The sequence below is a fragment of the Microcoleus sp. PH2017_12_PCY_D_A genome, from assembly GCF_020738565.1.
Lineage (GTDB): Bacteria > Cyanobacteriota > Cyanobacteriia > Cyanobacteriales > Microcoleaceae > Microcoleus.
In genome coordinates this window covers 1-50,190 of sequence record NZ_JAEQCI010000070.1, presented here as the reverse complement: position 1 = coordinate 50,190, position 50,190 = coordinate 1, and the positions used below count along the sequence as shown (strand labels likewise).

46 protein-coding genes and 3 pseudogenes are annotated in these 50,190 nt (G+C 45.8%); 17 read left to right on the top strand and 32 right to left on the bottom strand.

The window, feature by feature from the left end; all coding sequences use genetic code 11:
* Positions 1-529: 529 nt before the first annotated feature.
* Positions 530-3,349 carry an AAA-like domain-containing protein gene (locus tag JGK39_RS20710; protein WP_293256519.1) on the top strand — a complete coding sequence of 940 codons (2,820 nt, stop codon included), beginning with the start codon at positions 530-532 and terminating at the stop codon, positions 3,347-3,349.
* 545 nt (positions 3,350-3,894) lie between these two features.
* Complete coding sequence (locus tag JGK39_RS20705; protein WP_293256516.1) at positions 3,895-5,442, top strand: ATP-binding protein; 1,548 nt, start codon at positions 3,895-3,897, stop codon at positions 5,440-5,442.
* Positions 5,443-5,515: 73 nt separating this feature from the next.
* Here JGK39_RS20705 and JGK39_RS20700 read toward each other — a convergent pair whose 3' ends face one another.
* The 6 genes from JGK39_RS20700 to JGK39_RS20675 all read right to left on the bottom strand — a co-directional run bounded on the left by JGK39_RS20700 (position 5,516) and on the right by JGK39_RS20675 (position 12,094).
* A complete protein-coding gene (locus JGK39_RS20700) occupies positions 5,516-5,896 on the bottom strand; it encodes a hypothetical protein (protein ID WP_293256513.1) in 381 nt (126 codons plus the stop codon).
* A 161-nt stretch (positions 5,897-6,057) separates the two neighbouring features.
* Complete coding sequence (gene secF, locus JGK39_RS20695; RefSeq protein WP_293296057.1) at positions 6,058-7,026, bottom strand: protein translocase subunit SecF; 969 nt, start codon at positions 7,024-7,026, stop codon at positions 6,058-6,060.
* Positions 7,027-7,207: 181 nt separating this feature from the next.
* Positions 7,208-8,617 carry a protein translocase subunit SecD gene (gene secD, locus JGK39_RS20690; protein ID WP_293256504.1) on the bottom strand — a complete coding sequence of 470 codons (1,410 nt, stop codon included), beginning with the start codon at positions 8,615-8,617 and terminating at the stop codon, positions 7,208-7,210.
* Positions 8,618-8,931: 314 nt separating this feature from the next.
* Entirely contained in the window at positions 8,932-9,915 is a 984-nt protein-coding gene (locus JGK39_RS20685; protein WP_293256501.1) for an alpha-ketoacid dehydrogenase subunit beta, read from the bottom strand.
* Between the two features lie 367 nt (positions 9,916-10,282).
* Positions 10,283-10,555: a type II toxin-antitoxin system HicB family antitoxin gene (locus JGK39_RS20680; RefSeq protein WP_293256498.1), complete on the bottom strand. Its 273-nt coding sequence runs from the start codon at positions 10,553-10,555 to the stop codon at positions 10,283-10,285.
* Positions 10,556-10,726: 171 nt separating this feature from the next.
* Positions 10,727-12,094: an NACHT domain-containing protein gene (locus JGK39_RS20675; protein WP_293256495.1), complete on the bottom strand. Its 1,368-nt coding sequence runs from the start codon at positions 12,092-12,094 to the stop codon at positions 10,727-10,729.
* 329 nt (positions 12,095-12,423) lie between these two features.
* Between JGK39_RS20675 and JGK39_RS20670 the strand changes: the two genes are divergently transcribed.
* On the top strand, positions 12,424-13,269 hold the full coding sequence (locus JGK39_RS20670) for an SH3 domain-containing protein (protein WP_293256492.1): 846 nt from the start codon (positions 12,424-12,426) through the stop codon (positions 13,267-13,269).
* Positions 13,270-13,427: 158 nt separating this feature from the next.
* Here the strand turns inward: JGK39_RS20670 and JGK39_RS20665 are convergent, their stop codons facing one another.
* On the bottom strand, positions 13,428-14,153 hold the full coding sequence (locus JGK39_RS20665; RefSeq protein ID WP_293256489.1) for a M15 family metallopeptidase: 726 nt from the start codon (positions 14,151-14,153) through the stop codon (positions 13,428-13,430).
* A 328-nt stretch (positions 14,154-14,481) separates the two neighbouring features.
* A complete protein-coding gene (purB, locus tag JGK39_RS20660; protein ID WP_293256486.1) occupies positions 14,482-15,777 on the bottom strand; it encodes an adenylosuccinate lyase in 1,296 nt (431 codons plus the stop codon).
* A gap of 233 nt (positions 15,778-16,010) precedes the next feature.
* On the opposite strand from purB, the gene JGK39_RS20655 reads away from it, so the two are divergent.
* The gene (locus JGK39_RS20655; protein ID WP_293256483.1) at positions 16,011-16,235 is read left to right on the top strand and encodes a type II toxin-antitoxin system HicB family antitoxin; all 225 of its coding nucleotides are present in this window, start codon (positions 16,011-16,013) and stop codon (positions 16,233-16,235) included.
* Here the strand turns inward: JGK39_RS20655 and JGK39_RS20650 are convergent.
* Positions 16,201-17,376: pseudogene (locus JGK39_RS20650) on the bottom strand (DNA cytosine methyltransferase). The gene JGK39_RS20655 and the pseudogene JGK39_RS20650 overlap by 35 nt on opposite strands.
* A gap of 446 nt (positions 17,377-17,822) precedes the next feature.
* On the opposite strand from JGK39_RS20650, the gene JGK39_RS20645 reads away from it, so the two are divergent.
* On the top strand, positions 17,823-18,269 hold the full coding sequence (locus tag JGK39_RS20645; protein ID WP_293256480.1) for a helix-turn-helix domain-containing protein: 447 nt from the start codon (positions 17,823-17,825) through the stop codon (positions 18,267-18,269).
* A gap of 19 nt (positions 18,270-18,288) precedes the next feature.
* The gene (locus tag JGK39_RS20640; RefSeq protein WP_293256477.1) at positions 18,289-18,867 is read left to right on the top strand and encodes a PIN domain-containing protein; all 579 of its coding nucleotides are present in this window, start codon (positions 18,289-18,291) and stop codon (positions 18,865-18,867) included.
* 121 nt (positions 18,868-18,988) lie between these two features.
* Here JGK39_RS20640 and JGK39_RS20635 read toward each other — a convergent pair.
* From JGK39_RS20635 to JGK39_RS20615, 5 genes and pseudogenes are all read right to left on the bottom strand, one after another.
* A pseudogene (locus JGK39_RS20635) lies at positions 18,989-19,210 on the bottom strand (DNA cytosine methyltransferase); the annotation flags it as partial.
* A 64-nt stretch (positions 19,211-19,274) separates the two neighbouring features.
* Positions 19,275-20,327 carry a hypothetical protein gene (locus tag JGK39_RS20630; RefSeq protein WP_293256474.1) on the bottom strand — a complete coding sequence of 351 codons (1,053 nt, stop codon included), beginning with the start codon at positions 20,325-20,327 and terminating at the stop codon, positions 19,275-19,277.
* A gap of 565 nt (positions 20,328-20,892) precedes the next feature.
* Positions 20,893-21,660 carry a YebC/PmpR family DNA-binding transcriptional regulator gene (locus JGK39_RS20625; RefSeq protein WP_293256468.1) on the bottom strand — a complete coding sequence of 256 codons (768 nt, stop codon included), beginning with the start codon at positions 21,658-21,660 and terminating at the stop codon, positions 20,893-20,895.
* 119 nt (positions 21,661-21,779) lie between these two features.
* Positions 21,780-22,418: a histidine phosphatase family protein gene (locus tag JGK39_RS20620; RefSeq protein WP_293256465.1), complete on the bottom strand. Its 639-nt coding sequence runs from the start codon at positions 22,416-22,418 to the stop codon at positions 21,780-21,782.
* Between the two features lie 65 nt (positions 22,419-22,483).
* Positions 22,484-23,173, bottom strand: a complete 690-nt coding sequence (locus JGK39_RS20615; RefSeq protein WP_293296055.1) for a class I SAM-dependent methyltransferase — start codon at positions 23,171-23,173, stop codon at positions 22,484-22,486.
* A 125-nt stretch (positions 23,174-23,298) separates the two neighbouring features.
* On the opposite strand from JGK39_RS20615, the gene JGK39_RS20610 reads away from it, so the two are divergent.
* Entirely contained in the window at positions 23,299-23,529 is a 231-nt protein-coding gene (locus JGK39_RS20610) for a DUF4864 domain-containing protein (RefSeq protein ID WP_293296054.1), read from the top strand.
* Positions 23,530-23,542: 13 nt separating this feature from the next.
* Here JGK39_RS20610 and JGK39_RS20605 read toward each other — a convergent pair whose 3' ends face one another.
* Positions 23,543-24,238, bottom strand: a complete 696-nt coding sequence (locus JGK39_RS20605) for a class I SAM-dependent methyltransferase (protein WP_293296053.1) — start codon at positions 24,236-24,238, stop codon at positions 23,543-23,545.
* Between the two features lie 230 nt (positions 24,239-24,468).
* Positions 24,469-25,689 carry a transposase gene (locus JGK39_RS20600; protein ID WP_293296051.1) on the bottom strand — a complete coding sequence of 407 codons (1,221 nt, stop codon included), beginning with the start codon at positions 25,687-25,689 and terminating at the stop codon, positions 24,469-24,471.
* Between the two features lie 126 nt (positions 25,690-25,815).
* On the opposite strand from JGK39_RS20600, the gene JGK39_RS20595 reads away from it, so the two are divergent.
* Complete coding sequence (locus tag JGK39_RS20595) at positions 25,816-27,933, top strand: polysaccharide biosynthesis/export family protein (protein ID WP_293296049.1); 2,118 nt, start codon at positions 25,816-25,818, stop codon at positions 27,931-27,933.
* A gap of 300 nt (positions 27,934-28,233) precedes the next feature.
* On the opposite strand, the gene JGK39_RS20590 is transcribed toward JGK39_RS20595, so the two are convergent.
* Positions 28,234-28,539 (bottom strand): hypothetical protein, encoded by a 306-nt coding sequence (locus JGK39_RS20590; protein WP_293296047.1) that lies wholly within the window; start codon positions 28,537-28,539, stop codon positions 28,234-28,236.
* A gap of 153 nt (positions 28,540-28,692) precedes the next feature.
* Between JGK39_RS20590 and JGK39_RS20585 the strand changes: the two genes are divergently transcribed.
* A complete protein-coding gene (locus JGK39_RS20585) occupies positions 28,693-29,016 on the top strand; it encodes a polymorphic toxin type 24 domain-containing protein (RefSeq protein WP_293296045.1) in 324 nt (107 codons plus the stop codon).
* Positions 29,017-29,021: 5 nt separating this feature from the next.
* Positions 29,022-29,480 carry a hypothetical protein gene (locus JGK39_RS20580; RefSeq protein ID WP_293296043.1) on the top strand — a complete coding sequence of 153 codons (459 nt, stop codon included), beginning with the start codon at positions 29,022-29,024 and terminating at the stop codon, positions 29,478-29,480.
* Here JGK39_RS20580 and larE read toward each other — a convergent pair whose 3' ends face one another.
* The 5 genes from larE to fraC all read right to left on the bottom strand — a co-directional run bounded on the left by larE (position 29,481) and on the right by fraC (position 33,984).
* Complete coding sequence (gene larE / locus JGK39_RS20575; RefSeq protein ID WP_293296041.1) at positions 29,481-30,308, bottom strand: ATP-dependent sacrificial sulfur transferase LarE; 828 nt, start codon at positions 30,306-30,308, stop codon at positions 29,481-29,483.
* A 102-nt stretch (positions 30,309-30,410) separates the two neighbouring features.
* Complete coding sequence (locus tag JGK39_RS20570) at positions 30,411-31,274, bottom strand: Uma2 family endonuclease (protein WP_293256444.1); 864 nt, start codon at positions 31,272-31,274, stop codon at positions 30,411-30,413.
* A gap of 159 nt (positions 31,275-31,433) precedes the next feature.
* Positions 31,434-32,207 (bottom strand): ABC transporter permease, encoded by a 774-nt coding sequence (locus JGK39_RS20565; RefSeq protein WP_293256441.1) that lies wholly within the window; start codon positions 32,205-32,207, stop codon positions 31,434-31,436.
* Between the two features lie 254 nt (positions 32,208-32,461).
* Positions 32,462-33,460, bottom strand: a complete 999-nt coding sequence (locus tag JGK39_RS20560; protein WP_293256438.1) for a DUF5357 family protein — start codon at positions 33,458-33,460, stop codon at positions 32,462-32,464.
* Between the two features lie 5 nt (positions 33,461-33,465).
* Complete coding sequence (gene fraC, locus JGK39_RS20555; protein ID WP_293256435.1) at positions 33,466-33,984, bottom strand: filament integrity protein FraC; 519 nt, start codon at positions 33,982-33,984, stop codon at positions 33,466-33,468.
* 229 nt (positions 33,985-34,213) lie between these two features.
* On the opposite strand from fraC, the gene JGK39_RS20550 reads away from it, so the two are divergent.
* The 4 genes from JGK39_RS20550 to JGK39_RS33680 all read left to right on the top strand — a co-directional run bounded on the left by JGK39_RS20550 (position 34,214) and on the right by JGK39_RS33680 (position 38,646).
* Complete coding sequence (locus JGK39_RS20550; RefSeq protein WP_293256432.1) at positions 34,214-35,347, top strand: cob(I)yrinic acid a,c-diamide adenosyltransferase; 1,134 nt, start codon at positions 34,214-34,216, stop codon at positions 35,345-35,347.
* A gap of 462 nt (positions 35,348-35,809) precedes the next feature.
* Positions 35,810-37,801, top strand: coding sequence for a calcium-binding protein (locus tag JGK39_RS20545; protein WP_293256429.1), 1,992 nt, complete (start codon positions 35,810-35,812; stop codon positions 37,799-37,801).
* 589 nt (positions 37,802-38,390) lie between these two features.
* Positions 38,391-38,516 carry a hypothetical protein gene (locus tag JGK39_RS20540; protein WP_293256426.1) on the top strand — a complete coding sequence of 42 codons (126 nt, stop codon included), beginning with the start codon at positions 38,391-38,393 and terminating at the stop codon, positions 38,514-38,516.
* Entirely contained in the window at positions 38,506-38,646 is a 141-nt protein-coding gene (locus JGK39_RS33680; RefSeq protein ID WP_293302789.1) for a DUF4926 domain-containing protein, read from the top strand. The genes JGK39_RS20540 and JGK39_RS33680 overlap by 11 nt, the downstream gene beginning before the upstream one ends.
* 113 nt (positions 38,647-38,759) lie before the next feature.
* Here the strand turns inward: JGK39_RS33680 and JGK39_RS20535 are convergent, their stop codons facing one another.
* From JGK39_RS20535 to petN, 4 genes are all read right to left on the bottom strand, one after another.
* Positions 38,760-38,948, bottom strand: coding sequence for a CsbD family protein (locus JGK39_RS20535; RefSeq protein WP_293256423.1), 189 nt, complete (start codon positions 38,946-38,948; stop codon positions 38,760-38,762).
* A gap of 96 nt (positions 38,949-39,044) precedes the next feature.
* Positions 39,045-39,269 (bottom strand): DUF167 domain-containing protein, encoded by a 225-nt coding sequence (locus tag JGK39_RS20530; RefSeq protein WP_293256420.1) that lies wholly within the window; start codon positions 39,267-39,269, stop codon positions 39,045-39,047.
* A gap of 188 nt (positions 39,270-39,457) precedes the next feature.
* Positions 39,458-40,060 (bottom strand): DJ-1/PfpI family protein, encoded by a 603-nt coding sequence (locus JGK39_RS20525; protein WP_293256414.1) that lies wholly within the window; start codon positions 40,058-40,060, stop codon positions 39,458-39,460.
* 158 nt (positions 40,061-40,218) lie between these two features.
* Entirely contained in the window at positions 40,219-40,308 is a 90-nt protein-coding gene (gene petN, locus JGK39_RS20520) for a cytochrome b6-f complex subunit PetN (RefSeq protein WP_071883976.1), read from the bottom strand.
* A gap of 82 nt (positions 40,309-40,390) precedes the next feature.
* On the opposite strand from petN, the gene JGK39_RS20515 reads away from it, so the two are divergent.
* Complete coding sequence (locus JGK39_RS20515) at positions 40,391-40,891, top strand: hypothetical protein (protein WP_293256411.1); 501 nt, start codon at positions 40,391-40,393, stop codon at positions 40,889-40,891.
* Positions 40,892-40,990: 99 nt separating this feature from the next.
* On the opposite strand, the gene JGK39_RS20510 is transcribed toward JGK39_RS20515, so the two are convergent.
* From JGK39_RS20510 to JGK39_RS20485, 6 genes are all read right to left on the bottom strand, one after another.
* The gene (locus JGK39_RS20510) at positions 40,991-41,668 is read right to left on the bottom strand and encodes an SDR family oxidoreductase (protein ID WP_293256408.1); all 678 of its coding nucleotides are present in this window, start codon (positions 41,666-41,668) and stop codon (positions 40,991-40,993) included.
* 157 nt (positions 41,669-41,825) lie between these two features.
* Positions 41,826-42,437: a class I SAM-dependent methyltransferase gene (locus JGK39_RS20505; RefSeq protein WP_293256405.1), complete on the bottom strand. Its 612-nt coding sequence runs from the start codon at positions 42,435-42,437 to the stop codon at positions 41,826-41,828.
* A gap of 184 nt (positions 42,438-42,621) precedes the next feature.
* Complete coding sequence (gene bioB, locus JGK39_RS20500) at positions 42,622-43,665, bottom strand: biotin synthase BioB (protein ID WP_293256402.1); 1,044 nt, start codon at positions 43,663-43,665, stop codon at positions 42,622-42,624.
* A 17-nt stretch (positions 43,666-43,682) separates the two neighbouring features.
* The gene (gene bioA / locus JGK39_RS20495) at positions 43,683-44,990 is read right to left on the bottom strand and encodes an adenosylmethionine--8-amino-7-oxononanoate transaminase (protein ID WP_293256399.1); all 1,308 of its coding nucleotides are present in this window, start codon (positions 44,988-44,990) and stop codon (positions 43,683-43,685) included.
* 141 nt (positions 44,991-45,131) lie between these two features.
* Positions 45,132-46,625, bottom strand: a complete 1,494-nt coding sequence (locus JGK39_RS20490; protein WP_293256396.1) for an adenylate/guanylate cyclase domain-containing protein — start codon at positions 46,623-46,625, stop codon at positions 45,132-45,134.
* A gap of 283 nt (positions 46,626-46,908) precedes the next feature.
* Positions 46,909-48,384: an adenylate/guanylate cyclase domain-containing protein gene (locus tag JGK39_RS20485; RefSeq protein ID WP_293256393.1), complete on the bottom strand. Its 1,476-nt coding sequence runs from the start codon at positions 48,382-48,384 to the stop codon at positions 46,909-46,911.
* 234 nt (positions 48,385-48,618) lie between these two features.
* Here JGK39_RS20485 and JGK39_RS20480 point away from each other — a divergent pair, with 234 nt between their 5' ends.
* Positions 48,619-49,368 carry a methyltransferase domain-containing protein gene (locus tag JGK39_RS20480; protein WP_293256390.1) on the top strand — a complete coding sequence of 250 codons (750 nt, stop codon included), beginning with the start codon at positions 48,619-48,621 and terminating at the stop codon, positions 49,366-49,368.
* Between the two features lie 231 nt (positions 49,369-49,599).
* Positions 49,600-50,190, top strand: a pseudogene (locus JGK39_RS20475) (FAD-binding oxidoreductase); the annotation flags it as partial.

The window sequence follows — 50,190 nt, the reverse complement described above, 5'->3', positions numbered from 1 at the left end:
GTTTCTCACCCCCCACGTGCGGAAGCTATACCTCAGAAACCGGGTTTCTGGGAAGATTTCTCGTTTAGCAACTAAAAAAATCGTAGAAACCCGGTTTCTAGCCCCCCGATGCGTCCAAGACTGAAACTCCCTCTCCCCCTCTCCCCCTCTCCCCCTCTCCCTCTCCCCTTGTGCCAATACGCTAACTGTCTGCGTCTGGGCCTCGCAGCGCCCCAGCCTTGAAAAACTTCCGATCGATACAGCCACAGGATTAGAGCTACTTTGATACCTCGATCTATTCAGGCTCAGCGGATGTACAGGTTGAAATACTGACATCGTACTGAAAGTGCGATCGCCCCGCCGTTTATAGAGTTAACACATCTAGTTCGGCCAACCGCACATGGAAACCGTCGCTTGCTTCTCTCCACTATCATTTTTATTCAAATCATTGCGATCGCCCAAAAAAACCCGGCCCCCCGAGGTTCATCCCACGAACATCTTAGAGTTTCTAATGAGAATTGCTTAAAATAAAGGGGAAGCAGAAGTAATTATGCTCGAAATATTATCGAAACCAAACCAATTATCTCAAATTGAAGTTGAGCTTGGGCCAAACTCGGCTAAAATAGAATTTCTTCCTTCTGCTTCCCCTTTATTTCCCGTGTCCGATTTGGCAGCGACAGAATTTGCATATCAAGTTGGTGGCAGTTTGCAGGCTAACGCTCTTACCTACGTCACCAGAGCAGCCGATAGCGAACTTTACGACTCGTTAAAAGCAGGTGATTTTTGCTACGTGCTCACCTCCCGACAAATGGGAAAATCGAGTCTGCGGGTGCAAACAGCGCGCCGCTTGCAAGCAGAAAACATTGCCTGCTCAATTGTTGACATCACAGGAATTGGCACGGCCCAAATAACTCCCGTGCAGTGGTACGCGGGTTTTACAGCCACTCTCGCCAACAGCTTTAAAATTAAAATGAATGTCAAGACTTGGTGGCGCGAGCGCGAACACTTGCCGCCAGTTGTCAGATTAAATGAATTTATCGAACAAGTATTGCTTCCTGCGAGCGATCGCAATATCGTAATTTTTATCGACGAAATTGACAGCATTCTCTCCCTCAACTTCTCCAGCGACGACTTTTTTGCCTGGGTGCGCGGCTGCTACAACAAACGCGCCGAAAATCCAGAATACAACCGCCTGACTTTTGCCTTGTTTGGAGTCGCAACTCCTCAAGATTTAATCTCTGACAAAACCAGAACTCCGTTTAATATCGGCCGCGCCATTGAACTCAAAGGATTCGATCTTGCCGAAGCCGCACCTTTAGTTCGAGGATGGTCAGAAAAAATCGACAATTCCCAAGAACTTCTCAAAGAAATCTTAGCTTGGACTGGAGGACAGCCATTCCTCACTCAAAAACTTTGTCAATTAACTGCTCAGAAGTTAGCAGCAGAAACCAGCCGCGATTGCCAGAACCCAGCCAACTGTCAATTATTCATTGCTGAATTAGTGCAGTCTAGCACCATCGAAAACTGGGAATTTCAAGACGAACCAGAACATCTCAAGACAATTCGCGATCGCCTCCTGAGAAATCAAGAGCGCACCGGCCGTTTGCTAGGACTTTACCAACAAATTTTAGCAGATATGACTCTGCAAAACGGCGCACAAAATACCGCAGCAAACTCGAACGATCGAGATAATTTAGCTGAAGACTGTTCCGAAAAAATGGAACTTTTACTGTCAGGTTTAATCGTCCAAGACGGAGGCAAACTGAGAGTTTACAATCAGATTTATGCGTCTGTTTTTAATCGGCAATGGATACAGCAAGAATTAGCAAAGCTCCTGCCTTACTCCGAGTCGATCTGCGCTTGGGAAGCCTCCAACCGCACCGACACTTCCCGCTTGCTGCAAGGCAGAGCTCTCGCAGAAGCGTTAACCTGGGCGGCAGACAAAAGTTTGGGCGATCGCGATTATCAATTTCTATCAGCCAGCCAAGAACTCCAAAATCAGGAAGTTCAAAGAGCTTTGGAACTAGAAAAAGCAGCTTCGCAAATATTAGCCGAAGCCAATTTAGTATTGACTAAAGCTCAGCAAAAAGCCAAGCTAACAGTTCAATTGAGTTTGTTGGGACTCGCTGCAATTTCCGCAATCTCTGCTAGCGTAGTCCTGCACGCGCAGCGAGTTGCCCAGAAAGCTGAAAATCAAAAAAAACAATCGATAATTACCCACATAGAAGCGCTCAACTCCACCGCCGATATTTCCCTCAGCTACGACCAGCTAGGAGCCTTAATTGCAGCAGTCAGCGCGGGCCAAAAATTGCGAGAAATTGAAGTTTCCCCAGCGATCAAAACACAGACGGTAAATATACTGCACCGAACGCTAAATGCAGTCAGAGAACGCAATCGTTTGCCTAACGGACATACGGCTAATTTCAGCCCGGATGGCAAGTTGATTGTGAGTGCGAATGACGAATTGTTTGTGGAGTTTTTTCAGCCTAACGGTAAGTTAATTTTGAGTTTACCCGGACACAGCGAGTCAATTACTGAGGTGGTTTTTAGTCCTGACAGCAAGTTGGTTGCTTCTACAAGTTTTGACAAAACCGTCAGGATTTGGCGCCGTGACGGCACTTTGCTTTCTATTTTGAAAGGACACCGAGATTTGATTTGGAGCGCGAGTTTTAGCCCCAATTCTCAACAAATTGCTACTGCAAGTTCCGATAAAACTATTAAGATTTGGAGTACGAGCGGCGTTTTGCTGCAAACTTTAAAAGGACATACTAGACCAGTTACATCCGTCAGGTTCAGTCCCGACGGTAATAGGTTGGCTTCCACGAGTCAAGATAAGACTGTCAAACTTTGGACGCGCACCCCAAAAACACAGTTTCGACTTGAGAAAACTCTTTTGGGACACAAAGATGAAGTATGGGGCTGCAATTTCTCGCCAGACGGTGAGATGATTGCTTCTGCGAGTCACGATTGGAAGGTGAAACTTTGGAATACTGAGGGGAAGTTGCTGAAAACTCTCAACGATTCTACAGCAGGTTTGGGTAGTGTTAGTTGGAGTGCAGACAGCAAGTTGCTCGCAGGGGGCAGCACTGACGGCAAGGTGAGACTTTGGCGGCGCGACGGCACTTTACTCCAAACTTTTAGGGCACATCAAGCGGATGTGTGGAGCGTGAGTTTTAGTGCCGATCGCACAACTTTAGCATCTGCCGGGAAAGATTCCTCGGTGAAGCTTTGGAGTCTCGATCCTGCTAAAGTAGAAGGTGCCGAACTTGACACATTGCTCGCCGTCGGCTGTCGCTGGCTAGGAGACTACCTGCAATACAATCCGGGTGTTGAGAGCGATCGGCATTTGTGCAAAAAAACTGACAATTGACATTTTTTGCCAATTAGCAGAAACAGGTTGCGGTTGAATTGTCACGGCTGGCGATCGGCGAGAGATTTCTGGCTACTCTTGTCTGATTGTCATATAATTTTAGGTAATACCAATTTAATGGGTCGTTGCACATATTGCGATCCCCCTCGCATCCCCCTGGTTGAAGGGGGACTTTGATTGGACTCTTATTCCCCCCTTCAACCAGGGGGGATCGAATTCTCTGCAGCTTCATAAAAAATTGGTATAAGGGGTAATAGCAAATGTAGTCGCCCAAGTTGCGAAGGTCTATCAATCTGAACCAAATTCATGTTATGAAGCATTCAAGCTAGTGATAAGTGTTAGATTTGGGTGAGTGAAATTTAGGATAGATTAAATTTACTAAATAATCAGGTTTCAAAGGGGTGTCTGCTGTTAAATTAATCTAACCTGCAAAATTCTTTCAGGTGATCCCAGCACAATTAAAGAAAAAAAATCGTGCTGAATTCACTGATTTGAACGAGCCGAGTTGACTAGATTGCCAAGCTATCAAAATAGTAGACAAAGCAGTGCAAATAGTACGCAATACTCCAGCAGCCAACAGCAACTGCCAATTACCAAAGGAGGGAGCAGTGTATGAAACTGACGGGTTGAGTCCCCTGAAATCGCCGCTCGGTTTGCGATCGACTCTAGAGGAATTAACCCTGTACAACTTTCTCCTAGAGTCAGAATGTCTGGGCGGCGAAGTTTCTAAAATTTTTCAAGCTAATCCTTTACTTCCCGGCATCATCATTACCGATCGAGGAAAGTTTACAGGGATGATTTCGCGCAGGCGTTATTTTGAACACATGAGCCGCCCCTACAGCTTGGAGTTATTTTCTCAGCAGCCTTTGTTCATCCTCTACCGCTTTACTAAAACTGATATCTTGGTTCTCGATCGCAAAACCTCAATTATGACGGCAGTGCGGAAGTCTTTGGAGCGATCGCCCGAACTAATCCACGAACCCATTGTAGTGCAGGTAGAGCCGGACAATTACCAACTTTTAGACGTTCACCAACTGCTGCTTTCTCAGTTGCAGATTCACGAGTTAGCAACCGTGGCGATGCGGGAATCCCAAGCACAATTGAGACATCAAGCCCAACAGCTCGAACTTGCCCTCCTGGAACTTCAGCGCACTCAAACTCAACTAATTCAAACAGAGAAAATGTCTTCTTTGGGGCAGTTAGTAGCAGGAGTCGCTCACGAAATAAACAATCCCATCGGCTTTATCTATAGCAATTTGCACCATGCTAAAGAGTATACCGAAGGTTTAATGCGGATGCTTTCTCTGTACCGGCAGCACTGTCCCGAATCTATCCCAGCAATTGAAGCGGAATCAGAAAACATCGAACTCGATTATTTGCTGGAAGACTTACCCAAAGTGTTTGATTCCATGCAGCAAGGTGCAGAAAGGGTGCGCGATATCGTTTTGTCGCTGCGGAATTTTTGCAGGTTAGACGAAGCCCAAATGAAGCAGGTTAACATTCACGACGGTATCAACAACACAATTATGCTTTTGCAAAGCCAGCTTAAAGGCAAACCGGGGCAGGAGGCGATCGCAATTCACAAAGAATACAGCGACTTGCCACTGGTGCAGTGCTATCCCGGACAGCTAAATCAGGTATTTATGAATATTTTAGTTAATGCCATTTACGCTCTTGTTGAGTGGAAGAAACACGAAAATGTCGATGGAAAAACCCCGAACAATTCGCAATCCGGCGATAAAAATAATTCCTGTGCAAATACTCAATCCTCAGTTTCTAATTCTAGCCATCAGATGCCTGCGATTCTGATTCGCACGGAGTTAATCGAGGGCAAAAAGGTAATAATTAAGATTTCTGACAACGGCCCGGGGATGACAGAAGATGTTCGGAAGCGGTTGTTTGACCCTTTCTTTACCACAAAGCCTGTGGGAAAAGGAACGGGTTTGGGATTGTCAATTAGCTATGAAATTGTTGTCAATCAGCACGGTGGCGAATTGAAGTGCTTTTCGGAACCGGGAAAAGGAACAGAATTTGCGATCGAGATTCCACTTCAACAGTTTTCCCCAGCACATATGTTACCGCGCTTTGCCTGATGACTAATGACAGTTGACAGTTGACAGTTAACTAATGACTAATGACCAATGACTAATGACTAATGACTGCTGACTACTGCAAATCTTTGCAAACCCACTTCCACAAAGGATGACTCGGCCCCTGTTGGCGAATGCGGCGCACTTGTTGTTCCAAACGCTGTTTTTCGCGCTCTCGGAATCCTCGCACATTGCGACTTTGCCTTAGCACTACTAAAGTCATCCCCAAGCACAAAACCAAACCAAGAGTCGGCCAGCGGTGAAAATATAAACCGTAGCGCACCGCCGCCCAAGTAAAGTTTTCAAACCACAAATCGATTTCGTGACGCAAACTCCAAATGCTCAAAGAACCGACGCTAATCCACAGCAATATCACAGTTAACCAGCGGGCGTAAACTGTTAGTTTGTGAAGCCTTTGGACTTCTATTTGCAAATTAGGGTCGCTTTCATTAGTCATGGCAGAAGGAAGAAGGAAGAAGGAAGAAGGAAGAAGGAAGACAGAAGTTGCAATCAACCCGCATAGGGAAATTGCAATGCGAGAACGTCCTAACCATCTTGGCGCGGTTGCAATAACACCAGTCAGCAGCTCGATCGCTAATGACTGATGACCAACCATCGTTAAACTTCTTCTGAGGGGTTAATACCTTCTGCGGGGACGGCGGTGGACTTGCCCGTGCGACTGCGCCACCAAGCCAGCAGCGTGCTAGCAATGAAAATACTGGAATACGCACCAGCAATAAAGCCGACAATCAATGCTAAAGCAAAGTATTTGAGGGTTTCGCCTCCAAACAAAAAGATGGAAAACAATGTCAGCAGCGTCGTCATAGTCGTGTTAATTGACCTTCCCAGGGTCTGCATGACGGCATCATCGACAATTTGGTCGATCGACTGTCCGGGATTTAGCTTGATTACTTCCCGCACGCGATCGTAAATTACCACTGTATCGTTAACAGAAAAACCGATAATTGTCAAGAGGGCGACCACAAATAAACTGTCAATTTCCACTCCTTGAACTAAACCCAAAATTGAGAAAATGCCCAGCGTAATTAAGACATCGTGAAACAAAGCAACAAAAGCAAAAAAGGCATAATCTAACTGAAATCGGAACGTTAGATAAAGAGTAATGCCAGCAAAGGAAAGCAACAAAGCCAGCAAACCAGAAGTAAACAACTGTTTGCCGAGGGTAGGCCCAACCGTATCAATTTGAGTAGATTGAGGAGCAAAAGCGCCTATTTTCTCGCTCAAAGCTGTTTGCAACTTAGTCCGCTGTTCGACATCCAAAGTTTTCGTGCGCAGCGACAAACCGCGCTGTTCTTGGCCGATAACTTGAATGCTGCTACCAGCCAAACCTTGGGAGTCCAGGACTTCGCGGACAGTGGCAATATCGATGGGTTTACAATTTTCCGGTTTCGTGCAGTCGAGTTCAAATTGCAGCCTGGTGCCGCCGATAAAGTCTAAACTGGGGCGCAGCGGTGCGCGGATGTCGGGACGAGTCCAAGAAATCGCCATCGACACTATACCTGCAAGGATTATAGCGGCGGAAAGACTCCACCAGATCGATCGCTGTTTGATAACACTGAATTTCATAAATTAGCGGGAATTGGGAATTGGGAATTGGGAATCGGTAATCGGTAATCGGTAATCGGTAATTGCGAGTTGGAAATTGGTAATTGCGAATTGCGAATTAATTTACAACTGATTTTTAGCAATTTTTACTTAGCCAATCTTATCGATTACCAATTACCCATTACCCATTACCTACTAGCTATTAGCTATTAACTGTTTTCGACAAACCGGGACAAAACCACTCGGGTTTGCGTAATTTGGGAAAGCCCAACACTACCAACATTAGAGTGCGGCTGCAAGTAAGAGCAGTAAACATACTCACTGCGACGCCCAAGGCCAGCGTTACAGCAAACCCTTTGACTAAACCAGCGCCCAACCAGAACAAAGCAGCACAAGCAATCAGGGTAGTTACGTTGCCGTCTAAAATGCTGGAAAAAGCGCGGTAAAAACCAGATTCGACCGATCGATAAAGCGTCTTCCCCGCCCGCAACTCTTCCCGCGTGCGCTCAAAAATCAACACGTTAGCATCCACGGCCATCCCGATGCTGAGCACAAAACCAGCAATTCCTGGCAACGTTAATGTCACCCCCAACAGCACGAAAGCGGCCCAAGTTAACAAAGCATAAATTAACAGAGCAATATTGGCAATTACGCCGGGGAGTCGATAGTAGCCAACCATGAAAATCAAGACTAAAGTCAAGCCACCGATGCCTGCATTAATACTGCTTTGAATGCTGTCTCGTCCCAAGCTGGCACCTACTGTGCGGTTTTCAATAATTACGACAGGCACGGGCAAAGCACCGCCGCGCAATTGCACCGCCAAGTCATTAGCCTTCTGTGCTGTAAAGTTGCCCGAAATTTCGACATTACCGCCTGTGATACCAGTTTGTTTGTACTGATCGCTAACAGTCGCAGCACTAATGAGTTCGTTATCTACAAAAATGCCTAGGGTGAGGTTTGTACCAGCAATGCTTTTGGTCAATTCGGCAAACTTTTGGGCCCCCTCAGTATCGAACCGTAGCGCTACAGCGTAGGTGTTGCCTAAGGAATTGGATGTGGCGAAAGCATCTTTGAGGTTTTTGCCGGTGATCTCGGTACGTTCGTAAAGGTTGGCGGTAAGCTGTTTAATGTCCTGATTCTTTTTGTCGATCGCAGCTTGGTTGTCTGCGATCGCCTTAGCATCTCCTTTTGCCTGCAACTCCTGCTGCTTTCCCAGCAGTCCAGCAAGTTCCTCTTTCCTAACCTTCAAAAAAGCTCCTTCTTGCGGTGTCTCGCGCCGAAAATCTAGCTGTGCCGTACCGCCGAGTACCCGTTCCGCTTGTTGCGGATCGCTTACTCCAGGCAACTGAACCAGAATTTGATCGCTGCCTACGGTTTGTACAACTGATTCGGAGACTCCCAAACCATTAACTCGGTTTTCGATAATTCGCCTCACTGCTTCTAGATCCCGCTCTTCAATTTTCGGGATATCTTTGGTAGTTTTCACCTGAATTGTGAGTTGCGATCCTCCTTGCAAGTCTAATCCCAGCCGCGTCGGAATTGTTGCTATCACAGTAATAGCGGCTACGATCAAAACAAAAATTAGGGCTAATAATGAACGTTGTTTTTGCATACTTAATTATTTATTAGTCAGTTGTCAGTTGTCAGTTGTTAGTTGTCAGTTGTCACTTGTCATTAGTGAGTGGGAAAGAAACCGGGTTTCTACGATTTTTGAGTTTAGTAACGAGAAATATCGCAAGAAACCCGGTTTCTGAGGCCGTGAGTGCATCCATTAACTTCTGAATTATTACTTCAGGATTCACCTCTGAGGGTAAAAAACTAAACCGGTGCATACTGCGCCCCTACTTCTCAACTAATGACAACTATCAACTGTCAACTGTCAACTGTCAACTGTCAACTGACAACTGACAACTATCAAGTGAGTATTTATACTCGCAAAGCTACCATTTTTTGGACGGCTTCGACTATTTGATTGGGCTGGACAATTGTCAGTCTTTCCAAATTGCCGTTGTATGGTGTGGGAATATCTTGTGAAGACAGGCGCAAAACCGGTGCGTCGAGTTCGTCAAAATATCGATCGCTAATCGAAGCAATTAGTTCGGCACCGATGCCTCCGGTTTTCATGCACTCCTCTACAATAATTACTTTGTGAGTTTTGCGAATAGATTCGCCGATGGTGTCCATGTCGAGGGGTTTGAGAGAAATTAGGTCGATTACTTCGGGATCGAAACCTTCTTTCATGAGTGCGGGCAAGGCTTGCAGGACGTGGTGCCGCATCCGCGAATATGTCAAGATGGTGACATCTTTGCCCGATCGCACAATTTCCGCTTTATCTAACGGCACTAAATATTCTGTTTCTGGCAAATTTTCCTTAAGGTTGTAAAGCAAAACGTGCTCGAAAAACAGCACCGGGTTATCGTCGCGAATGGCTGATTTTAAGAGTCCTTTGGCGTTGTAGGGAGTCGAACAGGCGACAATTTTCAAACCCGGTACTGCTTGGAAATAGGCTTCTAACCGCTGGGAGTGTTCGGCGCCGAGTTGTCGGCCCACGCCGCCCGGGCCGCGAATTACCATCGGCATTTTGAAGTTGCCGCCGGAGGTGTAGCGCAGCATTCCGGCGTTGTTGGAAATTTGGTTGAAGGCGAGGAGCAAAAAGCCCATGTTCATGCCTTCGATGACCGGGCGCAATCCCGTCATTGCTGCGCCGACTGCCATGCCTGTAAAGCTATTTTCGGCGATCGGGGTATCGAGCACTCTTAGTTCGCCATATTTGTTGTAGAGGTCTTTGGTGACTTTATAGGAACCGCCGTATTGACCTACATCTTCGCCGAGTACGAATACAGAGGAGTCGCGAGCCATTTCTTCGTCTAACGCCTCGCGGAGGGCGTTGAACAATAAGGTTTCTGCCATAGGAGGTGAAGCAATGATTGCAGGAGGGTCAGATTAGAATCTTAACCTTTTGGGGGTGTCGATGAGGATGCGATCGTAAATTCGGCAATTGAACCAGGCAGAATTGGCAAGACACGTATCATGTCTTGCTATTTTTGTCAACTGATGAATAATAATTATTTACAAGCTATTCCATTGTTCAAGAGTAATTTGCCTTTCTGTAATCTCCTCAACTTCTCGAATCATCATCCGTAGCTGAGGGACAGAATACTCATCATTAGAGGGAATCGTTAAGCGACATTCTTCATAAATCATAAACTGGTGCTTACTTCCAGAAAAAGGGCCCGAAAAGCCTAGCTGTTGCAATTTCTGGATGAACTCTCGACGCTTACAAGGTATCCAACGGCTCAAGGCTAGGCTCCTGATTTAAATCAATATTGTCAATGACTGGTAAACGGTGTCGCAATTTCAACCCTAGCAAAATCCAGTCTTCCAAAGTCGATCGCAACTCATTTTGACACTCTTTTAAAGTTGAACCAAAGGCGATGACTCCCTTGCAAACAGTAATTTTACCGACAAAGCTATTATCTTCAAGTTTGTCGTAGCTCGCCTCGTCCATTGCTTTGTCAACGTATTCGCTCAGAATGAATTTTACAGTCATTGAATTTCCTTTCGCTTGGCGAATATTTGGCTATTAGGTATTTAGTTACCTCCGCAGTTACGCTTATTATATTTTTTTTATGCTCAAATAGCTGTCCTCGAAAATTTGCCAATTTATATCTGAAAAATAGTATTTTTTACCATGAATAGTAAAGTTTGTCAAGCTCTGCATTTAAATCTCAGCAAAATGTTTTTGCAATAAATCGTGAATAAATCGATAGCGCCGATCGCCCGTTTTTTGCAGCAACAGCCGATCGCCCGCAGCATCCAGAAAACGCTGGTAATCCCAAGGAATATGACCGCTAGACCACAGTAGCAGGTGCAATAGAAAACTTTCAATCGCCGGAATTCCCGGCAATACAGCACTAATTGCCGCAGCCGCAGCACCCGCAATCAACCCCAAAACCGACCCGGAAACTAGAGTGACAATCGATCCCAAAATCACCCAAATCAGCCCGCCAACTAGCTTAACTCCAAACTGATACTTGCGCTGTTCCTCGCCTGTTTGCAGCCAACTCGACGGGATGCGATCGAGGTAAAATTCTTGAATTCCTTGCTGTTCCATCCTTCTCGCCAACCATCCCAGCCATTTGCGAATTTGTTCGGGCCGCAGTTTTTTTCCTCTGGGATATTGCTTGACTTCCCCAGTCATTTGATGGCGGATGTAGGCCGTTAATAGATATTTGCGCTGTTCTTCTGCGGAAGTTATGCGCTTCCAAGATTCGATTAAAATATCATCGTAAGCCAAAGCCATCATGCTCAATAATAAGGGAGCTTTTGCCAATTTTAGCAACTCGGGTTCCTTCTCTATGCTGTACCAAAGTTCGCGACTTCTGGCTTCTAGTAGATAATTTTTAATTTGAGTTTCTGTTAAAGGTTTCAGCAAAACTGCTGCTTGCAATTTAAACCTATTTTGACAGTTTTTGTAGACTTCAAAAGTGCTACAAGCGACTAAATGTTTTGGTTGAAATTCGCTTTCAAGAAACTGATTGATTGCTTGAATGCAGCTATCTTGGCGGTGGGTTTCTACTTCGTCCAAACCGTCGAGGAGAGGCAGCAATTTTAGTTCGGCGAGCATTTTTTTGCCGATCGCAGGAGAGATACTGTATTTATATTGAAGCTGAGCAATTAACCAATCTGCGATCGCCCCTGATTCTGCTTTCCACGATCCGAGTTCAAACAGCACCGGTACTGGCAAATTAGGATCTTGTTCGGCGCGCGAAACTAACACCAGAGCCAATTCTAGCAGCGTCGTGGTTTTGCCGGAACCCGTCGCTCCCAAAATGACTAATTTGCCGCTGGTGCGATCGAACACTTGAGAAATGCTAGCTTTAGCCGGAAGCCGAAAACTCGGGCGGTTTCCGGCTTTCACTTCCACATCCCAACAGCGGCCCACACCCACAGGCTGCGAGTCAGGGCTGAGGTTAGCCAGCACAGCAGTATGCAATGATTGCGATCGACCTGCTTGGGCTTCCTGCTTCACCTCCGAAAGCAGTCGATCGCGAGGCGGTTGTAATCTGAGAGAAATGAATCTTGACATTAGAGCTACTAAACTGCACCGGAGCGGGCGATCGCTTACCTTGCCATTCGCCGCGCGCAACTGGCGGGCGAGAAGATTACCATCTGTACAGTTGTCAAGTATAGATGGAGTGAAATGATTGTGACAATTATCCAGGTTAAATTTTAGGAACTCATGCGGAAACCTCAGCCCTGATTAAGTATTTTCACTATAAGGAGAAGGGCGATCGCCGGGAGTTTTCGAGTAAAATCTGGATCTATCCGCCTAATTACGTATTTTTCCTATAACTTGACTGGCGATCGCGCCAACTTGGAAACAAAAATATCAGTATAAATACAGAGGGGGTTTTTATGTCATTTACTTCTACTCAAATCATCACAGTCACCTTAGCAGGTCTAGCCACAGCCGTGGGTGTAGCTGCTGCAACTATACAGTCGGGTGCGATAAAACAATCTCATCCCCCGGTTGCAGAATCCCCAGCAGCCGTCAGAAACCCGATCGCACTTTTTCCCGCCAACAACCCCGAATCCAAACCAGCAGAACCTCTACAAGCAGAAATCAAAACCGCAGCATCTCCCGCATCTGAATCTCAACCAGCCAAAAGCGCCGTACTTCAACCACCGTTAATCGCTGGAGTCTCGCAGCAAAAAGTTGCGCCAGTAGTTGTCACACCGCCCAATTCCGGCTGTAAAATCAGTATGGCTGTAGTTAGCGATCCGAATCCACCGCTGAATGTGCGATCGCACCCGCAAGTAAACGACAGCAAAATAGTAGGAAAACTGAAAAATAATACCTTTGTTTCCATCGCAGAAGAACAAAATGGTTGGCTGCGAATTACCGAACCGCCCGGTTGGATTGCCAAAAATCGCACCGAAAGCAGTTGTTCTAACATCAACCAGCAGATTAATTTTATGTCGGGAGGAGATGAGGCAATTGTTAAAGGTAGAATCATCGGCGGCGGAACTCACTCTTACAAGATTCGCGCCACAAAAGGTCAAATCATGACTGTTAAGAATCGGAAAGATGTTTTCCCGCAAATTATCACTCCTGGTGGCAAACTTTTAGCAGAAGATCCGAATACACGAGGTCAGAAAACTGAGTGGACGGGCAAAATTCCTGTTACTGGAAATTACACATTTCAACTAGACTCAAATTTCCGTGGCTATGAATACGAATTTTATGTGCGAGTCCGATAAATTCCCAAGAATACCGGGCGGTTGAAACCGCGTCTATACAGACAAAACCCGGATGGTGCGCGGGTTGAAGAGTAGGCGGTTAAAATTACGTTAGCTTCTTCAGTCCGCGCACCATCCGGACTTCCTTTGTGTAGACGCGGTTTTAACCGCCGTCTTAATTAAGGAATTTCAGAAAGCGACACATCTAAAATCGCAAATTTCTGCCAATCTTCCGAATCAAAGTGCCACCATTCTGTGCTTATCCCAATAAATCCCTGTTTTTTCATCGCATCCTCAAGCGTTTGACGATTTTTCCGAGATTGGGCGCTGCCACCGCTGTAATCTCTGTGAGCTTTTTTGGTAAAATCGTCATAGGGCGTTGGCATCTCTAATTCTTTGCCAGTGCGATCGACCAAAGTTAAATCCACAGCCGCCCCGCGATTGTGCCGCGAACCCCTAGCAGGATTAGCAACATAGTTCGGATCTGGCAAAAATTCCCACATTTGCTTAGTCACAGAAAAAGGCCTGTAGCAATCGTAAACTTTCAAACCCAAGCCAATTTTTTCCAAATCTGTTTGAACTAGCGCTAACTTTTGAGCAACAGAACTTCTCAAAGCGCATTTGGCGACTGTATAAAGTTTTCGTTTCAAGAAATTGTTAGTAGTGGCGTAGCGGATATCGAGGCGAATGTTGGGATTTACCGTGCGGATGTCAACAAGTCGCGCCCAACTGGGAAGTTGACTCATGAAAACGCTTTCAGGTAATACTGGGCTTTGTTCTTCCTGGTAAATTTGCACTTTTGGCGGCTCCGCTGCGGTAACAAATGTTGGATGGTGAAGGGTTATTACAGATAGTAATACCAGTATAAGTACACTTAAATATTTTAAAATTTGACTTGATTTCATAATTGAGTTGTATAATTTTATCCAAGTTTGTAGGGTGCGCAATGCGCACCTTACTATATCATTTTATCCAAGTTTGTAGGGTGTGCAATGCGCTGAGTTGTATAATTTTATCCAAGTTTGTAGGGTGCGCAATGCGCACCTTACTATATAATTTTATCCAAGTTTGTAGGGTGCGCAATGCGCACCTTACTATATCATTTTATCCAAGTTTGTAGGGTGTGCAATGCGCACCTTACTATATCATTTTATCCAAGTTTGTAGGGTGCGCAATGCGCACCTTACTCATAAAGAGCGGGTTCAAAAAAATGTTGCCTAAGTGCTGATCCTTTTAAATTCCCAAGCGCTGATACACTAAATCTAAGTGCCTCAATTGATACTGCGGATCGAAACAATCATCAATTTCTTTGGTCGTCATGCGAGCAGTAACGCTGACATCTTTGGCAATTAAATCGTAGAAATTACCGCCCGTTTTGTTCCAAGCTTGGTGAGCGCAAGATTGCACAATTTTGTAGGCTTCCTCGCGGTTCATGCCTTTTTCCACTAAGGCTAGCATCACCCGCTGGCTGAAGATGACTCCGCCGTAAAGGTTCATGTTGCGTTTCATGTTTTCGGGATAGACTAGCAGGTGTTTTACTAAGTCTGTGGTTTCTACTAACATGAAGTGGGTAACAGTGGAACTGTCGGGCAAAATCATCCGTTCTACGGAACTGTGAGAGATGTCTCTTTCGTGCCACAGCGCAACGTTTTCTAAGGCTGCGACGGCGTTGGCGCGGACAATTCTTGCCATTCCTGTCAGTCTTTCCGATCGAATTGGGTTGCGTTTGTGGGGCATGGCGGATGAGCCTTTTTGCCCTTTGGAAAAGAATTCTTCGACTTCGAGCACGTCGGTGCGCTGGAGGTTGCGGATTTCTACTGCGAAACGCTCGATCGATGCGGCTAACAGTGCTAAGGTTTGGACGTATTCGGCGTGTCGATCGCGCGAAATGACTTGAGTGGATGCACAATCGGGTTCGAGTCCGAGATTTTGACAGGCGATGGCTTCAATGCGCGGATCGATATTAGCATAGGTTCCGACTGCACCGGAGATTTTGCCGACGGCAACGGACGATCGCAAATTCACCAATCTTTCGCGGCTGCGAAACACTTCCGCCAGCCATCCAGCTAGTTTAAAGCCAAAGGTGATGGGTTCGGCGTGAATTCCGTGCGATCGACCCACCATCACGGTATTGCGGTGCTGTTGGGCCTGATAGCGAATAGCTTGACTCAATTCTTCGACACGTTCTAACAAAATATCAACGCTGGCGACTAATTGCAGCGCCAAAGCCGTATCGAGCACATCGGAACTCGTTAAGCCGAGGTGAATGTAGCGGCCGGCATCGCCTACATATTCGTTGACATTTGTCAAGAATGCGATCATGTCGTGGCGGACTTCGGCTTCAATTTCGAGGACTCGTTTCGGGTCAAAATTAGCCTTAGCTTTGATTTCCTCGACTGCGGCGGCGGGGATGTAGCCGAGTTCGGCTTGAGCTTCGCAGACAGCGATTTCTACTTGCAGCCAGCTTTTGAGCTTGGCGGTTTCAGTCCAGATGTTGCCCATTTCGGGCAAGGTGTAGCGCTCTATCACGGTTTGGAGTTGGGGAATTGCGATCGTCCTATTGTACCGCTATGTGGCACTGGGGATAGGTCGGGTTGGTAAGGGCGATCGGGTACAATAATTCAGTCCTGGTCGCACGGGTGGTCAGAAACCGGGTTTTTAACCACAATATTTGCTGAAAATCCTCAATCTTTGTTAAAAACCCGGTTTCTTTGTCGGCGAGTGCATCCAAGACTATAATTTCAACCCGAAACTTCAGAACCATGAAATATACAGTTGTTATCCAATGGTCAGAATGCGATCGGTGCTTTGTCGTGTTTTTGCCTGAATTTGAGGATATCATGCAGCCAGTAACTCACGGAGATTCTTATGAAGAAGCTATCTACAATGCGCGAGAGGTACTGGAGTTACTAATCGAGAGTTGTCAAGCTGAAGGTAAACTATTACCAGCAACTAAGAAGCTAGAACGATTATTTCATGCTGCATAAATTTGTTCACAGCAATATCAGTCAAATATGGAATAAGTGCAAAGCCGATACACTCTGCTAAGCGCGGCGGCACGGCATTTCCAATTTGCCACATTGCCTTTTTCATTGAACCTTCAAAAATAAATGAATCCGGGAAACTTTGTAATCTCGCCATTTCACGAGCGGAAATAACGCGATTGAGATAAGGATGAATATGAGTGCCGCCGTGATTTTCTTTCACAGTCATGCTCGGTTTCCCCGGATACTGTCGCTTAAAAGCATCTGCGTAGCTTGCGTACAAAGAACCGCCTGGTGGAACTTTAGCAAGTCTTTCCATATACTCAGCAGAATGGCGAGTCCATTCGTGGTTAATTTCTGGTATGGGAGTATACTCTGGTAAATCATCAATTGCTGACTCAATTGCTTTGTATTGTTCGGACAACAATTGTGGCTTGGGATAAGGATTTGGCATCCCAAATCTGTTAGCAATAAAAATAGCTCGCGGCCTGATTTGCGGAACTCCATAGGCGGCTGATTCCAGCACCGCAACGGAAACGTGGGGATAGCCAATTTCCTCAAAAGCCTCGCAAATAGCTTGCTTAACAGCCCCTTTCTGTATAGTCAGAATTCCCGGCACATTTTCCATCACAACGTACCAGGGACGTATTTCCGAGACGATGCGGACAAACTCTCTAAACAGGTGGTTTCGAGAATCGTTGGGGTCGCGTTTTCCGGCAACTGAGAAGCCTTGACAAGGCGGCCCGCCTACAACAAGATGAACTTCAGGAGAAGCAATTTGAGCGAGCCAATTTTGGAAATTTAAGTTTTTGATATCGTCGCAAAAGTGATGACAATCAGGAAAATTTTTGATATGAGTTGCAGAAGCAATGGGGTTAACTTCAACACTGGCTAATGGTTGAAATCCTGCTTGCCATAAACCTTGTGTCATTCCGCCAGCACCGCAGAAAAGATCGACAAATCTATAGTCTGAGGCGGGGATTGACTGAGATTCTACATCAATAAATATCTTTTAAGGATCGGAGTCATCCGCTTCTAGTTCGCGTTGGATGCGTTCGTAACGCCCTAATTTTGCTTGCTTCGGCTTTTTTGCAGAAATTGTCTCTTGCTCATTTGAGAATAAAGACAGTTGTATTGCTTCCATTTTACATTTGTTTACGGCATCATATCTATTGTACTGTACTGAACTAGAGCAACCATGAAAGACGATCGCACTAAATATCGACCTGCAATCTATCAAGTTATGACTTGAAAAACGATCGCAAATAATTCTACTGCATTCGATCGATTGTACGATACTGAACAGCCTCCCCCACATAGTTAGCAGTTAGTAGGGTGTTCACACGCCACACCTTGCTACAATTTTTTATATTTCGTTTGTTGCGGATATTGCGTTTACGGCACGAAAAGTGTTATCGTGAAAACAACTGAGTATGCACCGGAGACTTACACGCGGGTAGCCAGAAACCGGGTTTTTGGAGAAAATACATCGTTACAGCCCGCTGATTCGCGAAAAAACCCGGTTTCTTTGCTGAAAGTGCGTCCAGGAATACATAAATCAGACAAAAAACATTAAAAGAGAGACTTGCTATGTTGAAGCAAAAAGCATCGCCTGAGTCAGTTTTAATTCCCGAACAAGAACAAGAAACAATAGCAAAATTATACCAGATTCTCAGCCTCGAATCTGCACAACCAAAATTAGTCGGAAGTAACGGAGAAGAAATTATAATTCCGCAGTCAGTTTACAATTTACTCGGTCAAGTTGTCCAAGCAATGGCATCAGGTCAAGCTATTTCCATAGTGCGTCACAATCGCGAACTGACAACACAGGAAGCTGCTAATATTCTGAATGTGTCGCGACCATTTTTAGTCAAGTTACTTGAAAATGGAGAAATTACCCATATCAAAGTTGGTTCCCATCGGCGCATACTTTTCCAAGATTTAATGACCTACAAGGAACAGCGGAAAGTCAAGCGCCGCCAACTCTTGGATGAGCTGATCGAGATGACTGAGGAAGCTGGCTTGTACGAGGAATAGGACTAATTGAATCTCTAATATGACTAAACATAGTGTTGTACTTGATGCTTGCGTACTTTTCCCGATGTATTTGCGCGATACTCTCCTTTCCACTGCTGATGAAGATTTGTATTTACCATATTGGTCTCAGAAAATCCTTGATGAGGCAATAGGCAATCTTGTTAAAGGAGGAAAGCTTTCGCAAAAGACCGCAAAAAATCTTGAAAATCAAATCAAATTAGCCTTTCCTGAAGCAATGGTTGAAGTGCCTGTCGCGCTAGAGCAAGCAATGACCAACGATCCTAAAGACCGTCACGTTCTTGCCGCAGCCGTAACTGCTGGAGCTGATATCATTGTCACCAATAATCTCAAGGATTTTAGAGAAAACGAGCTAGCTCCTTGGAACATTAAAGCACAGTCGCCCGATGATTTTCTCAGCGATTTATTGGAAGAATACCCGGACTCAATAATTGAGTTATTACAGCAACAGTCTCAAAAGTACAAAAATCCCCCAAAGACTTTTACTGAATTAATTGATTTTTTACGTGAAAAAGCAGATACACCAAAATTTGCCAGTAATATATTGTTCAAAGTTCAGCGTCGCGAAGACAATCAGTAATATCTTATAGCCCTTCTCAGAAAGATGAGGTATGTTGTTGGGCTTGGGCCCTCTTAGTTTATAGGCCCCACAAGCTGTCAGTCGTACCTCATCTTTCTGAAAACCGCTATATTTATTGTTCTTAGGCTTGGCCTAGAATAGTAAATTTCCTAGCTTTGTTCAAAGCAATATCAGCCAAATATGGAATAAGTGCGAAGCCGATACACTCTGCTAAGCCCGGCGGTACAGCATTGCCAATTTGCCACATTGTCTTTTTCATCGAACATTCAACAATAAATTAATCGGGGAAAGTTTGCAATCTAGACATTTCGCGGGCTGAAATAACGCAATTAAAATAAGGATGAAAATCAGCACATAAAGAAGGAGTTTGTCATACCGCTGGGACTTCAGTTTGTAATTAAGTGAGTTCAGATGTTAGATCCTCGATCGCAAGTTTGCTGACTTTGCTTTTGGGCTTGCTTTCTTTTGCTCAATACAGCTCGTTGAATTGCCAGCAAAATTTTTCCCTCTTGTTGATTAATTTCACCGTCAGACTCGACGATCTCAGTGGATCTCTTTAAAAGTGGTTCGGCAAAGTCAAGTTCGAGTTGTTCGAGTAAAATATCCAACTTGGGAAGCAATTTAGACTTATTTTTCACAGCTTCTATCTCAGCTAAAGTCTTGGGATTTAAATTAGCTGCTTGTAATTCCGGTAAGAAGTCATCCCATCGGGTGAATTTTTGGCTGGCATAGACGACATACACTAAAATCCAATCCATCACCGTTTCTTGTGCGATCGCTTTTTCTAAATATTGCTCGCTTTCCGCTTGCAATACCTCCCGCAAATCTTCGAGTTGGGTTTCGATTTCCAAGGAATCGAGATGGGCTTCATAAAACCGACAAGCACCGTATCCCATCGCGTAAATCATTGCCGCACTGGCGCTAGCATTGATCGCGGCACCTGCCAAGGGAATATTACTTATAAGCGTAACTCCAGCTTCGATCGCTAAATTGCTACCCAAGGATAAACCAAAAATAGCGACAACTTCTTTTTTGCGATCGCTCGATCGCAAATCCATGCCATAGGCGGCAGCAATTTGATAAACCAACTCGGCAGATAACGCCGTCATTGCCGCTAAATCCATGCCAGCCAACGCCAAAGCTACGCCGGGAACTAAACTGCTAGCCAAGCCAGTTCCTGCCGCTAGCAAGGCTTTTTCCACCATCAAGTGATGTGCAATCTCTTTGGGTTTCTCGCGAGGATATTGGCGCTGTAACTCTCGAACTTGCGCCTCGGCATTTACGACATCAACAGCATCTATAGCATTAGCTAACCAGTCGATTTTAAACTTTTGGGTCAGTTTTTTCAGGATAGGAGTTTGGGAAATCAAACCGATGGATGAACCCAAAAATTTGGGAACTTGCAGTGCTGCACTTCCCGCACTTGCGGCCGCATTTCCTACCGCACTTGCCGTATTCACAACGATCGCACTTCCAGCACTTCCTGCGGCATTTCCTACCGCACTCGCTGTATGTATTAGCAATGGCACTTCCAGCACTTCCTGCGGCATTTCCCACCGCACTCGCTGTATTCACAACGATCGCACTTCCAGCACTTCCTGCGGCATTTCCCACCGCACTCGCTGTATTCACAATGGCACTTCCAGCACTTCCTGCGGCATTTCCCACCGCACTCGCGCTTGCAGAGACGACTCCAAAAACGGAACCCAACCAATTGGATTTATTCCCTGGTTTAGCCTGCACATCCGATTTGGAGCGATCGTTCGTTTCTGCTACTTCCGTTACTGACGGAACTTGTTCTGAGTGGTTGCTGTCTGTTTTGATTTCGTTGTTATGTGGCATTAGTTTATACCCTTTATAAAAAAAATCTACAATAAAGATGTTAGGTTTGTTTGCTGGGGTATTGAAAATAACAGGTGCGTCGCTATTAGATTGTCGCTTTTTTTTGATGTCGATGGATCCGCACCCTACGAATTTTGCTAGTCATGGATGCGGACTAAAGTCCTCACTACGAACCTGGGAATTTCAAATCATAATCGAAGACATCAATTCATCGGTCATTTCAAAATTAGCTGTCACACTTTGCACGTCGTCTAAATCTTCCAAGGCGTCCATTAACTTTATCAGCAATCGAGCTTTTTCAGGAGTATCAATTTCGACGGTATTGCTCGGAATCCAGCGAGTCTCTGACTGTAAAACTGCCAAACCTGTTTGTTTCAAAACATCAGCCAGTTTTTCCAAATTAGGCACACTTGTAAAAACTTCTGCACCTTCGGTATCCTCATCAATTGATATCAAATCGTAGGATTCGGCTTCTGCTTCTAGGGAGGCTTCAAACAATTGTTCTTCATCAATGGGGCCGCGTACTGTACAAACTCCTTTGTGGTCAAACATCCAGCCCACACAACCAGTTTCGCCTAAGTTGCCGCCATTTTTACTAAAAGCTTCTCGCAAGTCAGCCGCGGTGCGGTTGCGGTTGTCTGTCAGCGCTTCAATCAGAATCGCTACTCCGCCAACGCCGTAACCTTCGTAGCGAATGGCTTCTAATTCCGAACTACCCCCGGCTAAACCGGCACCTTTGGCGATCGCCCTTTCTATGTTTTCATTAGGAATATCCGCGGCCTTCGCTTTTTCAATAGCCGTCCGCAGTTGAAAATTACCAGCGGGATCGGGAACTCCGCTGCGGGCAGCGACAATAATTTCGCGAGATATTCTAGCAAAAACTTTGCCTTTAGCCGAATCAACTCTCGCTTTTTGGCGTTTTATAGTCGCCCACTTACTGTGTCCAGACATACCGATTTGAGATTTAAGATTTACAACGTGCGATCGAGATCGAATAAACCTAGCGCGTGCACTGCACACCCAATCCGTACACATAGCATATAATGCGATTTTTTGCACGAATTTCAACTTTAATTAAAGCGGACAACGGTTTCAGTGTCCGTGAGGTGAGAAGTATCGCCATTAAGTGCGATCGACCATTCGTCCCCATTCCGCACCACTTTCACCAAACAGCAAAGAGAAGCATTAATTTTCCTCCTAGCACCGCCCACCAGCCACAGCGCACTTCCCACAACCGACGAACCGTGACCTACTAATAACATATCCTCAGGAAACTGTGCAGCGAGGCGTTTAGCAGTTTCCCCCGCCCTTTTGAGACAAGCTTCCCCGGTTTCGGGATAATTAGCAATACCGCCTTTATAAGAAGCATCAATCCTGGGAAAACGCCTGCACAAATCCTCGACAGATTCAGTTTCCGGCATTTCGGTCATCCATTCAGGATTCAGCCATTCGCACAGTCCCCACTCTAGTTTAATTGACAAATCCAGAGCTTCTGCCGCGTGATTTGCCGTTTGGACAGTTCGGAGAAAAGGCGAAGCAAAAATGTGAGAAATTCCTTCACCTTTGAGGCGATTGGCGAGTTGTTTGGCTTGAATGTGACCGTCTTCGGAAAGATGGGGATCGTAGCGGTGTTCTGCCGTAAGAAACCAGTCGGGGTTAACGAAGTCGATGCGGTTTCCGTGGCGTGCGATCCAGACTGTTTGCGGCATAATAATTTTATGTTTTGGTTTCTATGTGTAATCTTACGGGTTAAGCAATGGGCAGATAGTCTAGGTTAGACTGAGCTTTTTTTGCTAACTCGCAGCATCTCATTTCCGCCTATTTGAAACTGATAAGCAACCTCTTGAATTTCCACAGTAAAACTTCTGTTTTGCAATTCGGCAATCACTGGGTTTAAGTGTTCGGATTCCACCCCGCTAAAACTCTGCAATAGAGGGAATACCCGGACTTGCTTCGCAACCCGACACATTTCTGTAATAGCTTCCAGATGATCTTTTTCCGAAAGGTGAGGATCAGTAAATAAGAAATGGCTGCACAAAGCTAAATCGAATTGACCGTTCTCGAAAGGCAAAACAGGCAGCGATGCAGTCACGTAGCGGCCTTCCTGCAAGCCTGATGGAAAATCTTTTAAAAATTCCTGCGTCGCATTCCTTCGCACATTGGCTAGCTGGGACGGCGATTCAAAAATGTTCCACAGGTAGTTGGGTCTACTTGCCTCGAAATCCTCAATGAAAGTGTGATATTTTGGGAGGTGAGCGCCAATTTCCACCGCCGAAAACTGATAAACTGGATCGCAAGAAATTACCTTTCTACCTTGGCGAGTCATTTCGGCATTGAAACTCGCCGCGCCGCCGGCACAATCAAGAATTGCTAGCTCGAGGTCACTTGGTTCCAAGCTAAACATTTTTATGTATTCACCCAAGCAGCGTCCCAAGGGAATTACTTCATCCAAATTTAGTGACACTTGTCTTTGTCCCGCAGATAGAATTATTTAACATTTTACCTCAAATCAGGGCTATTTTTTCCTATCCCCTTTCTGCGGCGGGTTGATTTGGCTCCCGAGTTATGTATGAATAAATTTGGTCAAACATGGTAAAAATTGCCTATGAAGCTGTCTACCATCCGCGATCGGTATTATTTGAAAACCTCGCCACTGTAGAAGGAATTCCCGCTCAGCCAGTGCTGTTGCTTGACTCCGAAGGCATCCCCATCAGAGCACTTTATGTCATGGAAAAACAGTTCGTGAAGCGAAGCTATCCCGAAGGGAATCGTACTTGGCGAATTAATGGCTGTTATTTGGTTCCCATCACAGCAGAATAAGTTATGCTTACTTTTATTCGGAGCTTTTTTTGCTAACTCGCAGCATCTTATTTCCGCCTTTTTGAAACTCATAGGGAGCCTCTTGAACTTCCACTCGAAAATTTCTATTTTTCAATTCGGTAATAATCGGATTTAAATGCTCAGATTCCTCCCCGCTAAAACTCTGCAACAGCGGAAACACTCGAACTTCCTTCGCAACCCGACACATTTCTGTAATTGCTTGCAGATGAAATTCTTCCGAAAGCAGGTGAGAATAAGCAAATAAGAAATGGCTGCACAAAGCTAAATCAAATTGACCGTTATCGAAGGGTAAAACAGGCAGCTCAACATTCATGTAGCGGCCTTGCTCTAAGCCAGAGGGAAAATCTGCTAAAAATTCCTGCATTGCTTTCATCCGCACTTCGCCTAGCTGGTACGGCGATTCAAAATTGTTCCAGAGGTAGCCGTCTACATTGGCCTTAACAGCGTCAATCACAGTTTGATATGTTTCTTGGATGCGATCGCCAATTTCCACCGCCGTAAACTGATACACTGGATCGCAAGAAATTACCTTGTTACCTTGGCGAGTCATTTCGGCATTGAAACTCGCCGGGCCGCCCGCACAATCAAGAATTGCTAGCTTGAGGTCACTTGATGTCAAGCTAAACATTCCTATGTATTCATCCAAGCAGCGTCCCCAGGGAATTACCTTCTCCAATTTTAGTGACACTTGTCTTTGTCCCGTAGATAGAATTATTAATATTTTACATCAAATAAGGCTCGTTTTTTCTATCTCTTTTATTTCGGAGGGTTGATTTGCATCCCGACTTATGTATAAATAATTTTGAGAACAGTTGCTTGCTTTACACTTTCTTTATAAAGAAGGTACTCGATTGCGGCACAAATTTTATGATTCCACCTGTGGATTTTGCAGCGCAGCGAGGCTACACTGGACAGAAGTCAATTACCCACCGCTAATTGTTTCGCCTGACGGCTCACAATATAGCGGGGGCTTGTAATAGCCCTGATATGTTCCTGCAAGTTGCAAGACAATATCGAACCTTCGAGCGCATTGACTGGCACTCCAAGAGCAGCAATGTTCAAGCTGCCATTTGAATCAGCATCACCAACAAAACCACAATGACCGCACTTAAATCTTTTACCAGAACGATAAGACTGCCCTTTGATAGGGTGGATGTGCAAGCATTTATGGCACATCTGGGAAGTGTAGCGCGGGCTAACCATTACTACTTTGACTCCAGCACCAATCGCTTTGTAGGTCAAGAAAATTCGCAGTTGATAAAATGCCCAACTATTGGAGCGTCTGCGCTCAGTCTTAGACCTTGGTTGTTGATTGGTTCGTTCTCGGATTCCGGTCAAATCTTCCAAGGCTATGCTAGACTTACTAGCTTTTGCCTTGGAAACGATGGTTTTGCTGATGACATGATTCTGATTTGTTTGATAACGTCGCTCTCTGCCCGACAGTCGTTTCAAGATCTTGCGGCATCTACGCCGTGTCGATCTAGTACCTTTCGTGGCTTTGGTTTGGAGCGATGCTCTAGTTCGAGCAAATCTGTCTCTAGTCGCCTTGATATTTTCACCACTCCAGCTATCACCATCACTGGTAATGGCAATGTCAGTACGCCCCAAATCGACTCCAATCACTCGGACTGGTTCGGTAACGTCTGGCGGGGTGGTCTTAATTTGAATGTGGATATAGTAGCTACCATCTCGATGTTTGCAAAGTTGGGCAGATGTTGGCTTCTTGCCGTCAAGATTAACAGCTTGATATTCTCCAATATCCAGCGGAATGCGATAACGACCATTCATCAGCGTCAAGCTGACAACGTTGTCTTTCTGCCTGAAATCGAAGATTCGAGCATCATAATCGATGCTAGTGGGGTCAAAAGACTCTACTGTTCTCTTTTTGGCTTTAGCCGTTTTCCGATTAGCTCCAACTCTAGCGCAAACACGAACCGCCAAGTTAGCACTAAGCCCAAACTTAGAGCGCAAGTCTTGATAAACCAAGTTTTGGATGGTTACAGAGCTTGTGGTCTGAGGTTGGACTACTTCATTGGCATAGTTGCAACCATCAGCAAACGCCTTCAATGTTGCCTCGATTTGAGCGACATGTTCTGGCGTTGGGCTAAGTTTGCAAACGATGGTAAGTATTTGTTCCATGCTATTGATATTATCACATGTACTTTTGTTGTAGTAGCCCTTGAGCAATTGCTCAGAACCTCCGAGTCAAAGTACTTAAACTCCATATATCTAAAGTCTATCACATGTGACATTGACAAGCAATGGTTGGATAGAGAAAAACAAGGAATTTGCTCGTCTTCTCATACACCCGCCCATCTCGCTAGGGCTGCGCCTGCTAGTTTGTGGGCGGGTGCAATCGGCGACTCGCTCGCATTCCTCCCACCGCTGACACGCATCGGGAGTACCCTCGCGGTACAGCGGGGGCATCCTGCTGTTCTAGGTGAAAATAAACTAAAATTAACTAGCTTGCATTGCGATCGTTCATTGGCAGACTGCAACCAGGAAAGAAAGATGAAACATAACGTTCAAACCGCCACAAGTCTTAGTTTGTCAGCACTCCTGGTGCTGAGCAGTTCGCTGCCAAGTATAGCTCAGTTGCCTGCTATCAGAAATCCTGCACCCCCTAGGAACCCAAACCTGCCGAGGGTACCGCCACCGCCTCCTGCGGGTTCGAGTCTGCCGCCGATCGGCAATTCTGGCTCGCTGACAGCAGAAGCGGCTTATACTTTAGGCCCGGGCGATCGCATTGCTTTAGATATCTTCGGCGTCCCTGAATTTAGCAAAGAATATCAAGTCTTAGTTGACGGAACCCTCAATCTACCAATCATTCGCAGCGTCTCAATTCAAGGGTTGACGCTGCAACAAGCCGCTACCGTCATTACCAAGCGATACGAACCCTTCATCAATGTTCCCGTTGTCACCGTGACTCTGATCGTTACTCGCCCCCTAAATATAGGTGTTGCCGGTGAAGTTACTCGCCCCGGTTCCTACAAAATTAATGCCAGCAGAGAAGGAACCGGAGGAGGCGTAAAATTTCCGACTTTGATGGAAATGCTACAACTTGCCAAAGGGGTGACATCCGCAGGAGATATGCGAAACGTCCAAATTCGCCGTCCCCGCAGAGGCGGGGCAGAGCAACTTATTACTGTTAATTTGCAGGATTTTTTAGACACTGGAAATTTGCGTCAAGATGTCACTATCCGAGATGGAGATACAATTTTTGTACCGACAGCAAGTGCTCTCAATACCCAAGAAGTCCGTCAAAGAGCTAGTGCTAATTTTTCCGCTGATATTACTAAACCAATTGGCGTGGTAATTGTCGGAGAAGTCAACAGGCCGGGGCCTTATACTGTATCTGCTTCGGATTTGCGATCGACCAACCAACAAACAGATCTGAGTTTTGTCTCTATTGAACAACAACAAGGAGGAGGAGCCGTTGTCGGACTACCAACAATCACTAGAGCGCTCAAAATTGCTGGCGGTATCACCACAGAAGCAGACATTCGCCGCGTCCAAATCCGCCGCCGTATCAGAGGTGGCACTGAACAAACTATCACGGTAAATCTGTGGGATTTGCTGCAAAAAGGTGACGCAACTCAAGATGTTTTACTCCAAGAAGGAGATAGCGTCATTATCCCGACGGCATCTACTGTAGACTTAACTGAAATTGCCCAACTCGGAAGTACAAGTTTCTCTCCAAACGCGATCAGCATCAATATTGTAGGGGAAGTGATCAGGCCCGGAGCTTTACAGGTTAAACCCAGTACATCCCTCCACCAAGCTTTGCTGACTGCTGGCAGTTTCAATCAATTGCGGGCTAAAAAAGATAAGGTGGAACTGCTGCGTTTGAACCCCAACGGTACTGTTACTCGCCGCACTATTAATGTCGATTTTGCTCAAGGGCTGAATCCTGACAATAACCCAACTCTCCGAAATAACGATGTGATTCTCGTAGCGCGATCGGGCTATACTAGGGTAGCAGACAATATTGCCACTTTCTTGCAGCCGATAACAGGAGTTGCAACTGGGATCGGCAGCGTTAGCGGCATTTTTACTGGGTTTCAAACAACTATCAACGCTTTTCAGAACTTATTTTTGGGAGGAGATTTCGATCGGCGCAATCAACTCAGACAACTTCGGGAACAACGGGAAGACAGACAACAACAACGTGAAGACAGAGAGCTAGACAGACAGAGACAAGCTGAAGACAGAAGGCTGCAAGCTGAAGACAGAGCGCGCCAAGCTGAAGACAGACGCTTGCAACTCGAAGACAGACAGCGGCAGATAGATCTTCAAGATCGGCAACTTCAACTTCAACAGCAGCAAAATCAGCAGCTACAGCAACTACAACCACAGCAAATTATGCCAACTACGACTCCTTAATATTGAGCGCTATGGTGCGTCAGTTTATACCAATTCACTATGAAGCGGAACGACCTGGTTCGCCTAAAATCCTTTCCGGTAAAGGATCTATTCCATGCAGCGGAGAAAGAAAAATGATATCAGTAGGTGCGCAATGCGCACCTTACGGCTTAGGAATGGAAAGGACTGATACCAATTCAGTATGAAGCTGCTAAGATTGTGAGGAAAGTAGCAAAAATATCATTTTTATCACGCACCCTACTTCACTGAAATTAAGATTTTAGGAGGATTTTATGTTAGAGAAAGTGTGAGTTGTCAAGTTTAATTCAAAATATTTAACAAAAGTTTTTTGTATATATCTAAACCTTTGGCATTGAGGTGAACGCCGTCTATTGTTAAATCTTCATTCAGAGCTTTTTCTTTAAACAATGCTTGTATACCGCTAGATTCCACGGTCATATTTTCTGCGGCGGCGACTCGATCGATGAGAAGATTAATTTCGTCAACTCTGGCAATTGTTCCGGCAAATTTAGGATTGTAGCTGGCGGCAAGAGTTGAGTAAAAAGCAGGAATCAGAATAATCTGTTTGGTGGCGATCGATCGCATAATTGCGATCGCCTGTTTCAAATTGCTGACAAATGCCTCGTTGCTGCTACTCTTGCTGCTACTTTAGTTTATGCTATTGCTTTAATTCAGTGGCGATGTCACGAATATTTTTGCCCAGATTATTCACCCATACATATATCAAACTGAGGTCGTAAAGTAATTTAGGACTTATATATGTCTAAACCAGTGGACTGGACAGTTGGCATCCCCGCTAGCACCCTTATAGCCGTCGGAACCCAGGTAAGTGGCAGATTTCCTCTAGATGGAGCAAGTACCCAAAACTTACTGTACCGCATGGATGGCAAGAACATTACCAGCTATATCGTCTACGATGACAGTGGACGGGCAATTAAGCGAGTAGACTTGACAGGAAGGGCTCATGCAAATGTGCCGACACCTCACGCCGTTGAATACAAACACAACCAAAACTCAGCAGGAGACATTTACGTGCAAGCTGAGAAAACAGTTAGGCCAGCTAGATTGGATGAAATACCCTAGAAATTATGTTCATCAAACAAATATCCTTGAATGCAGATAAACTAATCGATTTCCAGCAATGGAAAAAAGCCAATGGCGATGATTTTTCACTCTGGGATTATCTTTTTGGATCTGCTAATATTGAAATTGCCATAGCTTTCACAAAACTATTCTGGCCAGATTTTGTCGAACATGAAGGTGGCATCTTTTTGTCCGAAGCCTTTAACAGTCAAATCTACGAACAGTGGAAAATCGAGCTAGGGAATGATGTCGCTGCAATTGAGCAGGTGATGAACCACCAGCACGTTGATGACATTCTCCCCGGTGCGGAAAACGCTAGCAGTGACAATTTATTGTATTTGGGACAAGCATTAGCTCAGATGTGGGAAAGTCGCCTAAAATCGCTTTATCCTCAGCGCCGTTTTCAAGTTAAATGCGATCGGGACGAACACACGGTTGTAGTGACATTTTTTCAAGATAATTAATCAAGCCTTCGCCCCCAACAATTCGGGCTGCAAAACCTGATTTAATTTGCCGCTGCGAAACCCCTCCAAATCCAAAGTCGCGTACACAAAACCCAACTGCTGAAACGCCGCCACCAATGCAGGCAAATCCGCATTTAATACAAACTCTTGAATCTCCTGGGCCGGCAATTCAATTCGCGCTGTATCTCCATCCGATCGCACTCGCAGATTTTTCAGCCCCAACTGCCGCAAATACCGTTCAGCGCGCCCCACTCTTTGCAACTTTGCAACGGTGATTTCTTCACCGTAAGGAAAGCGCGAACTCAAACAAGGCTGTGCCGGTTTATCCCACCAAGGCAAACCCAATTCTCTTGCTAACTGCCGCACTTCAAATTTAGTCATGCCAACTTCTGCTAAAGGCGATCGCGCGCCCCGTTCCTTTGCAGCCTGAATCCCCGGGCGGTAATCCTTCAAATCATCAGCATTCACCCCATCCACCACATAAGGATAACCCTTGGCGAGTGCTAGCGGTTTCAAAGTATCGTGCAGCTCGCTTTTGCAGAAATAGCAGCGATTAACCGGGTTAGAAGTGTAATTAGGATTGGCCATTTCCTGAGTTTGTACTTCCTGGTGGGCGATGCCAATTTCTGCGGCTTGAATCCGGGCATCTTCCAAATCTTCTGTGAGTAGAGACGGAGAAACAGCCGTCACAGCCAAAGCGCGATCGCCCAACACATCAAAAGCAATTTTTGCCACCAAAGTGCTGTCAATGCCGCCGGAGTAGGCAATCAGCGCCCGTTCCACCTGCGCGAAGATATCTTTTAATTGTTCTAGTTTTTTCACTAACATGATTTCAATTGGGATTACTGTAGAAGGCGATCGATATTAGATCCCCAACAACTTCTGCGAAGTCGGGGATCTAAATATTCTGTTTTTTTTAGGTGGGTTTAGTTATTCTGGATCGATACCGAGGGCTGCCAATCGCGCCAAAAGTTCTTGATTGCGCTGTCTTTCCTGTTCCAACAGCGTTTGGGCGGACTCTTTATCTTGCTGTTCGCGATCGGCCCGCTGGCTTTCAGCTTCGGCCCGCTGGCTTTCAGCTTCGGCTCTTTGGCGTTCGGCTTCGGCCCGCTGGCTTTCGGCTTCGGCCCTTTGACGTTCTACTTCTGCCCGTTCTTCCGGCCACAAAAGCAGCTCTCCGGCCGCATTCCACCAGCGCAGCCAATTTCCTGTTCTACCTTCGCGAGTTCCCTGCCAAACTCCCAAAAATAGATTTAATCCAGGTATCAAATAACGCCTATTTTCATCAGGATCTTGATTGTTGTAGCGATCGGATTCCAGCGCATAAACTTCTATTCTGCCTGTATGCGGCCGAAAAATGACATAGCGAGGAACTTTGATTACTTGTTCGTAAAAGAACCACTTGCCGATTTCTTCTGTGTGTTCTACGGAGTATTCATCGCCGTAAGTAGCTGAGAGAAATTCCATCACTACAAAAGGCACTGTTCCTTCGGTATGAGGCGTGTAACTGCGGCGGGGATAGCTGTGAGGCCAAGGTTGAACCGGTTGCACGTACATCCAGTCTGGGGCTTTGCAAATAGTGCGATCGTCCACAGCAGCACACAAAGCAAAATTAGAAACTATCAGCGCGTCTTGCGTTTGTTCCGGGGAATCCACTACAGACTGGCGCAAACCGTTAGATATTAAAGGATGTTCTATATTTTCCACGGGGTCATCTGGTAGAATAAAATCATCGGGAAGCAGCGGCCAGGTAATTTTTAGCTGCGATATCGGTTTGTGAATTACAGCAGTCATAAGTCACCTCATTTTACAATAAAGATTTGAGTTTTAGTCGAGATTGCCGAGCGATAACCTTCTCTATATCTTAGCGCGCTAATTCGACAATAAAATTGGTTAGTAGTGAGGACTTTAGTCCTTCCAATCCGAGGACTAAAGTCCGATGCTGCGAACTATTTAAAATTCTCGGCGGGAAAATATGGCGATCGCAATTGACAGCAGCAGCACCACATACAGCAAACCGTAGCCCGCATCTGTAATCAAACCCGCCAAGTAAGGTACTTGTCCGTAAACAGCATCATTTCTCAAATTGAACCGGGCTAAATCAGGCAAAACCAGATAAAGTCCCATCATCAATTGTTCAATGCCAGGATTTTTAGTTAACTTGCCGAAAGCCACTAAATCCCGCGTCGAGTGTCCCATCAAATAAACGCTAAATGTCAGTAAAGTTGCCAGCAGCGAACTGCTAAAAACCCCAAATAAAATCCCGACACCGGCCATGAGGCACAGCTCAAACCACACGAACAGCGAAGCGATTAAAATGCTGCCCAAAGGGTAAGGAATGCGGCTCAAACTCAGAATAGCCAGATAGATAACAGTCATTGCTGCTACAAGAACAAATAGCACCGCCGACATCCCTAAGTGCTTGCCCACAATTAGCTCAGCCCGACTTATCGGCTTGGCCACTAATAGGTAAACAGTCCGCTTTTCAATTTCTTTGTTGACCAGTCCGGTAGCCACAAAGACTGTGACAATTATACCGAGGATGCTCATCGCAGCCAAACCGATATCTAAGATAATTTTCTTTTCGGTTGTCGCTGCCAATTCCGGTATCAAGCGCACCGAGGCTCCCATCAACAGAGCAAAAATAATAATTAAGTAAAGGATGCGATCGCGAATTACTTCCCAATATACATTAGTCGCGACTGTCAATATTCTTCTCAAATTCATCTAGTTATTAACCCGCGGTCAACTTTCGCCATACTTTAGTTTAAGGAAGAAGGCAGTTCGGCAACGGATTTTTTAACGGATGTAACGGATGTAACGGATTGATGTTGAGAGTAGAAGTCAAGCCTAAAGAAAGAGGATTTTTCCCATCTCCCTCTCAGACACTCCCTATCTACCCGTCTCCCCGTCTCCCCGTCTCCCCGTCTCCCATCTTCCCATCTCGCCTTCTCCCACTATCCTAACTGCCAGAGACTGGCTCAAACTTGACTGTCTCCCGCATTTCCATCTTTTTTCAGTCCGGATTTAGAACGTTTGATAGCGTCGCAGGTTACAGTCGCCCTATTGCCTGTATCGATCACCTCGCAAGATTTGGTAAACGAATATATTTCGGGTCTAAACACCAGCCCCAGCCAAGTTGCCTGCATCTGTAACTGATAGCGGGACTCTCCTTGGACGATCGAAGTTTTGACCTCCCAGCTCGCATCTTCTGGGACTACCCGAATTGTTTTTAACGCTTGATTTTTCAGAAAAAATCGCTCGTTGTCAATATCTATCAACATTTGTTCTACCTGCGCCCACGGTTTTGTGCGAGCTTCATTTTGCAGGTATCGATCCATTGCATTGAGGATCACAACTCCTCGGGAGCGATTAATAGTTGGCTGTTGAAATGTCACCACATAATCGCTTTGTCTCAAATCCTGCGATAAAATGCTGGGATATTGTTCGATCCAACCTTGAATTAAAAAGTGAAATGCAAACCAACAGGAAATCAGTACGTGAATTAGAGTAATCATTAAAAACTGAGGGCGCACCAACGACCTAGCTCTTTCCCATTTTGAATCACTATTCCAAATCTGTATGATAGCAAGAATTACTACTGCTATCATCGGGCCGGATATCCATGCTATTTCCTTTTGATCCGACGGCAATCTGACGAGCAACCACAAGCCAATTAAGCTGCTTGTCAGCCACGGACTCAGACTTACTTCTTTAATCACAAAAGGTTGCTGGCTGGTCAGCAAACCCATGGAAAGTGTAAAAAATAACCAGCTCATATCAAACAGCAGAGTTCTCGTCGGCAAGTCTGTGACTGCCGCCACTGACAGCAAAGCTAAAAAGATGCCGAGCAGTAAAGGCGTCTTCCAGTGGACAACTTTAGGCGGAATTATCACCTTTTGGAATTTTTTATTGCTTTCCCAAAGGTTGTTTGTCAGCTTTGTGAGTTGCTGAGTCACATCCAAAAATTGCTTCATCATAGATTTCAATTGACGCTTTGCAAAAACAACACGGTTAAAATAACGAAATTGCTAACAGTGTGGGCGATTAAAACTGCCCCAAACTGGGTGGTTACTCGAAAAGTTTTTTTGGGAGGACGGCGGCTGAGAGTTGGCGGCCCCAAAAACTGAGGTTTGGAAGCTTTTTTGTTACCAGAAACCATGTTCTCTATGAATTCTAGTCCCTGCCATTTGGCGAGAAAAGTGATTGCCAATACCGAGAGGGCAATCGCAGTTATTGCAGAGTAAGTATTCTGACCTCCGCCTAATAAAATATAACCGATAAGTTCTTCTCGCCATTCTTTGGAAATAACGCTTTCAATGCCGAATAAAACTAACCAACCCACGCAAGTGCAAGCGAGATTGAGGATAGCTGTATATTCAACGCTGGTTTTGGGGCCGAGTTTCAGTAGTTTTTGCAGAAACCACGATTCGATCGCGATCGCCAAAAACATCATTAAAATTTGCACCAAAACAGTCCGAAATGGGAAAACACTCGCAATCATAAGGATTCAGGTATATCAGCCCGTGTTAGATTTTAATTGTACATCAGAAGCGGAATAATCTAGAACGCAGGTTTTAGCCCCTAATCCTCTTCCATCGCCCTTCTGAACATTAGGTGGTTGAGGTTGTATCCTATAATCTTTTGAGATCGGCCAACAGAAGGGAAATATTAAACATTCAATGGGCGCGATCGAATACCCACCCCGAGACAGACTAAAATAAGTGCGGATTATGGTAAGGAATGGCATTGGTATTCGGACAGCCTCATCCCGCTCAGAACGCATCGCGGGTCAGATTCACGTCTACGACGGTGCTGGTAAAGGCAAGTCTCAGGCAGCTTTGGGAGTAGTGTTGCGCTCGATCGGGCTGGGTATTAATTCTGACTCGCCCACGCGAGTGTTGTTGCTGCGATTTTTGAAAGGGCCCGGCCGCTCCTACGACGAAGACGGGGCAATAGAAGCCCTGCAACGGGCATTTCCGCACTTGATCGATCAAGTGCGTACCGGCAGAGCCGAATATTTTGGGGCCGAAGCAATCACCCGCTTCGATCGCACAGAAGCCCAGCGAGGCTGGGATATCGCTAAAGGAGCGATCGCCAGCGAGCTTTATTCTGTAGTAGTTCTAGACGAACTAAACCCCGTATTGGACTTGGGTTTGCTCCCAGTGGACGAAGTAGTCAAAACCCTCAAAAACAAACCAGAATATTTAGAAATCATCGCCACGGGGCGAGCCGCCCCCGAAGCTTTGCTGGAAATTGCCGACTTGCACTCAGAAATGAAGCCCCACTATCACCCCGCAGCGGCCGAGCACAATATTTCAGGTATTGAAATATACACCGGAGCGGGCAAAGGCAAGTCTACGAGCGCCTTGGGCAAAGCTTTGCAGGCAATAGGTAGGGGTATCGGCCAAGACCAATCTCACCGCGTGTTAATTGTGCAGTGGCTCAAAGGCGGCACCGGTTATACAGAAGATGCGGCAATCTCCGCTTTGCGGCAAAGTTACCCGCAGCTAGTAGACCACCAGCGGTGCGGCCGAGATGCTATAGTTTGGCGGGGGCAACAGCAGGAGTTAGACTGCATCGAGGCAGAACGCGGCTGGGAAATCGCTAAAATGGCGATCGCCAGCGGCTGGTATAAAACGATCGTTCTCGACGAACTCAATCCCACAGTAGACTTAGAACTGCTGCCGGTAGAGCCGATCGTCGAAGCCCTGCTGCGAAAGCCCCGCGATACAGAAATAATTATCACCGGGCGCTGCCACAAACCCCATGGTTACTTTGACTTGGCAAGCGTACACTCGGAGGTATACTGTCACAAACACTACGGCGATCGGGGCGTAGAACTAAAGCGGGGTGTAGACTTTTAGACCCCCCAGCGGTGCGGAGTTCAATCCGAGCCAGAATTATTTAAAGACGGCCCTGCCTGGGAAACCGGAAATTGCCACAAAGCGTTGTAACCAAGTAACCAATCTCTCACTTTTCTTTGTCTGGCGATCGCCCGATCGACCCTTGTTAATCTTTAATTTCCTTCCCCGGAGGCGATCCCCGAGCGCCAATCCAGAATGGAACATTCAGAATATGAGCCGCGTCTCAAGAGAGCGTGAGCACCTGAGACATTGCACAAGGATTATTAAAGGGTGAAGACATTGAAAATAAAAGCTTACAAGCAAAAAGTCCGCGAGAGAGAAAGTCTAGACAGGGTTAACACCAGTAGGCTAGACTTGCGGCTGGCAAACAGGTTAAACTACAGCGGCATCCAAACATTCGGTGTTCTAGGCAGTGTCTGTAGTCGCACAAGCGATGACCAACAAGTAGAGGAGTGAAGCTGTATGACAACGTTAACTGACAATTCCGATCAAACTAATTTAAACACTCCGGGACTGGGCCCGGATACAATCTTTGCTGGAGCGGGGGCGGATTTAATTACAACTTCCACCCTCGGCGGCAGCTTAATATTTGGCCAAGGCGATAACGATACTCTAATTTCCGTCGGGCCGAACGATACCCTAAACGGTGGTCCTGACGAAGATTCATTAGTAGGCCAGCGCGAGCGGGTTTTCATGTCGGGCGAAGCAGGCAATGACACCGTAATCGCTCAAAGCCGGAATTCGTCGCTGTTCGGCGGTTTGGGAGATGACTTGCTCCAAGGCACAGTCGATGGCAACCTGATGTTTGGTAATCAGGGTGCAGATACGATGCTAGGAGGCGCCCTCGGAAGAGACACCCTCTACGGTGGCAAGGACAATGACTCCCTCGGCTTCTTCATCGCAGGCGGCGGCAACAACCTCGGTCTTCGCATCGGCGGCAGCGCCGGTGGCAATCAAGGCAGCAACTTCTTGCGCGGAGACTTGGGCGACGACTTCGTTGTAGGTATCAATCAGAAAGATAGTCTGTTCGGCGGTAAAGGCAACGACACACTGTTCGGTGTGGCCAGCAACAGCTATCTGTCCGGCGATAATGACAACGATACCTTAGTCATTAACAACAGTACCCAGTCGAGTCCGTTTTCTTCGAGCGTCATCACCATTGGCATTGAGAAAACCACTTTGATGGGCGGTGAGGGCAACGACTCTCTCCTCGGCGGTATCGGCGACTTTGGCACCGGCAAAAACTTGTTGGACGGCGGTGCAGGCAACGACACGATCGCGGTTTATGCTACTCAGGACACGGCTCTGGGAGGCGCAGGCGACGACTTCATCAAGTCGTCTACGGTGTCTGCACTTTCCAGCGTAGGCGCGTCGAGTTCATTTCCAGGCTTCGCGGGTCGCAACTTGCTCGACGGCGGCGATGGCAACGACACGATCGTTGCAGCTTTTGCCAGTGATACCATGATCGGTGGCGGTGGCAATGACAGCTTGAGCGGCATCTTTAATCAAGCCTTCGGTGGAGATGGCAACGATACGATCGATGCCACCACTTTTGCGATCGGTACTACTACTGCCCTGATTACTCTTGACGGCGGCCTGGGTGACGATCTGTTACTTGGCAACACCAGCACTAATCTTACTACCACCGGCACCGTCACCAACTTCATGAACGGTGGTGAAGGAAGTGACACCATCGTGTTTGGCAGCAGGCGCGATCGATTGGTTGGCTCCTTTGCTGGTAACGACTTCATCTCCTACGCCAGCAGTGTCAACTTTACCGGTGCCACAGCGCCAAACGTCATTACCGATACCTTAGGTTCCAACTTCATCATTGGCGCCAACGGCACTGATGTCATCACTACCGGTGCTGGCGACGACATACTGTTCGGCGGCCCCAGCAGCAGTCTTCCTACCGGAACAACATCTGACGGGGACGACACCTTAAATGCCGGCGGCGGAAACGACACGCTGTTGGGCGGCTTTGGGAACGACTATTTGCTCGCAGGTGACGGCAACGACTCTCTCGGCGGCGGGCCCGGTGCTGACACCCTGATTGGCGGCGCGGGTAATGACAGCTTCTACTACAACAACTTCGGCGAGGGCGTCACGATCAACACCAACGGTAGCCTGGGTACCAGCCCAGACCAAATCGGCGATTTTGAAGTCGGCCGTGACAAGTTGGTATTGAACTTCGATTCCTTCCTGTTACCACCATTTGACAATAGTCTGCCCAATCGACCTTCTTCCAGGGCGTTCTTACAGGTGGAAACCGGGACTTACAACAACGATCTGACTCCGGCAGGAGCGACTCCAGGACAAGCAGTCCTCGTTTACGAAGGTGCCACAGGTCGCTTGCTGTACGACAGAGACGGTGCTGGCGGCCAAGCACCAATTCAACTGGCACTGCTGAACGGCAAACCAGGCTTGACGGCGACTGATATTACCCTGATTTAATTTAGGTGGCTGCGGGTGGGAGTCGGTTTGGAAAAAGCCGTAGCGTAGCGGGGCTCCATCCATCGCCCGCGCCAACTCTAAAAACTAATTGTGCTATGTTTCCAGCTAGGGATATGAATCCCTAGCTTTTTTATTGGCATGGGGAATTGGGAATTGGGAATTGGGAATAGGGCATTGGGCGGAGCGAAGCGGAGGGATGGGGCATCGGGCTTTTATAACATTGGCATTAAAAGGAAGGGCAGATTCACCGATCGATTTTGCCACCAATCAATCATTCCTTAAACGTATAGGGCCCAAGCCCAACAACATACCTCATATGGGAGCTCGAACCGCTATATTTTGTTTGCCAGTAAGTTAGGCATTACCCTATAAAATACTGAAATGCTCAAACAGCCTTTAAAAGAAGCTGCTATCAACGAAGATGTTGCTATTCAAAAAAACAATGAATACGGAACACATTACAACATGAAAATCTGGCTGAAAACCGCAGTAGGTTAATCTCTGATTCTAGCAGCTTGGATCGTCCGCTCAGGTGAAACTTTCCCCAGATTAACAAGTTGTTATCCCGTCAAAAAGTGAGGTAAAAATAATGAAAACAATTAAAGATCTAGATATTGTTGCTTTAACTGAAGATTTAGAAGCAACCCATTTTGAAACAAAACAAATCATTAAATTATCTTTCATGACAAGTAGGAACAGTTGTGATGGAATTTGATGGTAGTGCTTTTGAGGTAGAATTTTCTCATCAAGATGGCACAACTTATGCAATGGAAACAATCCTCGCTACAAAATTAATGCTTTTACATTACGAGTTAGTAGAATCTGTAGGGGCAGTTAGCCGATAGATTTTGCCAGCAATGATTTTTCTAATCTACAAAAAGTATGTCTAAAAAAAATACCGCAAACGATATGTTGTTTGCGGGATTTAGTAGGCAGGAAAATTGTCGCAAGAAATACTTTATGCTCGGTCTACAATCTCTTTGGCTTTATCTTTGAGGTCTTCTTTCATGTGAATTGCTGATGCTTCGTCCTGCTTGGCTTGACCTTCTAATTTATCTTTCTGGTTGCCTGTAACTTCGCTCACAGCTTCTTGAATTTTGCCTTCAATATTCTTGGCAGTTACTTCGACTCTATTTTCAATGGTCATAATTTTTTCTCCTAACCTTACAACTACTACTGTATAAATTAAAAGCTGAGTCTTAATCTATCTTGAGAAAGATTTAGATATCTATCTAAAGATTGGTTAAATCGGAACTTCGACAAGTTTATTCCGGGAGGAAAGACCGGATTTAATTGCGATCGCAGATTTCGACACTTTAAACTTTTTCGCCAACAGCACGATTAATTCTTGATTGGCTTTTCCATCCACGGGCGGCGATTTGAGATGTACTTTGAGGCTGCCGTCGGGTTGCTCTTCGATGCTTTGCTGTTGGGAATTAGGTTTAACTTTGACTGTTAAAATGGTCATAGTCAGAAGGAAGAAGGAAGAAGGAAGAAGGAAGAAGGAAGAAGGAAGAAGGAAGAAGGAAGAAGGAAGAAGGAAGAGGGAAGAACTAACAATTACCAATTACCTGTTTGGCCAATGCCCAATGCCCAATGCCCATTGCCCATTGCCCATTTCGTAGAAACTGGGTTGAATAAAGTAAGTCCGATCGTTCAAGAAACGGAGATTCTTTCTGAATGTTCGATTTTTGTCCCTAAAACTTTGAGAAATTCAGCTAGCCAGTTAGGATGGGCAGGCCACGCGGGGGCTGTGACTAAGTTGCCATCGACTACGGCTTCGGTAACGGGAACTTCGGTATATTTGCCGCCGGCCCGGAGGATGTCGGGGCTGCAAGCTGGGTATGCGGTGCAGCGTTTGCCTTCGAGTACGCCAGCGGCGGTGAGGACTTGCAATCCGTGACAAATAGATGCGATCGGCTTTTTGCTATTGGCAAAGTAACGGGTAATTTGCAGCACTTTTTGGTTGAGGCGGATGTATTCTGGGGCGCGTCCTCCGGGGACAATCAAAGCGTCGTAATCGGCGGGGTTGATTTCATCGAAAGTCGCGTTTAAAGTGAAGTTGTGACCGGGTTTTTCGCTGTAGGTTTGGTCGCCTTCAAAGTCGTGAATTGCGGTGCGAATTGTTTGACCTGCTGCTTTGTCCGGGCAGACTGCATGGACGGTGTGACCTACCATTTGCAATGCTTGGAATGGTACCATTACTTCGTAGTCTTCTACAAAGTCGCCGACTAACATTAATATTTTTTTTGCTGTCATGTTTTGAACTAAGCGGTTGAAACCGCGTCTATACAAACAAAACCCGCCTCCGCAGGTTGAAGAACGGGCGGTGAAAATTACTTTATTTTCTTAAGGCCGCGCACGAGGCGGACATGGTTCGTGTAGACGCGGTTTCAACCCTACGTCCGATCTGGAATCTAGAAACCGTTGCGGCCCCAAATTACCATTGAAATTGAGAAGGAGAACAAAACTAGCACCGAAACCCAACCGAGCGACAAAATATCCATAGCTATTTATTGAACAAACTGTACAAAGTGACTTCAATGCTTATGATAAGTCAATTTGAGCCATTTTTGAAGTGAGGGCGCTGTGAAGGACTCGTCAAATTTTAGTTTCGCTGAACGGGTAGAATCTTTGAAAGCAGGAAGTGTTGCTGCTTTGTCTTGTTTGCTGGCTTTTGGGTCGATCGCCCTTGTTAACACTTTAATCTTAGCCCAGAGGTGGGATGCTCTGGCGGGTTTGCAGGTCAGGGCGATCGACCTAAATTTTGGATTGAGAGGATTGATGGCATTTTTGGGCGGTTTTTTGTTCGGCGTGACTTACCGCTACGCTATCCGCCGCGATACTAACCCGCAGCTTAAATCTGGTGTGGTATTGGCTTTTGGGTTGGTGCGGGCTTTTGGACAGTTGGATGCTGGATTGTCTTTTGAGGGGGGACTTTTTTTTGAAGTTGGGAAAATGCCCGCCCTACTGGAGTTGTTGCCGTTTGCGGTGGTTGGGGTCGAGAGTGTGGTATTGTTTGCGATCGCGGGTTTGGTTCTGGATTGGGCGATCGGGCGAAAGTTGATTAAACCTTTCGGGTGTTCGTAGTGAGGACTTCAGTCCTCTGATTGGATGCGGACTGAAGTCCTCACTACGAACCTGATTGGATGCGGACTGAAGTCCTCACTACGAACCAGTTTATGAAATTTAACTAAAAGTTAATACTTCATATTCTAGAGTGCCGTAAACCATTTGCTTGTCAACCGCAGATAAAACTTTATTATTAGCAGCATCCGAAACTAAACACTGACAAACTAACTGGGCTACATCCGCCCGGTGAATTGTTCCCGCCACCCGACAATCTTCTGTTAAAACACCGTTTCCCGTTGCAGGTTCCGATTTCAGTCCGCCCGGACGAATCACTGTATAAATCATCCCGCTGGCGATCAAATGATTTTCGGCTTTTTCTTTTTCAAGTAATACCGGGCGCAAAGTTTCTAAAGCTTGCGGTGGCAAAGCGGCGGCAGTGTTACCGCTACCGATAGATGAAACTAAAATAAATTTTTGCACGCCTGCTTTGACAGCCGCATCAATCAAGTTTTTGTTGCCCAAATAATCGGCTCTTTCCCCATCTTTTGGCAAGCCGCCAACGGTGCTGATTGCAGCATGGATTGGTGCGCCTCCAGCGATCGCCATTTCCACAGCCGCAGCGTCCAAAGCATCGGCTGTGATAACTTTGATGCCCATTGTTTCTAATTCGGTGCGGTGGTTGGGCGATCGCAAAAGTGCTGTTACTTGCATCTGTTGTTGTACCAGACATTTCGCGATTTCTAGGCCGACACCTCGACTAGCACCTGCTAAAAAAATGTGTGATTTCTCTGTCATATTAATTTTGTTTTAATTTGTGCAGAACTTGGTTTTTTTGACTGTGGAACAGTATACAACAATCCTCTGTAATTTTTTGAATTAGTTTTTTTTTACCGCAGAGGGCGCAGAGGGCGCAGAGGAAGAGAGGGGAAAGATTTGCAATTTGTAGTTTACGTTAGATTTTTTTGCCCACCATTACTACCCAAGATTGAGCTTCGCGCGGCAAACCGGGCGGGCGGTAGTAGTGATTAATAATGGCAAATCCCGCTTGTTCTAAACAAGGCGCTAAAGTTTTGTATTCCCATCCCGCAGTATAGCGTTTTCCCGTCGGGCGCTCGTCGTATCCTTCCCAATTTCCCCGACACATTGACATGACAATTGCACCGCTAACAACTAAGGCTTTGTGCAAATCTTGCAGCACTTTTACCATGTCGTCGCTGGGAACGTGAATCAGGGAAGCATTGGCAAAAATACCGTCAAATTCTCCATTTGGCAAGTCTAGATTCAGGAAAGATTGCTGCAAAACTTCGCAGCCGGATAACTTCTTTGCTGTTTCTACAAAAGCTGGAGTTGCATCTAATCCTACAACTGTATGTCCTTGGCTTTTGAACGCTACTAAATCTCGTCCTGGCCCGCATCCTATATCAAGGATTTTACCGGGATTGCGGGGCATGGCAGCGGTCAGTGCGTCGCGATTTTGGGATACGTCGTGATGCCATGTTCCTTCTCGGAAAGATTCGGCAGTTAGCTGGTATTCTGCGATCGTAATTTCTTCGCGTTTGTCCATAATTTCCTCTCTTATATGATGTAAGATTGGTTCGTAGTAAGGACTTTAGTCCTCTGATTTATGCGGACTAAAGTCCTCACTACGAACGCTATTTAAGATTGGTTCGTAGTGAGGACTTTAGTCCTCTGATTTATGCGGACTAAAGTCCTCACTACGAACCCTTTGTAATAGCGCTGAATCTGAGTTAAGAAACGAGGGTTTTTTGTTCTAATTTGGAAAATTCTGATTCAACTTCTAAGATAGAACCTTCGGGGGATTCGATCGCAAATCCCGCATCTCGAATCATATCCCAATCTTGATTGGCGCTTTGTCCGGGAGTTGTGAGATAATCGCCCACAAAGATCGAATTAGCAGCGTAAAGTCCCAGAGGCTGCATCGATCGCAAATGCACTTCCCGTCCCCCAGCAATCCGAATTTCTTGGCTGGGAAGCAAAAATCGGAACAAACAGAGAATTCGCAAACATTGGCGCGGATTTAAGCGATTAACGTCCGCAAATGGCGTTCCGGGGATCGGAATAAAAAAGTTGACAGGTACGCTGGTAACGCCCAAATTACGCAGCGACAGCGCTAAATCGATCGCGTCATCATCCGATTCGCCCATCCCCAAAATTCCGCCCGAACAAGTTGTGATTCCGGCTGCTTTGACGTTTTCGACGGTTTCGACGCGATCGCCAAAAGTATGAGTCGTGCAAATCTCGGTGTGGTACGATTCGGAAGTATTGAGATTGTGATTTACGCGATCGACTCCAGCTTTAGCCAAACGGTGAGTTTGCTCCTCGGTCAACAACCCCAAACAAGCGCAAATTTTCAGGTTATAATTTGCCTTGACCGTTTCTACAGCATCCAAAACGCGATCGAAAGTAGATGCACTCGGTTGGCGGCCAGAAATCACAAAACAAAACGTACCAGCTTTTAAATCTGCTGCGCGTTGGGCCGCATCCATAATTTTTTCCTTAGCTAACAGCGGATACTTTTCTATTTCTGCACTCGAAATTTTAGACTGAGAACAATAATGGCAATCTTCAGGACAAAGGCCGCTTTGAGCGTTTAACAAATAGTGCAACCTGACGCGGTTTCCCCAGTAGTGGCGGCGTACCCGATAAGCTGCATTCAGTTGTTCCAGCAAAACCTCATCCGGCGCGCGCAATACAGCCAAAGATTCCTGGCGAGAGAGACATTTTCCCGCCAGCGAGTCATCAGCTAAATCGTTCCAATTGGGTAAATTCATTACTAAAATTAAAGGGTTTACAAAGTATCCAAAACCTGACGAATCACCCGATAAATCGATTCGAGTTCATCAGGAGAAATGCAATAGGGAGGCATCAAGTAAAGCGTATTTCCCAAGGGGCGGAGCAAAAACCCCGCTTCCAGAAATTGCGCTTTCAATACAGGGGCGATGTCATTAAAATAACCGGAAACGCTTTCCGTTTTTACATCCATTGCTGCAATTGTGCCGCAAGTCCGAATCCGTTCCAGTTTAGGATGATTTCTCAGCCATTGATTCAGGTATTTGCGGTGCAGTTTTTCCATTCCTTGATAGGCATTTGGGTTTTGCTCCAAAAGCTCCAAAGATGCTACACTCACCGCACAAGCTAAAGGATTTCCGGTATAAGAATGACCGTGATAAAAAGCTTTTTCCGATTCATCTCGCCAAAAAGCTTGATAAATATCCTCCGATGCCATTGTGACAGCAATTGGCAAGCAGCCACCAGACAATCCCTTAGACAAACACAGGATATCCGGCTCAGTTCCAGATTTAACAGAGGCAAACAGTTCGCCCGTGCGCCCAAAACCCGTCATCACCTCATCGTAAATCAACAATACATTAAATTGGCGGGCAAGTTGCGCGATCGCCCGCAAAAACTCAGGGCGGCACATCCGCATACCCGCAGAACCTTGCACCAAAGGTTCAATAAAAATTCCCGCATAGCCCTTCCCATGCTTCAACAAAGACTCAAGTTTCTCCAAACTCTGCGCCTCCTTGCTTTCCACCTCCTCATCGCCATCAAAAGTCCCAGGAAAAGGCACAACATCCCCAGCAAACATTAAAGGCGCAAAAGGTTCCCACCACAGCGAACTCCTGCCCGCAGACATCGCGCCCAAAGTATCGCCGTGATAACCTCCCTCAAAACCAATAAAGCTAGTGCGGTTAGTTTCTCCGAGATTTAGCCAATATTGAAAAGCCATTTTCAGAGCAACTTCAACAGCAGTCGAACCATTATCAGAAAAGAAAATCCGCGTCAAAGAATCAGGCGTATGAGTTATTAATTTTTCAGCAAGCTTCTGAGCCGGTTCGTGAGTAAATCCAGCAAAAATCACGTGTTCTAACTTTTGAGCTTGTTCGTAAAGAGCCTCAGCCAAAACCGGATGGCTGTGTCCGTGAATCGTCACCCACCAACTAGAAATACAATCAAGAATTTGCCGCCTATCTTCCAATTCCAGCCACGATCCTTTGCCGCGAATTACCTTCAGCGGCGTCGGAGCAGTTTTCATTTGTGTGAACGGCTGCCAAATCGGTGAACTTGAAGAATCACGTTCTAGACTTATCGTCATTTCGCCCCTGTAACTAATATCAACTTGCATTTTAATATAGCACTACCCAATCACTTCTGAACTTTCTATCTCTTCTTCTTTATTTTTTTATTTTCTTCCTTTTTGTCCTTAGCGCCTTCGCGGTTCGTTCAAAAAAAAAATCTAGTTTAATGTTCCGGGCGGCGGTGCTACAACATCTGCCACCATATCAGGTATTCCCGGGCGATAGTTAAATTTGTCAGTTAAATTTTTTCTACCAATCAGCAAATAAGTTGTCATTGCTCCTTTGCCTTTAACATTAATTTTACCGCGTTTTTCCAAGACATACTTATCGCGGAGCAATTCATAGGTAGAGTTGCTAACTTGAATTTTACCGGGAAGTCCTTGGGATTCCATGCGGCTTGCTGTATTGACAGCATCTCCCCACAAGTCGTAAATAAACTTTTTAGTACCGATGACACCGGCGACAACAGGCCCGCTATTAATTCCAATGCGGATATTCAGAGGTACACCGGATTCGTCGCGAAATTTCATAATTTCTTGCTGCATTTCTATAGCCATTTCGGCAATACATTCTGCATGATTTGTAGATGGAAGTGGCAAACCGCCTGCTACCATATAATTGTCGCCGATCGTCTTAATTTTTTCTAAGCCGTATTTCTCGCTCAAGCAATCGAAAGCCGAGAATACTTCGTTCAGCAATTCGACTAATTCTTCGGGAGACGTGCGCGAGGATATTTTGGTAAAGCCGACAATATCCGCAAACAGCACCGTCACCTCGCCAAATCCATCTGCAATATTGATCTGACCTTGTTTTAGGCGATCGGCAATCATTTCAGGTAAAATATTTAGCAATAAACGTTCCGACTTTTCTTGTTCGGCGCGCAATATCTCCTCAGCTTGTTTCCGCTGTGCGATTTCCTTGTAGACTCGTTGAAACATTTGATTGAAGGCGGCCATAACTTCTCCCAACTCGTCATCGCGCTTGACGGATAGAGAGTAGAAATCAGGTTTTTCTCGATCTTTGCTCAAAGCGACTCCCGCAGCGATTAAGTCATCGCGCAGTCTCAAGATTGGTGCAATTACTGTCACTCCTAAAAAAAGCATAGTTACAGAAGTGACAAATGCTGATATAATAATCACAAGAACAGCAATGCGCCCGATAAATGCGTAGAGTTCTGGTTGAACAGTGGAAGCATCGTGTCGCAAAATTAAAATGTAATCGCCTCCCAAATGTCGCTCTGTCCAAGCAATATCGTAGCGTTTTCCTTCCAAACTTTTTTTGCGAACTATACGGGCAATTTTTAGTTTTTCCCAATCAATTTCTGGCGGTTCACCAAGTGTATATATGAGCTGACCGTCAGCTTGGTAAATAGATACTCCTAATACTACTTGAGAATCCTTAGTAATATTTTTGACTTCTTCTTCCAAGACAGTGCGATCGTAAATATCTTGTTTGAGCAAAACCTCTAGGGAATCCACCGTCGCCCGAGATACCTGTTCGAGTTGAGTTAAAAGTTCATTTTCGCGCCGAAAATAAGAGGGAACTAAAATAATTCCCTCTATGACAAGAATGCTAGCAAATACCCACAAAGCTATTTGCCTAGACAAGCGAGATTTGAAAAACTCCAAAAATGATAAAATTCGCACTGACATAAAATTTAGTCTTCTGCAAAGGGCTAATTTAGGACATAGGAAAAGAAACTGGGTTTCTCGCAATAAATTTTGGGTTGGTCAACCAAGCAACTGATCGGACGGTGGTTGAAACCGCGGCTAGACAAACGAAGTCCGGATGGTGCGCGGACTGAAGAAAGAAGATAGCGTAATTTTAACCGCCCCGTCTTCAACCCGCGCACCATCCGGGTTTTGTTTGTGTAGAAGCGGTTTCAACCGCCCGGTCTTCTGAGATAGCAGACTCCTTAATCTAATGATAAACAAATTAAACCAAAACTGCGCTGACTAATCGGCCTGCCAGCAAATAAGTATTCATATCGCCCTTACCTTTGACATGGATAATTCCTCTGTCTTCAAACAGATACTTATTTTGCAAAATATCGTAAGTTGATTGTGTGACTTGAATGGCGCCGGCAATTCCGTGGGATTCCATGCGGGATGCTGTATTGACGGCATCGCCCCAAAGATCGTAAATGAATTTTTTGGTGCCAATAACTCCCGCAATCGCAGGTCCGGTATTGATGCCGATGCGGATGTTAATTCCTGCATGGTGTTTGGCATTAAATTTGGCTAATTCCTCCTGCATATCTAAGGCCATTTCCGCAATACTTTCGGCGTGGTTGCTGCTGGGATTTGGCAAACCTCCAACTACCATGTAAGCATCTCCAATTGTTTTGATTTTTTCCAAGCCGTACTTTTCTGTCAAATCATCGAAGGCGGAAAAAATTTCGTTGAGAAAAACGAGCAATTCTTCGGGAGATATTTGTGCTGAAAGTACGGTAAAGCCGACGATATCGGCGAACAAAATCGTGACTTCTGCGAAGCCGTCAGCAATGCTGCTGTGACCGTCTTTTAGCTTGGCAGCAATGGATTCGGGTAAAATATTGAGCAGCAGGCGATCGCTCTTTTCTTGTTCTTTGAGCAATTCTACATTAGTTTCTTGCAATTGTGCCGTGCGTTCCCTGACGCGCTGTTCTAATTGTTTAGCATTTTGGCGCAACCTGCTGAGAGCTAAAGTTAATCCTGTTATCCCTAAAATTGAAAGTCCAGCTAACAGTAAAAACAGGTCTTTCAGTCCGCCGCGAGTTTTTTGAGTGATGGTTTCTAGAGGTTGAGTTATTTCTAATATCCCGCGCACGTCTCCCACTTTCCAGTCTTTTTTAGGACTGTCGCGGTTAGTGTTGTGACAGTTAACGCAGCTAGGAGTGAGAATATCTGCCTCGGCATATCGAAATGCTGGTTTGCCGCGAAAATCCTCACTGCGGAAAAATTGTCCCGTGGGATTTTGCGTCAAATAGGTAATAGCTTGCCGTTCAAAATCATCTCGGACACCACCTTCTTCTCGCCGCCAAGGAAATGGGTAGTCGCTGTAGAGACGAACTGATACTTCAGGATTTTTTTTGGTGATATGGTTGCCGAGTTCTATTAAGAAGGTGGCAGGTACGGGAACTGTTGCTTTTGTTGATATTGGGTTGTAGTCGTGGGTAAAGTTAATCGATTTAGCGGTGTTGAGAGGACTGATAACATCAGAACTGTAAAGGGTGCGGGCTTCTTTAATAGCTTGGGCGTAAAGAGTAGCATTTTGGAGGGCTTGCGCTTGTATTAGGGTAGAGGAAAGACGAGACATATTTGCCATCGCTACTCCTACGCCTACACAAAATAAAATTGTCACCGCAAGCAGAATTCGCTTGTAAATTAATTGGCTGATGGCAGCCAGACTGCGAGAAATCAACTTGTCCATGCTATCCTCAAGTTTGAGGTTCGATATTGATTTTATTTTATGCACTACTAAGATAACACTGCTTTGTCAGAGTGTTTTACTGTAAAACAAGACTGGAGATTGCCAGGGATGGTTAATTCTTGTTTACCGCAAGTGTTTCGCTTGTCCGTAAAAGTACCCATGGGTTTATAGTAGTTCGCGCACTTTTTGCTCGATCTCGGTTAGGATAGCAATTGTAGTCTATGGTTGGCGATCGTGAATTCTGACTCTACTGTCTCACCTGCACAGAACGAAATTTTTCCGGGAGAAGTTTTCGTCAATACTGCGGATTTTGATACAGGCATTCGGCGACTTTTACCGAAATATGACGAAATGCTGGATGTATTAGCAGGCTGCATTGCTAGCACCAACCACCGCATTTTAGAACTCGGCTGCGGTACGGGGGAACTGAGTTTAAAAGTTCTGCAACGCTACCCGTCGGCCGAAATTGTTGCTGTGGATTATTCGCCGCGAATGCTTGATTTTGCCCGCGCCAAAATAGAGTCGGCAGGATACGCAGCCCGGTGGACTGGCATAGAATTGGATTTTGGAGAATGGGCGAACAATCCAAATGTTTCTGGATTGGGGGATAAATTTAATGCTGGCATTTCATCTCTGGCAATTCACCATCTTGAGGACGAAATGAAGCTGAAATTGTTTCAACGGATTCGCGAAAGTTTAAATGCTGGCGGCTGTTTTTGGAATGCCGATCCTGTTTTGGCAGAATCGGCAGTAATGAAGGATATTTATCAAGCGGCGCGGGAAGATTGGGCGCTAAGTCAGGGGGAAACTTTAGCAGCAATTCGCGCTGGTGTGGGGACGAGTGTGTCTTACGGGTATTCTAATCCCGATCGCCTAGCGACACTTGCGACACAGTTGGAAATGCTGGCAAATGCTGGATTTGAGACTGTGGCAGTTCCTTGGAAATACTGCGGTATGGCGGTGTTTGGGGGATTTGTTCATTAATCAGGAGTAAGGCAAAAGAATGGTTTGACAAGCTACTGATAGCGGTAAGGTGCGCAGTGCGCACCCTACAGATAGAGTTTATGCGTAAGTCCTATTAGTAAAAAAAGCCGTCCTGCTATGTAGGGTTCAACCTCAGCACCTTACGGGTTAAATCAAGATGGTAGTTAGTATTTTATGTTACTAATTTCGGCGGTATAAAATCTATAATACTGTCAGGATTGAGGAAACAAAATGACTGCAACTGCGATTAAAAGTATTGATTGGGATGCTTTTTGTTCTGAACTGTCGGGAGTCGAAATAATTCGCGATCGCGCGCAAGTTGTCAAGCTATCTCCAGACTATTATCACTTCAGTCCTGTTTTGCAACCTATCTTAAGTAATAAAACAGGAGATTTAGTAGTTCGTCCCGCCAGCGAAGCCGAAGTTTTGCGCGTAGCGAAAGCCTGCGTCAAATCCCAGATTCCGCTAACTGTTAGAGGTGCGGGAACGGGCAATTACGGGTAGTGCATTCCCTCAATGGCGGTGTTATTCTAGATACCAGCAAAATGAATAATATCCGCTGGATCAAACCGGGTTTGGCTTGCGTGGAACCGGGGGTGAAAATGTCGGTTTTCGACAAAGCAGCGCGAGAATCTGGTTGGGAATTGCGGATGGTTCCTTCAACTTACCGCACCGCAACGATTGGCGGATTTATCGGCGGCGGTAGCGGGGGAATTGGTTCGATTACTTAGGGCTTGCCGAAAAAGCCTAAAACCTTTACAGAGAAAGACTTTGACTGGTTTGAACGCTCCGCGTGTGCAAGCTTATGAGCTAAAATCTGTC

Excerpts from the sequence above, each read along its gene's own strand:
- JGK39_RS20710 (WP_293256519.1), top strand. The coding sequence starts at position 530 with ATGCTCGAAATATTATCGAAACCAAACCAATTATCTCAAATTGAAGTT.
- JGK39_RS20700 (WP_293256513.1), bottom strand. The coding sequence starts at position 5,896 with ATGACTAATGAAAGCGACCCTAATTTGCAAATAGAAGTCCAAAGGCTT.
- secF (WP_293296057.1), bottom strand. The coding sequence starts at position 7,026 with ATGAAATTCAGTGTTATCAAACAGCGATCGATCTGGTGGAGTCTTTCC.
- secD (WP_293256504.1), bottom strand. The coding sequence starts at position 8,617 with ATGCAAAAACAACGTTCATTATTAGCCCTAATTTTTGTTTTGATCGTA.
- JGK39_RS20685 (WP_293256501.1), bottom strand. The coding sequence starts at position 9,915 with ATGGCAGAAACCTTATTGTTCAACGCCCTCCGCGAGGCGTTAGACGAA.
- JGK39_RS20680 (WP_293256498.1), bottom strand. The coding sequence starts at position 10,555 with ATGACTGTAAAATTCATTCTGAGCGAATACGTTGACAAAGCAATGGAC.
- JGK39_RS20675 (WP_293256495.1), bottom strand. The coding sequence starts at position 12,094 with ATGTCAAGATTCATTTCTCTCAGATTACAACCGCCTCGCGATCGACTG.
- JGK39_RS20670 (WP_293256492.1), top strand. The coding sequence starts at position 12,424 with ATGTCATTTACTTCTACTCAAATCATCACAGTCACCTTAGCAGGTCTA.
- JGK39_RS20665 (WP_293256489.1), bottom strand. The coding sequence starts at position 14,153 with ATGAAATCAAGTCAAATTTTAAAATATTTAAGTGTACTTATACTGGTA.
- JGK39_RS20655 (WP_293256483.1), top strand. The coding sequence starts at position 16,011 with ATGAAATATACAGTTGTTATCCAATGGTCAGAATGCGATCGGTGCTTT.
- JGK39_RS20645 (WP_293256480.1), top strand. The coding sequence starts at position 17,823 with ATGTTGAAGCAAAAAGCATCGCCTGAGTCAGTTTTAATTCCCGAACAA.
- JGK39_RS20640 (WP_293256477.1), top strand. The coding sequence starts at position 18,289 with ATGACTAAACATAGTGTTGTACTTGATGCTTGCGTACTTTTCCCGATG.
- JGK39_RS20625 (WP_293256468.1), bottom strand. The coding sequence starts at position 21,660 with ATGTCTGGACACAGTAAGTGGGCGACTATAAAACGCCAAAAAGCGAGA.
- JGK39_RS20620 (WP_293256465.1), bottom strand. The coding sequence starts at position 22,418 with ATGCCGCAAACAGTCTGGATCGCACGCCACGGAAACCGCATCGACTTC.
- JGK39_RS20610 (WP_293296054.1), top strand. The coding sequence starts at position 23,299 with ATGGTAAAAATTGCCTATGAAGCTGTCTACCATCCGCGATCGGTATTA.
- JGK39_RS20600 (WP_293296051.1), bottom strand. The coding sequence starts at position 25,689 with ATGGAACAAATACTTACCATCGTTTGCAAACTTAGCCCAACGCCAGAA.
- JGK39_RS20585 (WP_293296045.1), top strand. The coding sequence starts at position 28,693 with ATGTCTAAACCAGTGGACTGGACAGTTGGCATCCCCGCTAGCACCCTT.
- JGK39_RS20580 (WP_293296043.1), top strand. The coding sequence starts at position 29,022 with ATGTTCATCAAACAAATATCCTTGAATGCAGATAAACTAATCGATTTC.
- larE (WP_293296041.1), bottom strand. The coding sequence starts at position 30,308 with ATGTTAGTGAAAAAACTAGAACAATTAAAAGATATCTTCGCGCAGGTG.
- JGK39_RS20570 (WP_293256444.1), bottom strand. The coding sequence starts at position 31,274 with ATGACTGCTGTAATTCACAAACCGATATCGCAGCTAAAAATTACCTGG.
- JGK39_RS20565 (WP_293256441.1), bottom strand. The coding sequence starts at position 32,207 with ATGAATTTGAGAAGAATATTGACAGTCGCGACTAATGTATATTGGGAA.
- JGK39_RS20560 (WP_293256438.1), bottom strand. The coding sequence starts at position 33,460 with ATGATGAAGCAATTTTTGGATGTGACTCAGCAACTCACAAAGCTGACA.
- fraC (WP_293256435.1), bottom strand. The coding sequence starts at position 33,984 with ATGATTGCGAGTGTTTTCCCATTTCGGACTGTTTTGGTGCAAATTTTA.
- JGK39_RS20550 (WP_293256432.1), top strand. The coding sequence starts at position 34,214 with ATGGTAAGGAATGGCATTGGTATTCGGACAGCCTCATCCCGCTCAGAA.
- JGK39_RS20545 (WP_293256429.1), top strand. The coding sequence starts at position 35,810 with ATGACAACGTTAACTGACAATTCCGATCAAACTAATTTAAACACTCCG.
- JGK39_RS20540 (WP_293256426.1), top strand. The coding sequence starts at position 38,391 with ATGAAAACAATTAAAGATCTAGATATTGTTGCTTTAACTGAAGATTTA.
- JGK39_RS33680 (WP_293302789.1), top strand. The coding sequence starts at position 38,506 with ATGGAATTTGATGGTAGTGCTTTTGAGGTAGAATTTTCTCATCAAGAT.
- JGK39_RS20535 (WP_293256423.1), bottom strand. The coding sequence starts at position 38,948 with ATGACCATTGAAAATAGAGTCGAAGTAACTGCCAAGAATATTGAAGGC.
- JGK39_RS20530 (WP_293256420.1), bottom strand. The coding sequence starts at position 39,269 with ATGACCATTTTAACAGTCAAAGTTAAACCTAATTCCCAACAGCAAAGC.
- JGK39_RS20525 (WP_293256414.1), bottom strand. The coding sequence starts at position 40,060 with ATGACAGCAAAAAAAATATTAATGTTAGTCGGCGACTTTGTAGAAGAC.
- petN (WP_071883976.1), bottom strand. The coding sequence starts at position 40,308 with ATGGATATTTTGTCGCTCGGTTGGGTTTCGGTGCTAGTTTTGTTCTCC.
- JGK39_RS20510 (WP_293256408.1), bottom strand. The coding sequence starts at position 41,668 with ATGACAGAGAAATCACACATTTTTTTAGCAGGTGCTAGTCGAGGTGTC.
- JGK39_RS20505 (WP_293256405.1), bottom strand. The coding sequence starts at position 42,437 with ATGGACAAACGCGAAGAAATTACGATCGCAGAATACCAGCTAACTGCC.
- bioB (WP_293256402.1), bottom strand. The coding sequence starts at position 43,665 with ATGAATTTACCCAATTGGAACGATTTAGCTGATGACTCGCTGGCGGGA.
- bioA (WP_293256399.1), bottom strand. The coding sequence starts at position 44,990 with ATGACGATAAGTCTAGAACGTGATTCTTCAAGTTCACCGATTTGGCAG.
- JGK39_RS20490 (WP_293256396.1), bottom strand. The coding sequence starts at position 46,625 with ATGTCAGTGCGAATTTTATCATTTTTGGAGTTTTTCAAATCTCGCTTG.
- JGK39_RS20485 (WP_293256393.1), bottom strand. The coding sequence starts at position 48,384 with ATGGACAAGTTGATTTCTCGCAGTCTGGCTGCCATCAGCCAATTAATT.